This is a genomic window from Paenibacillus massiliensis subsp. panacisoli DSM 21345, assembly GCF_000426545.1.
Taxonomy (GTDB): Bacteria; Bacillota; Bacilli; order Paenibacillales; family Paenibacillaceae; genus Paenibacillus; species Paenibacillus panacisoli.
Window position 1 is genome coordinate 1 of the sequence record NZ_AUFO01000032.1, and the last position, 57,671, is coordinate 57,671.

The window sequence follows — 57,671 nt, forward strand, 5'->3', positions numbered from 1 at the left end:
TCGCCATCTTACTCAGGATGCGTTGATTCATTCGGATCAAGGATTTCACTATACGAACCCGAAGTTCCAAAAGCTTGTGAAGAAGATGGGGCTGGGTCAATCGATGTCACGTAGAGGAAACTGCTGGGATAACGCCCCACAAGAATCATTCTTTGGGCATTTTAAAGATGAAACGAACTTCAAAGAATGTATGACATTGGAAGAGGTTAAACAAGAAGTGAAAAGCTACATGATCTATTACAATCATTATCGAGGTCAATGGAACTTAAACAAGCTGCCGCCTGCACGATACAGACAGCAGCTTAAGGTCGCCTAACCTTTTTTAAGTTGTCCTTTACAAGGGGTACAGTTTACGCTTGTCTTCGACCTTTTTGGTATTGACTTAAATTAGACCAGTAGGTGCCCGAGCACGAGTCCACCATAGGCAAAAGCTGCTACAATGACTAGCGCCGGGTGAATTTTGCGTATATTCATCGCCCAGAAGGCAATAGCGGCAATACCAAGGGATTGCCATATCCCGATGGAGGCAAGCGACTCGCTCCCCATTTGCCAGGTCACGATCGCCATCATCACCGCAATGACAGGCTGTACGAGCAGAGTCATTCCTTTGACAACAGGGGACTGCCGATGCTTGGCCATTATACGTAGCAAGATGATAAGGGCTACACATGAGGGGATGATGGTCGCTGCATGTGCAATAATAAAGCCAATCCAGCCAGCTACATCGTACCCGACGAAGGCCGCGATCTTCGTAGCAATAGGACCCGGCAGGGCATTAGCCAATGCCAGCATATTGGAGAACTCTTTATCGTCCAGCCAGCCGTAGTGGGTGACGACCTCTTGATAGATCAGCGGTATGGATGCAGGTCCGCCCCCATAGCCCAATACATTTGAGATGAAAAATCCAAGTAATAATTGCAGCCATTCCATCATGAGGAGGAGTCTCCCTTCTGCTGACGGCGAGCTTTCAGTCTGGATACTAGCCGGAAATGCACGGCTCCGTAAGCAAGGAAGAGAATGATAACGATGCCTGGGTGAATATCGATCCATTGCAGCATGAGCAGTGACACAATAAAGAGTCCTACTCCCATATATTTGCCGAGGCCCTTAATGGCCTTCTCGCCAAATTCATAAGCCATCGTGCCGAGCATTACGGCAATAACAGGGGTGACAGCTCCGATCATGCCAGCCACGATTGGTGAGGTGCTAAGGACACGTACCATGGATAGCAGGGCAATCATAGCTATGCTGCTAGGTAGAATATGAGCGATGACGGCAATGATAGCTCCGAGCACCCCTCTTTGCTGATAACCCAGGTAGGCTGCCATTTTGGTTGCGATCGGTCCAGGCAGGGCATTGGCAATCGCCAGTGTCTCTCCGAATTCATCATCGTTCATCCATTGATAGCGTGTTACCGCCTCATAGCGAATTAACGGAATGACAGAGGGGCCGCCTCCATAGCCGAGAATCCCTGTCCGCAGCATGGCGGCAGAGAGGTCGATATATTTGTTTGTTGATGTTCCCATAGACGAAATATCCTCCTTGGTCCTTACAGTCGCATTCCCATGCGGCTCTTGTATCTATGAATAAGCACCTGGCAGTCCACGTCCGTGATGCCTGGTAGCGGGTATAGCTTATCTTTGAGGAAGCTTTCCATCTCCTGATGATTTCTGAACAGCCCGTGCATGTGCAGCTTACTCGGTCCTGTCATATGATAGAGGCTTGTGACAACGGATTCCTCTGCGAGTACCTCGGCTACCTGCTGCAAGAACTTGGGCTCTACCTCCACATTAAAGAAAGCCGATACATTAATGCCAATCTTCTCAGGATTAATAACGGCGGTGAAGCGCTCGATCACACCGTCATCCATCAAGGATTGTATTCTCGTCTGAACGGCTACCCGTGATAGTCCAACCTCCTTCGCCAGGTCTGTATAAGAAATTCGCGCGTGCTCATGGAGCACAGCAATAATGCGTTGATCGATCTCATCCAGGCTAGACCAGCTTCCAGAATCCATATTCGTCATCTCCCATACGTTACTCATTTGCAATGTGGAATAACTAAATGTAATTATAATAGATATATATCTTACCAACTGTAATAATATAAGCCTGATTATGTACATTAATCAATAGAAAATGGCTGTGAGAATTCTTTTTGTACGAAATAAAAATAAAAAAACAGATCTTGCCTAAGGCTGAGATCTGTTTTCTTGCTCATATTTTACTCACTCACTCACTCACTCACTCACTCACTCATTCACTTACTCATTCACTCACTCAAACAAACAATTACCCACTCACTTCTCACTCACTCAAACACTTAATCGCTCTATCATAGCTTTATTAGCCCGATAAGGATGCCCACCGTTCACAGTAGCGTTTTGCTAGATTCAATATAGGCTGCCCTGCAATAGTTCTTAGGACCTAAGTAACCTTGCCTTATTCAGTTAATCTGTTACGCAGCGGTAGCCAATCCAATACTCGCTGAATTTGCTGGTCCCAATAGCCCCAGTCATGCCCACTAGGACCTTCCTCATAGGTCAATGGAATATTAGTCCGTTGGCAGGCTTCTCTGAAGCTGATATTTTCACGGTATAAAAAGTCCTCTGTCCCACAGCATTGATAAAGCATTGGCCGTGGAGCGTTGGATTGCTGCAGTCGGCTCAGCAGTTCAAGCAAATCATTCTCCGAACCTTCCACCGGCTCAGGGCCGAAGATTCGGAGCCATTCCGACTCGGACATGACACGTAGTGCAGGGGCTCTTCTCGTCAGCCCAATATCGAGTGCCCCGGATAAGCTAGCAGCGGCCTTGAACTGCTCTGGCTTGCGTAGGGCCAACTTGAAGGCGCCATAACCACCCATAGACAGGCCGGCTACAAAGTTGTCCTCGCGGTCGGCAGATAGCGGGAAAAAGGAGCGTGCCAGCATAGGTAGCTCTTCGCTAATGAAGCTCCAGTAGGCTCCTCCCTCAGACATATCTGTGTAGAAGCTACGGTGCACCTGAGGCATGACTACGGCAAGTCCCAACGAAGCTACATATCGTTCAATGGAAGTACGACGGACCCAGATTGAATCATCGTCTGAGAGCCCGTGCAAGAGGTATAGGACGGGGTGGGGACCAAGCCCCTGTGCATTGTGCATCCCGATCTGTGATGTGGTCTGCTGTGGCAGGATGACACACATGGAAGTGCTCAGTCCCAGTGTCTCGGAATAAAACTGACATTGAATAAGCGCCATGTTCTTAACCGCCTTTTTGATGGTTTTTGTGTCCAATTTACTATAGCGCAATCCAGAAATTCTGTCGTGAGAACAATTGGTTATTTGGGATCATTTTCATGAATTTTGCTTCCCATTGTTTAATTTTCTGGTAAATTGTTTTAAGTAATTTACAGCGGCGGTTCATCCGGCGACATTGCCATCAGAGGCAAACCACTTCGTTTTTCAAGGACTTGTGAACATGATTGCATGTCACAGTCACATCTAAAAGGAGGCTGAAGCAATTATATGAGCAATAAACATAAGCAGGTTCGTAAAGTGTTGGCGGGTACATTGGGAGCAGGTCTATTATTCAGTGCATTTGGGAGCGCTTCTGCGGCAACCGAGAATCTGTCCAACCATTGGGCGGGAGATCAGTTGCAGCGCTGGGCAGCCACGGGCTACCTGAGCGGGTACGCTGACGGTACACTGAAGCCAGATTTGACAATTACCCGTGCAGAGTTCATTTCGCTGGTGAATCGTAATTTTGTGGTGACAGGTGCCGATGTGGCAGTCACAGACGATACTTACGGCTCCGGGTTCACAGACCTGCCTTCCAATCATTGGGCCTATGATGCAATGATGAAAGCAGTAAATGCTGGCTTCATCGGAGGCTATGCTGATCGTACAATCAAGCCGAATGCAGTGGTTACTCGTCAGGAAGCGGCAGCTATTCTGGCCAAGGCTACGGGTTGGGCGCCGGGCTCAGCTTCAAGTCTGACGAGATTCTCTGATTATGAAGATATCGCTTCCTGGAGTAGAGCAAGCGTAGCGGCTGCTATCAGCCAGGATGCCATGAGCGGATATCCGGATGGCACCTTCCAGCCAACCAAAGGCTTGACGCGTGCTGAGGCCATCGTTATTATTGATGCTGCATCCGGTTTCAATCTGGATGGTAGCACCACGGTAACCCCTGGTGGACCAAGTGCAGGCGTCATTGATGATACTTATGGTGAGGATAATACCGGTGCGGTAACACCTCCTGAAGAGGAAGAGACGCCAGCGACGGAGGTAGACTCCGAAGATACAACGTCCCCGGAGGATACAGTGGATGAGACAGAGACTACAGATGACGCGACAACTCCTGCTGATACAGAGGATAATGCGGATGATGAGGATACAGCTGATGAGTCCGCAGTAGCTGCACCTTCTGTTGACCCTGTTAAAGCCGGCGACAGCACCATTCAAGGTACGGCTGAAGCAGGTAGCATCATTCGTGTCTATTCCGGCAATACGCTGCTCTCTAGCATAACAGCCAGACCAGATGGAAGCTTCAGCGTGTTTGTGGGCACACAGCCTGAGGGCGTTGAATTGACCGTGTATGCGGAAGATGTGGACGGCAACGAAAGTGAGCATCTGACAATTACCGTGCTGGATGAGGATGGAAATGCTCCTGATGATACAGAGGCTGATGTTACTACAGACAGCTTTGAAGAGCAATAAGCTGTAAAAAAGGCAATCATTCCAGAGAAGCTATGAAGAATATCGTCCTGATTCATTCAGGACAGAATCTATATTGCTTCGTTCTGATACAACATAAGCCTCCCTAGCTACCTTTGAGTAGATAGGGAGGCTTTTAATTTAGGGCCATGTAATTTAGGGCCATGGGTACATTGGCAGCGCATGAACGACGGTCGACCAGGCTCGCTTTTGCAAGATACCAGCCTACCTGAGTAGCAATCTTTTATTGCTGGCTTCGTACGCCATCCTCTACCAAAGGAGCCTCTTCCGTTCGTGGCTCTTCCAAGCGAGGCGTCTCATTGGAGGTGTGACCGTTTCGGGCAATGACTCTTTTCTGGGCCCGATAGGTGTCACGGGAGATCGTCTCACGTTCAACCGTTTTGCCAGCAACAAGCTTGGTACGATAGGTCTCTACTACATAGCCTGGTTTGCCGGGGATTAACACCTGGGATTCTCCAGGCAGGAGAGAGCTATTTTGCACATAGCTGTCTGGAATGGAGATGGTGCTTACAGTCTTGGATTCGATCTGATAAGTTACTTCTTCTGGGAAGGTACCGAAAAATTTGACGACGAGCTGTCCAGCCTCTACATTCGCCCTCAGAAGCAGATGCTTGCCGGTGTTATTTTTGAAACGGAAATTAATGGAGCCTGTAGCAAAGGTCGCATCCTGTCCCTTGGGCAGGTAGCTGACCGGAAGCGAGTGATTGCGGCGTTCGACAATGCTTAGCCCTGTCTGCAGAGCCGCATGATACAGCGTGCTGGATACCTGACAGATTCCGCCACCAATCCCCGGCTCCAGCCGACCATTTACAATGACAGGAGCTTCGCGGAAGCCATATTTGCTCTCGGCATCAGCAATAACTTTGGCATAATCAAATACCTCATCTGGTCGAAGTATCATGCCATCGACTATCTTGGCTGCCGCCTGCACATTATGGACCCGACCCGTGGAGCTGCTGCCCAGTGAAGTGGAGAATCGCACAATTCTTCGCTCTATGCCCTCCTGCTTCAAGCTCTCAACAGTACGCTTTGGCTCCAAACGGCTCAGTGGCAGCTTCAGCGATAACTCCTTCATATCATCATGATCGAGTGTCTTGAAATCCCTGGGCAGCTGCTGCGCGAGCTCCTGAATAAGACGGGTACGATCTAGCCGATAGACCGATTTTTCAGGGATATAACGGACCTCATCATTACTGGTGATTTGCCGTACAGCATCGACTGGATGACCATAGCGACGCTCCTCCCAGTCCTGGTCCAGCAGTGTGTTCAATGTCCCTGGCTCCATATGCACGTCAATATCCCAGGATGCACCGAAGGATCGTCGTGCTTGCACCCTTTCCCATAGATGCCCTTGGCCCAGCTTCTCGACCGCGGTGAAAAAAGCATCGGCATGATAGGATACACCTGCTGTACCCAGCGTCAGCTTCATGTCAACAGCTTGCTCATCATCCTCCAGATGAAGGGGAAGCTGCTCCAATTCCTTCAATTTTGCCTGAACGAGCTGTACTGCCTGTTGTCGGTCCATCCCTCCAAGCTGTAGCCCTCCTATTCTCGTATCTTGCGGCAAGGCCGAGCGATCTGCATACAGATGCAGTCCCCCATACGTCATGCAGCCAGCCAATAATGCAGTCAACAATACAATCAGCGTGATGTGGGTTTTTTTCATAGCCAAGCTCTCTCCTAGTCAGGGATCTATTCGGGCAAATTGCGCATTCCATCCATGTATATGCGTGCTTTTATTTGTTATCCCATACGATGCTTGTATGAAATTGAGGATTACAGGTACTCAAGAGGTAACGAATTTGTTACAATAATGAATAACGTGGTGAAATTTGGGCCATTGCAAAGGAATTGGCATGAATATGTCGAAATAATATTAGTTGAGTATGAAATACAAGCATCGGGAAGTGATAGAGTGATAGAAATGCAGGACGTGTGGAAGACCTACCAGAATGGAACCCACGCACTCAAGGGCGTCTCTGTGAAAATTGACCGCAATGAATTTGTATACCTGGTTGGCCCATCCGGTGCCGGGAAGTCAACATTCATGAAGCTGATTTATAGAGAAGAAGCACCTACCAAAGGCCAAATATCCGTAAATGGTTTTAATATCGGTAAGCTCAAGCAACGTAAGATTCCTTATGTTCGCCGCAATATCGGAGTCATCTTTCAGGATTTCAGATTGCTACCTTCACTGACAGCCTATGAAAATGTAGCCTTTGCCATGGAAGTTATCGAAGCACCCAACCGTCTCATTCGCAAGCGTGTTCCTGAGGTGCTGGAACTGGTAGGGTTGAAGAGCAAGGCAGATCGTGAGCCTTCCCAGCTATCTGGTGGGGAACAGCAGCGGATTGCGATTGCCCGTGCCATTGTGAATAATCCATCTGTGATTATCGCGGATGAGCCGACAGGCAACCTTGATCCCGAGACCTCATGGGGAATTATGCAGTTGCTGGACGAGATTAATTTCCGGGGTACCACCATTATTATGGCTACCCACAATAAGGATATTGTGAATTCCATGCGTAAGCGTGTCATTGCCATTGAGGATGGCAACATTGTGCGAGATCAGGTGAGAGGAGAATACGGATATGACTTTTAACACCTTCTTGCGACATATGCGGGAAGGGTTCAAGAACATATTCCGCAATGGATGGATGTCAGTGGCGTCCGTTACCTCGATCGTTGTTTCCCTGTTTATTTTGGGAGTCTTTATTATGCTGGTGCTTAACGTGAACTCGCTGGTGGATGAAGCCGACAGTCAGGTACGCATCAATGTATTTTTGGAATTGAACGTAGAACAGCCGATGAAGGATCAACTGATGACGGAAATCGGCAAAATGCCAGAAGTAAGCAAGACTACGTATGTTCCCAAGGAGCAAGGCTTGGAGGAGCTTCGTACAGACATGGGCGAGAGCGGCCAGGAATTGCTAGAGGGTTTCGATAAAGATAACAACCCACTCCCTGATAAAATCATCGTAGAGGTTGTAGAGCCAACTACGGTTCCATTCGTATCAGAGAAAATCCAGGCACTGAACGATCAATATGCGGAGAAACCGATCCTGAAAGTAAAGTACGGTGAGGGAACAGTAGAGACCCTGTTCAAGATTACTCGACTGATCCGTAATGTTGGCTTCATCTTCGTAGCCGGACTTGGGCTCATGTCCATGTTCCTGATCTCTAACACGATTCGAGTTACCATTTTGGCACGTCGCCGTGAGATCAGCATTATGAAGCTGGTGGGAGCCACGAATTTCTTCATACGCTGGCCCTTCTTTATCGAAGGGGCGTTAATTGGACTGATTGGCTCACTGGTGACGATTGCAGCGCTGTTCGTTGGCTATAATCGACTCGAAGCGGGCCTTGCGAATGACTTGTCACTCTCCATGATCAAGCTGCTGCCACTTGGAGATATCTGGATTCAGCTTGCAGGGCTGCTGACGATACTTGGAGTACTTGTAGGCATACTGGGCAGTACACTGTCCATCCGTAAATTTCTTAAGGTATAGCTACTGGAAAATAGGACGTCATGATTCAGATCGCCTGACTTGCTGGGTAACGATCAAGCGGGGAATCCCGGCTTCATATTGGAACAAAGGATGGGGAGTGCAAGTTGAAAAAAACAGTTACTGTATTGGCTGCCGCATTGCTGACTGCCGTGATCTTTCAGCCCGGACAGGGACAAGCCAAGAGTCTGTCGGAAGTCAACAGGGAAATTAATAAGTTGGATAGTCAGTCCCAGTCATTCAAGAAGCAGCAACAGCAGGCAGAGGCTGACAAAGTAGAAGCTGAGCATTACAAGAACAAGACGATCAAGGCGCTTGAGATTGTCATGCAGCAGATTGAGGATGTCAGTAATCAGCTAGCCCGTGTAGCACTCGATATTGAGAACACGGAGGAAAGCTTGCGCCAGACGAAGAAGGAGCTTGAAGAGGCAACGAACCGGATTGGTGCTCGTGAGAAGACGCTGGAGACGCGTGTACGTCTGATGTATACCGACGGCACCGTGTCCTACCTGGATGTATTGCTATCATCAACGAATTTTAATGATTTCATAACACGTGTGGATTCGATCAAGACCATCGTGGACCAGGATCAGTTCTTGCTCGATGAGCACAAGAAGGACAAGGCTTTGGTAGTATCCAAGAAGCAACAGCTTGATTCAGAGTATGCCTATGCAAAGAGTCTGTATGAAATCAAGCAAAATGCACGGAAAGAGCTGGATGCAAAGGAGCAGGAGAAGCAACGGCTGATTGCTGGCTATGATGATCAAATCATCGCAGCAGGGGATATCTCGGATGAAGCGAATGAGATGCTCGTGCAGTTGGCTAGCAAGCGTTCCACGCTCATTCAGCAGCAGAACAAGCTGAAGGCTGAGCAGGCTGCGCGAGCAGCGGCAGCACGGAAGGCAGCAGCCAAGAGATCGGCCTCCACAGCTCCGGCCAGCTTCTCAGGTGGCAGCGGCATTATGGGTATGCCGATTGGTAGCTATCGTATGTCCTCCGGTTTCGGTCCGCGAACCCATCCGATTACGGGGGTAAGAGGGAAGATGCACACAGGAATTGATATGGCTGCACCTCAGGGCTCGCCAATCTATGCTGCTGAGGATGGTGTAGTCATTCTGGCCGAATGGTGGAGTGGATATGGTAATGCAGTCATCATTGATCATGGTGATGGATTATGGACTCTCTATGGGCATATTCGCAACGGAGGCATCAAGGTCAGCAACGGTCAGACCGTCAAGCGTGGTCAAAAAATTGCCGAGGTAGGCTCTACCGGGAATTCCACAGGCCCTCATCTTCACTTTGAAGTCCGTGAGAATAACGTTCCGGTGAATCCAAACAAATATCTGTAAGCCCATATGAACTATTATAAGCGCTAGTAGCAGCCCTATTCATGTCTGATCTGGATATGAATAGGGCTTCGTGTTTGATATCCTACGCTGAACAAGCGATAATATGAAAGTAACCATGTGGGTAGCTAGGTCCAGATGCATAGAGTCTTCAGAGTCCTATTCGGATGATGTGGATACATGAAGGTGGATAATGGCAAAATGAGTTGCCCATACTGGAGCTATGGTGAAAATATGCAAAGGCGGTGAGCAGGTAAATGATGAAGAAGGGCACGGCACTTATGCTAATGGTGATCGGACTTCTTGGTGGCAGTTTGCTGACGTTCGCATATACAGGCGCAGCTATTCCCAGCGCAGTAACAGGTGAGGGATTGCTGGCTAGCGTCACAGGCAGCGCCTCCTCCAAGAGCGATCTGAAGAAAATAGAAACCGCGCTAGACCTGATTCAGGGCCAATACTACCAGGATGTTGACCGTACGAAGCTGGTGGATGGAGCCATCAAAGGGATGATGGATGCGCTGGGAGATCCGTATTCTTCATATATGGGAAAAGAGACTGCTCAGCAATTCGAGGAATCCATTGAGGGTTCATTCTCAGGGATCGGGGCAGAGGTCTCGTCTGAGAACGGAAGTGTCGTCATTGTGTCCCCTATCAAAGGATCACCGGCAGAGAAAGCAGGACTGCGTGCCAAGGATGTGATCCTGTCTGTGAATGGTGAATCGCTGGAGGGACTGGACCTGAATGAGGCAGTATCCAAGATCCGGGGACCGAAGGGCAGCGAAGCTAAAATCCAGATCAAACGTGAGGGCACGGCAGAGCCTATGGAATATACAATCGTCCGTGACGATATTGATCTGGAGACCGTTTCTTCACATATGGAAAATGACGGTATAGGTGTCATTACGATTACCCAATTCTCGCTAAATACGGCTGATCGCTTCAAGGAAGAGCTTGCGAAGCTGGAAAAGCAGAATATTAACGGACTCGTTATTGATGTGCGTAACAATCCGGGTGGTGTCTTGTCTGTCGTCATTGATATTGCTCAGCAATTCGTTCCGAAGGGCAAAGTCATCGTTCAGGTGGAGGATAAGAACCAGAAGCGTGAGAAGGAGCTGTCCAAAGGCTCCAGCAAGCCATATCCAGTGACCGTCCTGATGAATAAAGGTAGTGCCAGCGCTTCCGAGATTCTGGCTGGTGCATTGCAGCAATCGGCAGGGGCTACCCTGATTGGAGAGCATTCCTTCGGGAAGGGGACCGTACAGACCAGCTACGATAAGCAAATGGGAGACGGAAGCCTGCTGAAGATTACCATTGCGAAATGGTTGACGCCAGATGGAAGCTGGATTCACCAGAAGGGTATTGAGCCAGATATTGCTGTAGCTCAGCCGGAGTACTTCTCGGTTGCTCCGATTAACAAGGAGAATACCCTGAAATACAATTCGAACAGCTCCGACGTCAAGAGTGCTCAGATTATGCTGGAAGGACTCGGCTATGACCCGGGTCGTGAGGACGGCTATTTTGACAAAGCGACGGAAGAGGCCGTGAGATCCTTCCAGAAGAAGGAGGGCATTGCGGTGAATGGAGTCGTTGATGCCAAGACAGCTGCGCAATTGGAAGCCAAATTGATTGAGAATATACGTGATCCGAAGAATGACACGCAGCTGCTGAAGGGAATCGAACAGATTCGGAAGGAGATCGCAAGCTCCGTGTCGAAATAAGAGAAGGGCTGAAGGAGGCTGGAGACAGCCTCCTTTTTCTAAGATTATGGAGAGTTGTGAGCGATCAGTGGCTCTGAACTTTTGTATGACGGCAAGAATAACCGCCGCTATGTGCGTTTTAGTTGTGGAGTGTCGATAAAATATGTTGTTCTTACATAACCCTGCATGGCGTTCTTGATCATGGGCGGGAAAGGAGTGAATGAATGTTGGAAGGGATTATACCATGGGGCTGGAGCTTGCTATACGGGGGCCTTCAACTGCTGGCGCAGCCGTTTTACTATATTGCGATTCTGCTTGTTGCGTTAGCCTATCGGCGCCAGATGCAGCTGGAGCGGAGGCTGCTTCATACCAGACTGCATAGTTGGGTGAGACAGACGTGGGAGACGGTCATTGCAGGATTGGGTGCAGGCCTACTTGTGAGCCTTCTCGGTATGTTCATTGGCATTCATTTAACAGGTGCTGGCATCGTATGTTTATGGGTAACCGTTGCGATTCTGATGCTATTCCGTATTCGATACCTGTGCTTCGCTTATGCCGTCGGGTTATTGGGTGTCGTCCAAGCCATATTGCTCTGGACCGGAGAATGGCGTGCGGATGGCTGGCTGGGACTCGTTATACAGACTGTCCGTGAGCTTGATATGGTGGCCCTGCTAATTATTGTAGCTCTGTTACATGGTGCTGAGGCGTTGCTGGTCGCTTGGCGGCGGGGGAGAGATGCAACACCTGTGTTTATGGAGGGAAAGCGTGGCAGATTGGTGGGTGGCTATCTTATGCAAAGCTACTGGCCGGTCCCACTACTGCTGCTGGTGCCAGTAACAGACGGTCTGTCCCTGCCTTGGCCTACCTTATTGGGAGGAGAGGGGCTGTACATGCTGGCTGCTCTTCCAGTAATGATGGGCTATAGTGGTATGACCACAGGCTTCTTACCCCGGCAAAAGACGGGAATGGCCTCCCGACGGCTGGTCCTGTACAGTGCGCTGCTGTTAGGTCTGAGCTTGATTGCTGCATGGTGGAGTCCATTCATGATCGTGGCGGCATTGTTCGCTTTCCTAGCCCATGAGGCTTTGTTCTGGTACGACAGCTACGAGGAGCGAAATGCCCCTCCCCTGTTCGTGCATCCCGAAGAAGGCTTGCGTGTACTGGCGGTGTTGCCAGGCAGCCCTGCTGAAAGTTTGGGCATACAGGCGGGAGAGTCGATCTATAAGGCCAATGGAATTTTGATTCACACGAAGGAGGAACTGCACCGGGCGCTTCGCTTGAATGCTGCGTTCTGCAAGCTGGAGATACGGAATCTTCAGGGAGAGAGCAAGTTCCTACAGCGTGCGCTGTATGAGGGAGATCATCATCAGCTCGGGTTGGTGCTGGCGCCCGATGAGGCAGCAGGCTGGGCTGTATCGGGGAGACAGATGTCCGTCCTTCAGCTGCTTGGCATGAAGAAGGGCGCTCGGCGCAAGACGAGGACCAGCACAGCTTCCTTGCCAGAGAGAAGCGAGCAGCGAGCGGCGAAACCCTAGAAGCATACAACAGTAGGGAAGACGACGAATGTTCCTGTTCAAAATAAATAAGCTGATCAGTCTAGGACATATTCCTACATTGATCAGCTATTTTTTTGCGAAAAATAGTCGTATAAGTGCTGTGAGCTGTAAAGCATGTAGCACTGGTCTTGTCATCGGGACTGTTGGCTCTTCCAATACATAATGGCAATCTGAGTACGGTCGCGCAGGTGCAGCTTGCCCAGAATATCCGTGACATAATTCTTAATGGTTCCTTCGCTTAGGTAGAGATGCTGCGCTATCTCCTTGTTGGTCATTCCCTCTGCAATCAAGGTAACCACCTGGTCCTCGGTTGGCGTCAGCCCATATTCGGACGACCATGCCATGCTTTGCTCATGGTGTGCCGGGGATGGTGTCCTGAGCAGCTCCGTAAGCTTGCGGGCAATGTCGGGGTGAATGAGCATATCTCCATCATGCACTGTCCGGATTCCCTGAATAATCCGTTCTGGTGAGATATTTTTGAGCAAATATCCGCAGGCACCGTTCCGTAGCGCTTCAATAATGAATTCATCATCGTCAAAGGTTGTCAGGATCAGCACTTTGCTGTCCGGGGAGGCCTCCTTCATGAGACGAGTCCCCTCAACACCGTCACAGCCTGGCATGCGGATGTCCATCAATACTACATCAGCTTGGACTCCGCTCTTGACCAAGCTTACGGCTTCGAGTCCATTGGCAGCTGTCCCTGTCACCTGAATATGCTCATTCAGCCCCAGAATCATCCTCATACTCTCGCAAATGAGAGGATCATCATCCACAATCATAACCTGAATCATCGCTTATCCTCCTTGCTGTGAAGTAGACTCATAGAAATCCTGATGCTCAGCGTAGCTTGCAGGCAAGCGGGTGATTACCGTATACGGGGTATCCGTATCATGAACGGTGACCTCACCTCCTAGGATCGAGGTCCGCTCCAGCATTCCCTTCATACCTAGCCCCATGGGGCGCTTGGCTTCCTTGGGAAGCGAGCCATTATTGCTGACCAGCATGGTAACTTCATGCCGGGTATAGTGTAGTCTGATTGTAATCTCGGTAGCTTCTCCGTGGCGCAACGCATTGGTAATCGCCTCACGCGCGTTCTGATATAGAACAATTCGCAGGCTCGGGTATAAGGGAGGAGCGTTCCCTTCTATGATGAGCTGTGTGAGGATTCCAGTGCCTCTTCCGGTCTCCTCCAGCAGGGAGTGCAGAGAATATGCATCTTCGAATCGAGGCTCTGGATGAATGCGTCTGACAATCTGCCGCATATTATCCATGCTGGAAGCAAGCTCATCCCGGATTTGTCTTAGCAACTCCAATCCTTTGTCGGCATCCTTTGGGGCTACTTGGAGGGCGGCCTCAGATAACAGCTTGGTTCGTATAAGCCGATGCCCGATATCATCATGTAGATGTCTGGAAATGCGTGTGCGCTCCTCCATCTGAGCAATGAATTCAACCTGACCTGCATATTGAAGTAGCTGGCTGCGGACATCATTCAGCTCGTAATTTTTTTTGCGTAGCTCATCGTATAGCTGGTCCGTAAGCCGTCGGTCCTCAGTTGTCCGGTACAGTCGGTGGAGCAAAAATGCTCCTGCGGCATAGAGGATCAACAGTAAGCCTTGATGAAGCACTGGTAAAGTCTGTGCGGACCAGAACAGGAACGCAAAATGCCCCAGCAACATGAAGTATCGTGATTTTGTACTCGGAAAGGCCATGTATCGTGTCATAGTCGATAATGCGGGAACAAACCATACACCACCATAATACCAACTTAGCCAAATAGCGCACACCAGCTCCAATCCGCAGCTAGCAATCAGGGTACGTCCGCGACGCAGGTTATCGCTGATGACGGCCAAGGCCAGAAAAGAGAAGAAATGAAGCGTATAGGTATCACTCAGTGCTACCTCTTGAGCATACATGCCAAGTAAGCCTGGTCCGATAATGAGACCATACCGCAAGGGCCACAGATCATGGCGTATGTATTTCATCCGGGTCTACTCCATTTCTCCTCCAAAGCCCTGCTTTGAGGAATATAGTGTCTGCCTGTTCGCTGGAATTCTTTACATGCTTGCTACATTATATCACAGGCCGTACGGACATCTGAGGTGACTTAAGTCATCCGAAGGTCGTGACCTCAGTGACCTTACGAGGTGGTCTCAGGTAGGTAAAATATGAAATAGAAGTGCTGGTGAGCGCAATCAGATCATCATGTGTAATGCCAGAAGTATTCTGACCAATAGAAATGCTCTAAATGGCAGGCGCACTCTGGAATGGATAACATGCTGCAAAAATGAATCACAAAAGAGGAGAGGGAGCCCATGGCTTATATAGAGCTTAAGGATGTCATTAAGCGTTACGGACCCAAGCTATCTGTCGATCACTTGAATCTGAGCATTGATAAAGGGGAGATTGTGGGCTTGCTAGGTCCTAATGGCGCTGGCAAAAGTACCACGATCAACATGATCCTGGGTCTGCTTCGTCTCGACGGAGGAGACATTCGGGTGGACGGACTCTCTGTCCTGTCACATGCACGGGAGATCAAACGCCATATTGGCCTTGTGCCACAGGATATTGCTGTCTATGAGCAAGTAAGTGCTGCGGATAATATTCGCTTTTTCGGACGGCTATATGGACTAAAGGGCCAGCTACTGAAAGACCGAGTACTTGAGGCGCTGGAGTTCGTTGGTCTGGAGAAGCATGCCCGCGAGCTGCCTTCAACCTTCTCGGGAGGTATGAAGCGTAGGTTGAATATCGCCTGTGCCATCATGCATCGTCCCCAGATCATTATCATGGATGAGCCAACCGTGGGCATTGATCCACAATCCCGTAATCATATTCTGGAGTCGGTACGCAGCTTGAACCGAATGGGCTCGACCATCATCTATACGAGCCATTACATGGAGGAGGTCGCAGCGATCAGTGACCGGGTAGCGATTATGGACAAAGGTCATATTATCGCATACGGCACGGAGCAAGAGCTGAAGGAGCGCGTATTCCGGGAAGAGAAGATCATCTTGGAGGTATCGGGCTGGAAGCAAGCAGCGTGGGAAGAGCTGCAGCAGCATCCGCGCATTACCCGTGTTGCCGAAGAGAACGGTCGTGTCGAGATTGCGCTACCCTCTGCTCAGGGCTGCCTGCAGGATGTGCTGTTTATTTGTGGGCGGCATGAGGTTGCTATTCTCTCCCTTGTCTGCGAGGAGCCCAATCTGGAGTCCCTGTTCCTGCAATTGACCGGACGATTGTTGCGGGATTAAGGAGGTAATGTGATGCTGACGATTGCTTGGTTTGAATTAAAGCGTATGCTACGGCAAAAAGTAGTGCTGTTGAATCAATTTCTGCTGCCTGTCCTACTGATTTTTATATTGGGAACAGCCCTGTCATCTGTTTTTGAGGGGAGACAGGAATTGAATTGGACACCTATGAAGGTGGCTATCGTGCAGCAGGGGAACGCCGATGAGCAACAGATCTGGAATAGCTTTATAAGTTGGCCATCCCTTGATGAGCTACTCCGTTCCTTTACGGCGGAGAGCCGTGAGGAAGCCCAGAAGATGCTTCGAGGTGGGGAGGCGGATTTTGCGGTCGTTGTCCCGGCTGACTTCGAGCAGCAGATTGTCACAGGAGGGCAGACCCGGCTGGAGCTCATCCGTGGTAGAGATGCTACAAGAAATATGGTAGCAGAATCGTTATTTAATAACTTCGTGAAGCAAGTCAACACAGGTCAGACGGTGACGATGATTATGAGGGAATCCCCTCCAAAAGTAGAGGCATGGGAGCAGTGGTATAATGCTGGAGCCAGTGAGAGCTTACTGAAGCCTGGTAAGCTTGGAGAGCATGGCAGCTATACGGCCTTTCAGTTCTATGCAGTCTCCATGCTCATCATGTTCATGTTGTACTGTGGAATGACGGTTAGCCATAGTTTGAACAATGAGAAGGGCTTAGGAACGTTAGCCCGAATGTATGCTGCTCCGATTCATGGCAACCATATTTTCTTTGGAAAAATCTTGGGGAATATGCTTGTCTCGATGGTACAGGTGCTGTTCATCATTATGGCGACCCACTGGATCTTTGGGGTGAACTGGGGAAGCCATCCGTGGATGCTGGCTATAATTAGTATATTGGTTATCTTTATCTCAATGTGTATGGCCGTGATTCTCACCTTCAGCATAACAGCACCTTCAGTAGCATCGACGGTCATTAGTATGATAATTGTTGTTATGACGTTTATCAGTGGCGGGATGACTCCTCAATTACCCGGTTGGTTGAACGTGATTGGTAAGGGGACTGTGAATTACTGGGGAATGGAAGGCATGCTGTTACTGATGCAAAATGGGGAGCCAGCTCAGATCTGGCCATCCATCGGCGCTTTATGTGCGATAGCACTTGGACTGCTACTGATCACTGGAATGATGTACAGGAAGGTGGGCTATCAATGAATATTCCGATTATAGCTGCAATAGCCTGGAATGTCATAAGGAGAACGATAGGTACACGTAATGGCATATTAGGTTTACTGCTGCTCCCTTCTGTCGTGGTATCGTTGACCTATGTGTTGTTGGGCGGGATACAGGAAGAGGAGCCGCGTGTTACATTCATGATTCAGGATCAAGGAGCAGAGGCGGCGGTGATTCGTGGTGAGCTGCAATCTATGGATGGAATAGAGATAATGGAGATGACTGAACTGGATGCAATGCGCAAGGTTGTGACGGATAAACGTGCGGTCATTGGCATTCGAGTTCCCGAATCCTTCTCGGCAGAGCTCAGATCAGGGGCAGCTCCCTCTGTTGAATTTTATGAGATTGCAGTTAGTGAAGCTGGCTATGCTGTGAAGGCTACGCTGGAGGGGGCCATCCAGCGCATGAGTCGTACTATGGTTATGCTGCAGTCTCTACCGACAGAGCGTCGTGAGCCTTCGATTCAGAGCTGGCTTGCAAAAGAGCTGACACCTGCGATCACGACGTCAACGATAGACGAGGATATGTATCCCAAGGCGGGTCTGCGCAACGGCACAGGCTTCATGCTGCTATTCCTGCTGGGACTAGTGACCAGTGCTGTGACGCTGATGACGAGAGACCGCAATTCACATATGCTAGCCAGGATGTACATGGCTCCAGTAAGCTCGGCAGAGATTACGTTGGGTTATTTTATGGGAAGCCTTGCGGTGGGCTGTTTTCAGATTGTGCTCATTTTGGGAGTAACGCGTGGTATATTCGGATTTGATTATGGTGTTCCTTTGTTGCCGCATTTTGTGATACTGATGTTCTTTACTATTGTAGCTTTGGGATTATCCAGCACGGTAGCAGGAATGATTCGTAATCAGACCAATGCAGGCATGCTGAATCCGCTTATCGTGTCGCCTACCTGCATGTTGGGAGGCTGCTTCTGGCCCATTTCCATCATGCCGGATTTCTTGCAAAAGCTAGCCAACTTTATGCCACAGAAATGGGCTATTCAGGCCATTGAGACGATGGCTGCAGGCGGAGAATGGGCGGATATTATGGTCCCGCTGGCCATTCTGGGTTGCATGGCCATCATTCTGATTATACTGGGCGCTACGATCCTGAGACCCCATGAGGCTGGCATCAAGGGCTGAGGGCAGTAATATACTGAATATCTAAAAAAATCCCCGATAAGCTCGTGATGCTTCACAGGACTTGTCGGGGATTTTCTATGAGTGGCTATTAGGAGTTATTATTGTTGCAGCTGACGAAGCACAGTGATCTCAACCCGTCGATTCTTCTGACGTCCGGCCTGCGTGGAATTATCACCAGCGGGACGTGTGTCTGCATAACCAGCATATTGGAAATACTTAGGGTCCAACTGCCTGCGTTCAATGAAGAAGCGTAGCACAGATAAGGCACGCGCACCCGACAAATCCCAGTTATCACGGTAGGCGGAGCCGGAGCCCACAGGAATGTTATCGGTGTGACCCTCAATGCTGATCGGCGTATTCAGATTACGAAATAGACTGGCGAGCTTATCCAGTATGGGGGCTGAGCCTGACTTGAGAGACGCTTGACCGATATCGAACAGGAATCGGTCACTAAGGGTGATAGATATACCGCGTGGCTCGTCGGCCACGAAGACCTGGTCGTCCAAATGGTTCTCTGTGATGTACTCCTGAATCATGCCCATGAGATCCATTAATTCCTGCTCCTGCTGCCGGAAAGCGAGTTCTCGTTCGGTCATCACTTCAGAGCCAGGCTCCTCGCCGCTTACGGCTTGGCCGTCATTGCCAGGTCCATTACCCTTGCCCTCCTGTGCTGCAGGAGGGTTCTTGCTGGTATTCACATCTGCAGTGCCAGTAATCCCTGAGCCTTGCTCCAGAATGGAGTCCGCAGAGCGAAATGTCCCCTGAATGGACTGTGAGACGACTTCATATTTGCTTGCATCCAGTCGACTCATGGCATACATAATGACAAAGAAAATCAGGAGTAAGGTAATAAGATCAGCATAAGTAATCAGCCAGCGGTCTCTGCTATCATTTGCAGGAGCAGCTTTTTTGTCTCTAATTCGCACTCTCATGGAAGCCCTCCTCGGCCTTGGCGATCGGACGATTGCGGCTGTCCGTACCGCTGGTGCGGTCAAACAGGCTTAGCTTTCGCTGAACGAGCTGAGGGTTCTCACCATTTTGTATAGCAATGATTCCGTGCATGAGCAGCTCCATGGTATGGACTTCCAGCTCACCCCGGGTTTTGATCTTCGAGGCGATAGGCAGAAAAATCAAGTTGGCGCTGGCTACCCCATACAATGTAGCGGTGAAGGCAAGAGCGATGGATGGCCCGAGAGATGTGGGCTCGGTAAGGCTGCTGAGTACGTGAATCAGGCCCATAACTGTACCGATAATCCCCATCGTAGGAGCGTAACCGCCGGCCGATTCGAACACTTTGGCATAGCCCTCATATTCCTGCTCTACTGCATCAAGCTCCAGGGACAGCATTTGCTTCAGCTGCTCCTGATCTGTGCCATCTACCACAAGCTGAATGCCCTCCCGCAAAAATGGACTCGGATGTTCCATTGAGTTCCGCTCCAGAGCTAGTACTCCTGAACGGCGGGCAATGGTCGCCATATTCACAATATCCTTAATATAGCGTCCGTTAGGTATATCTTCACGCCCGAAGGCTACTTTCAATGCTGCCGGGATCGTACGTAGCTTGGATTTGGGAAAACTGATAGTGACAGCAGCAGCGGTGCCACCGAATACGATTAGAGCAGCAGTGAACTGCAACAAGCCGCTAAATTCTCCCCCATCCATCAGAAAGCCGCCTACAATAGCTACGAGCCCTGCAATGATGCCAATCCAAATCGTGATGTCCAAAAGTTAATCACTCCCAATGAATACTTATCGTTTGCATCCGTAATATGAAAGAGGTATAATATGACGGGAACAAACATTCTTATAGCAAGTGTTCCGTGTCATTTCTCGGGAAATAACGACAGCACGAGACACACGGAATAAGTCAGCTGTGACCGTCTGAGGTGACAGCTAGAATAGTGGGTATAAGAGATAGAACGGTTTTATTACTGCATAACTTTAGATTGCGAGCCTCTTGCAGGTAAAATTACGCAAAAAGTCGTACAAACTAGCAGGTACAGGGTAACAGTCTTGTGCGCAAAGAAGCATAATGTCTCAAAGGCCATAAGGCTTGGATTCGGCTATCTTTGCTGCTCAATTGCAAGGTCTCATCTCTAGCACTTGGATGGACTTGAAATTGACTGTACGCTACAACATGAGCCTTGCCAAATGAACCACTACTAAACGCGGTCTGTCTCCCCTGGATGTACATTGATCGACGTTTTTCTTTCATAGATGTAGCAATAACTCGTTTTTTGTAAAAACAGGATGATTTTATTTTAGACGATAAGGGTGATGCAGGGCAATGAGTGATATTGTCATCAGCAACAAGACGTTTGAAGTTGAGTCCGAATTCTCGCCACAGGGTGACCAGCCCAAGGCCATCGTGGAGCTAGTGGAGGGTGTGCTGGCGGGAAAGAAACACCAGACACTGCTAGGTGCGACGGGAACAGGTAAGACCTTTACAATTGCTCAGACCATTGCGAAGCTTAACCGCCCCACCCTGGTAATCGCACATAATAAGACGCTGGCGGCACAGCTCGCAAGTGAGTTCAAGGAGTTTTTCCCGAACAACTCGGTTGATTATTTTGTCAGTTACTATGACTACTTTCAGCCAGAAGCCTACATTCCGTCTTCCGATACGTACATTGAGAAGGACTCCAGTATTAATGAAGAGATCGATAAGCTTCGCCACTCTGCGACCAGCTCTCTGTTCGAGCGGCGGGATGTCATTATTGTAGCGAGCGTATCCTGTATCTACGGTCTCGGTTCACCAAAGGAATATGGTAGCTTGTTACTATCCCTGCGAGTGGGAATGGAGAAGCCGCGTAATGAGATTCTATCGAGACTTGTTGACATCCAGTATCAGCGTAATGATATCAATTTCGTACGGGGGACCTTCCGGGTGCGTGGGGATGTGATTGAGATCTTCCCTGCCTCGCAGGGAGAGCATGCTGTACGTGTTGAGCTGTTCGGTGACGAAGTAGAACGAATTACGGAGATTGATGTGTTGACTGGAGAGCTGATCGGCGAACGAGATCACGTCGCTATCTTCCCGGCTTCTCACTTTGTTACCAAAGAAGAGACGATGAAGGTCGCGCTGGTTAACATTGAGCGTGAACTGGAGGAGCGCCTGACAGAGCTAAGAGCGAATGGCAAGCTCCTGGAGGCACAGCGACTAGAGCAACGTACACGCTATGATATTGAGATGATGAAGGAAGTCGGATTCTGCTCAGGGATTGAGAACTATTCGGGTCCTCTGACCTTCCGTGAGCGAGGAGCTACTCCGTATACGCTGCTGGATTATTTTCCGGATGATATGCTGGTGGTCATTGATGAGTCCCACGTGACATTGCCACAAATTCGCGCCATGTATAACGGGGACCAGGCACGCAAGAATGTATTGGTGGAGCACGGCTTCCGCCTGCCTTCTGCGCTGGACAACAGGCCGCTTCGCTTCGAGGAATTCGAGGATAAGGTGGATCAGATTATATACGTATCTGCCACGCCAGGTCCGTACGAGGCAGAGAAATGCGACACCATGGTAGAGCAGATCATCCGGCCAACGGGTCTGCTTGACCCAATCATCGAGGTGCGACCGACCAAAGGGCAGATTGATGATCTGATTGGTGAGATACGCGTTAGAGTGGATAAGGACGAACGTGTCCTGGTGACGACACTTACGAAGAAGATGGCCGAAGATTTGACAGATTATCTCAAAGAGGTTGGCATTAAGGTCCGATACATGCACTCCGAGATCAAGACATTGGAGCGGATGGCGATATTGCGGGATCTGCGTCTAGGTGTCTTTGATGTGCTGATTGGCATTAACCTGCTGCGGGAGGGACTGGATTTGCCAGAGGTATCTCTGGTGACCATTCTCGATGCAGACAAGGAAGGCTTTCTGCGTTCAGATCGTTCCCTCATTCAGACGATTGGCCGGGCTGCCCGCAACAGTGAGGGTCTCGTAATCATGTATGGTGATAAGGTAACGGACTCCATGGATCGTGCCATCAAGGAGACGGCAAGACGGCGTGAGCTACAAATCAAGTTCAACGAGGAGCATGGCATTACTCCACAGACGATTCGCAAGAAGGTTCGTGATGTCATAGAGGCAACCAAGGTTGCCGAGGCCAAGAATGAATATCTGCCAGGTGATACTGGGAAAATGTCCAAGAAGGATCGCCAGACACTTATCCAGCGCCTAGAGAAGGAAATGAAGGATGCTGCAAAAAATCTTCAGTTCGAGCGGGCCGCAGAGCTGCGTGACGCTTTGCTGGAATTAAAGGCTGATTAAGCAAGGGAGATGACGCAATTGGCAAGAGAAAGCATCATAATCAAAGGCGCACGAGCGCACAATTTGAAAAATATTGACGTGACCATTCCGCGTGATAAATTCGTGGTATTAACAGGTCTCAGTGGCTCAGGAAAATCCTCCCTCGCATTCGATACCATCTATGCGGAAGGACAGCGCCGTTATGTAGAATCCTTGTCAGCCTATGCCCGTCAATTTCTAGGTCAGATGGAGAAGCCTGATGTTGACTCGATTGACGGTCTGTCTCCAGCGATCTCCATTGACCAGAAGACTACCAGTCGCAACCCGCGTTCGACGGTAGGTACGGTAACCGAAATTTATGATTATCTGCGTCTGTTGTTCGCGAGAATTGGTCATCCCCACTGTCCCGAGCATGGCATCGAGATTACCTCACAGACCGTAGAGCAAATGGTCGACCGGATCATGCAGTACCCTGAGCGTACCCGTCTGCAAATTCTTGCTCCAGTTGTATCCGGACGAAAGGGAGAGCACAAGAATCTGTTCGCTGACATTGCGAAGCAGGGATTCGTACGTGTGCGGGTGAACGGAGAACTGCGGGATCTATCCGAGAGTATCGAGCTGGAGAAGAATAAGAAGCACTCCATTGAGGTCGTCGTTGACCGGATTGTGATTAAGCCTGATGTAGCCTCCAGACTCGCCGATTCTATTGAGACGGCTCTCAATCTGTCGGGAGGACAGCTGCTGGTAGATATTATAGATCAGGAAGAGCTACGTTTTAGCTCCAACTTTGCTTGTTCAGTCTGCGGCTTCAGCATGGAGGAATTGTCCCCGCGGATGTTCTCGTTCAACAACCCATTTGGAGCCTGCCCGGACTGTGACGGCCTGGGAAACAAGATGATCGTCGATCCGGATCTACTCACCCCAGACCCAACGAAGAGCATTGAGGATGGCGCGTTTCAGGCATGGGCTGGCGGAACATCCACGTATTATCCGCAGTTCCTGCAATCCGTGTGTGAGCATTACGGAATTCCGCAGAATGTGCCAGTTCAGGATTTGGGCGAAGAGCACATGAAGACCATCCTGTATGGGACAGGCAAGGACAAGATCCGCTTCCGCTATGAGAATGACTTCGGACAGCGTAAGGAAGCCTTGGTGACTTTTGAGGGAATTATTCCGAACCTGGAGCGTCGCTATAAAGAGACAGCCTCCGACGGCATTCGTGAATTCATCGAGGGCTTCATGGCGGCCAAGCCTTGTAATACGTGTAAGGGCCACCGTCTGAAGAAGGAAGTACTCGCCGTAACCATTCAAGATAAGAATATGGCCTATGTCACCAGCCTCTCCATCAGTGATGCTAGCCAGTTCTTTTCTACACTCCAATTGAGTGAGAAGGAACAGGCAATTGCTAACCTGATTCTGAAGGAAATTAATAGTCGTCTTGGCTTCCTCGTCAACGTCGGCTTGGATTATCTGACGATGAGTCGTGCTGCTGGAACTTTGTCTGGTGGCGAGGCGCAGCGTATCCGGCTGGCTACCCAGATCGGCTCAAGCCTGATGGGGGTCTTGTACATTCTTGATGAGCCTAGTATTGGCCTCCATCAGCGGGATAATGACCGTCTGATTCAGACATTGGAGCACATGCGTGATCTAGGTAATACCTTGATTGTTGTGGAGCACGATGAGGATACGATGATGGCTGCTGACTATATCATTGATGTGGGGCCAGGTGCCGGCATTCATGGGGGACAGATTATTGCTCAGGGCACACCGGCAGAGATCCAGGAGAATCCTGCTTCCTTGACGGGTCAGTACTTGAGTGGGCGTAAGTTCATTCCGGTGCCAGAGAAGCGCCGCGAGCCTTCGGATAAGCATCTGGAGATTCGAGGAGCCAAGGAGAATAATCTTAAGAATGTGAACGTCAAAATTCCACTCGGTCTATTCGCTGCAGTAACTGGGGTGTCTGGATCAGGTAAATCGACGCTTGTTAATGAAATTCTATATAAGACGCTGGCAAGGGACCTTAATCGTGCGCGAGTACGTCCAGGGCAGCACAAGGAAATTCGGGGTCTGGAGCATATCGACAAGGTCATTGAAATTGATCAGTCTCCGATCGGGCGGACACCTCGCTCCAATCCAGCGACCTATACAGGGGTATTTGATGATATCCGCGATCTGTTCTCCCAGACAAACGAAGCGAAGCTACGGGGCTACAAGAAGGGCCGCTTCAGCTTCAATATTAAAGGTGGCCGCTGTGAGGCCTGCCGTGGCGATGGTATTCTCAAGATTGAGATGCACTTCCTGCCTGATGTCTACGTCCCATGTGAGGTATGTAAGGGCAAAAGGTATAACCGTGAGACGCTGGAAGTAAAGTACAAAAACAAGAGTATTTCGGATGTGCTGGAGCTAACGGTTGAGGATGCGGTCAAATTTTTTGAGAACATCCCGAAAATCCATCGTAAGCTCCAGACCCTGCTTGATGTGGGACTGGGCTATGTGAATCTTGGACAGCCAGCAACAACACTGTCAGGTGGGGAAGCCCAGCGTGTGAAGCTTGCCTCTGAGCTGTATCGTCGTAGCACAGGCAAGACCATGTACATTCTGGATGAACCGACTACGGGACTACATGTTCATGATATTGATCGACTTCTGACCGTCCTGCATCGCTTGGTGGATTCTGGTGAGTCGGTGCTCGTCATTGAGCATAACCTGGATGTCATCAAGACAGCTGATTACCTGATCGACCTCGGCCCAGAGGGTGGCAGCGGCGGCGGTACAATTCTGGCTACAGGCACACCCGAAGAGCTGGTTCAGGTAGAGGGTTCCTATACAGGTAAATATCTGAAGCCTGTTCTAGAGCGGGATACCGCTCGCAGCAGAGCACTACAGACCGCAGAGCTGTAGGCTTAAGCCCTGATAAGGCAGCAATGCATTACTAAAGCTGCTAGGGGTAAACGTAGCACTGGCATATAGCCATAACGAGTAATGCACCTTGATTCCAGTAAAAGCTAACAGTGTTCATAGACCCTGAAGGAACTGATCCATGATGAACGGTCAGTCTCTTCAGGGCTTTTTTGTATGTAGTGGTCAAATTTCTTAAATTTTGTTTAATTCTCAGTATTCGTCATTTTAAGACATAGCCATGGGAGGTCATCCCCTGTACAATAGTGGCAGATCAATCATACGTGTTTTGGGAAATCTGGAATCGGTTATATAAGACACAGGCTTGAACTACAGAGATCCTGCCACGTAATCGCAGTATCAATGATGCCGTAGAGTAGTTGTTGGTCATGAATTCAGACAGCAGAGGCATATCCATGAATAACACCATGGGACAATGCATTGTAGATTACAGAGAGGGGATCTTCGCAGTGAAATGTAATTATTCAATGAGTATCCAGGGCAAATGGGTGCAGGTGGTATCGGGTATAGCTTTCACAGCTGTAATTATCGTCATGTTGCTGGGGGGACCTGCTTATGTACAAGCTTCTGAAGTTACCGAGCCATCACCAGAATCTACGCAGACGACCGAGCTAGAGAATTCAGCTGAAGTCGTGGCAGTGACAGAACGCGCTCGTGTTAACACTGAGCTGGAGAGTGGACCTTTCATGGGCGAAGTGAATGATCCGTCACATGCAAAAAACTATATTCAGCAGACGAGGCAGGGGGGATTTGCTGCGCTGAGTCTAAAAGAGGATCAAGCGGCCAATGTACTACAGGTTACCTATGGACAGTGGGATAGCTCGCTCCAGCAGCAGTGGCAGCAAGAGAGCACATTACCACTAGCGGCGGGTGCTACGCCCGCTAAGGGAGTACAGCGGGAGACCTACAGTGGTGGGCAGCTGTGGCTAATATCATATATGAAAGCGGAATCAGGAGCCGAATGGCTGGCAGTACATACAGCAGCTGATGGTCAGGTGCTGTGGTCCAGACCGCTTGAGACGGATGGAATGGCCACGGGACAGGAGAATGCCTCTCTTGGCCTTGAGCCTTTACCGCAGGGGGATTTTCTTGTATATACGATTGATCAGCATCGAACGTTAACGACTTATCACTATAATCGAGATGGTGAGCTAGACTCGACCCGAAGAACCGGGGGAGTAGAGACTGGCTGGCTAATTGCTGCGGATGATGGGTACTACAGTATATTAAATACTGATCAAGGTGTGAAATCCGTACTCTCCGATGTATATGGGCAGCCCAAGCGGAACCAGGTATGGAATGGCTGGGGCAAACGCAGGGTGCTGGATGTCCATGAATGGAAAGATGGCATCGCCGTTACGGTTACTGGCAAATCGCAAGCATCCGCCAAGAAACGCACACTCATTTTTGACCATCAGATGAAAGAGCGCAGCGACACCGGAGATTATGATGCTAACCTCTATTATATACCTGAGGATGGTGCATTCCTCTCCGTATCGGATCAATATGAAGCAATGGGCGGAAAAGGCAACATGTTCATGCATGGAATTACGATCACAAGTCTGAATCGCAAGGGGGAGGAGCTGTGGTCGACTAATACCGTGTATAAAGAGGACGATTATTTCCGAGTCACGCTAGATGGCTCGCTATTCTACAAAACTCCTGAAGGCTATGTGATCTTGAGTCGAACGGAGAGTAATGCTGCAACAGCTGTAATGCTGGATTTGATGAAAATTCTGGTTCATAAATAAATAAGTGCAGAGCAGCCAGTTGCGGTTTTTCCAGTGACTGGCTGTTAGCGTGGAAATAGCTTTCTTGAATAATGAGCTCTAGTATTGCGGTCGAAGCACATTATAGATTGTAAGCCTTAAAATGCCTGATAGGAAGCGAACGATGTAGGGGAGGAGATTCATTCCATATATTGATATATAGGCGAAAAAATGTTCTGTGGAATATTTAAATTCAATATCTTTTTTTTGGTAATGCCTGTTACAATAGAGTCAGAGATTCGTAGTATTTACATATGAGCATGGATGCCTGCTTTAGGTGGGGGGCTTCTATATTAGGAAGCTAAGAGATGATATGGGATTCGCTCTGAGCAGGAAATGTCCGCAGGTGTTCGGAAGTCTCCAGACTGACGGATTGACGTGAAATGCTGAACAGAGATGTATGTGCTCGTAAGACATCGCAGTAGGGGAAGAGGGGTACATAAATATATGAAAATTGTGAGCAACAAGTGGGCTGTTGCCTCTTTGGCAGTTGTACTAGGGGCAAGTCTTGGTGTACCTGCGAGCGTACAGGCCGCAGATGTATCACTGCAAGCGAAGAAGCTTGAAGGCGGTATCTACGTGAACGTGAACGAGCTGAACAAGGCACTGGGAACTACAGGCTCCTATAACAGCTCTAGTGGTACATATTCGTTATCCTCGGGATTAATTCCATCCGTCGTCAAGAAGGTATCTCCCTCAGTCGTCGGTATCATTGGACGCTCCAATACCAGCAGCTATGGGATGAGCGGGGATCGTTACAATCTGGCGCATGGCACCGGCGTTATCGTGAAATCCAACGGCTGGATTGTCACGAATGCACATGTGATTAGTGGGCTGGATGATGCAGTGGTCGTTACCTCGGATGGTAAAACCTACGGCATTACAGACAGCTATAGTGATCCGGTGAGTGACCTTGCCATTATCAAAATCAATGCTTCTTCACTCAAGCCAGCTACCTTTGCGGATTCGATTCAGAATCTGGCAGTCGGAGAGCAGGTCGTTGCAATTGGTACGCCAATCTCCTTCTCGCTCCGTAACTCTGCTACAGCAGGAGTAGTCAGTGGTTTGAACCGTGGGGTAAATGCATCCTATCGGCTCATCCAGAGTGATACCGCCATCAACCCTGGTAACAGTGGCGGGCCGCTGGTGAATATGAAGGGCGAGGTCGTAGGGATTAATACGATGAAATTCGCGGCTGTGGGCGTCGAGAATATGGGGTTTTCAATTCCGGCAGATACGGTCAAATATGTCATGAACCAATATTTCAAATATGGTGAGGTGCGAAGGGCAAGTCTCGGACTGAAGCTCGAAGAGAGCTGGTCTGCTATAGTTGGTCTTCCTACGGACGATCCGCTGACAGTAACTGAAGTGAGCTCGACCGAAGCACTTCAGGCCAAAATCCATGAAGGCGACGAGCTGTACAGCATTAATGGGCAGCGTGTCATGTCCATCATTGATATTAACGAGCTGTTGAAGGGCTATCAGCCAGGACAGACCGTGAATGTGCTAATGCAGTCAGATGGAGATATTGTCCAGCGGAAGCTCAAGCTTAGTCGTGATCAGGGTGGCATGCTGGAGGCAGCCGAGGCGGCGGCAGACAGCTTTGAAGCAGGCGAGGACTTTGAAGGTCTCGAGCCATAGTCTTCTGTTGTTGTCTGATTTCAGAGAAGAGAACTGTCTAGTCGATGATTGCAGTACTATCTATGTACTATATTAACAATTGGGAGAGCCGTATTGTCAGTGAACAGTACGAAAATCTCTTTACAGGATTCATGTAGAAATCATTTATTTTCATTGTATTGCTTCAATCATTGAACTATATATAGGATGTGGGAGATCAAAGATGAACAAAACCCATGCAAAAATAGCTCGCTTACTGTCCGTAGGTGTCCTCACAGGTTCATTAATCCTGTCGGCGCTTCCAGCGGCAGCAGATCAGGAGTTTACTGAGCTCTATATTCAGGGCGGAAGTGCCAAGGCTGCAGTGAATGGGCAGGCGATGACCATTGCTGTTCCATATAGCAAGAACGGAACGATGATGGTCCCAGTCGGTGTGTTCAAGAAGGCCTTCAACACGCAGGTTCGCCTGGAATCGGCCCGGAACGTGAAGCTGATTAGTGGCTCGCGTGTCGTGTCCATGACCATTGATAGCCGCACGGCTTATATTGGAGGCAGCAAGGTAACATTATCAGCTGCACCAGAGATGAAGAATGGTTATCTTATGGTACCACTGCGGCCCGTCGCAGAAGGGCTTGGAGGCAAGCTGACAGGCAATGCAGGTGGAGTCACCGTACGCATGGCAGCACAGGAAGATGAGACGGAGATCATATCTGACACGCCGCAGATCGATCAGGATCAGGGCAAGAGCAAGATTGGCAATAGCTACTATGGGTGGTCCATGAACTATCCGACGGGCCTTGTCATTGGCCAGACAGGCAGCGATGAGAGCACCTCCACTTTCATGGATGAGAACGGGGATTATTACATGGAAGTGCATGTTACGCCACAGCCGATTCCATTGGATGGTGATGATCTGCTACAGCAGCTGGTGCAGGAAGCCAAGGATACGGGAGAAATGATCCTGGATCGTAAGTCCTTTGGCGAGGGTGAGGTCCCTTATGCCCGCGTGATTACCAAAGGTACAGATGGCTCTATGTGGGAAAATCGGATGTACTACGCTCATGACAAGCTATATACCGTCTATCTGAGCGACTCTGCTGCGACGAACTATAAGGATCTGAACAAGCACTCAGCCTTGCTGGGTTCCTTCAAGACGTCCTTCAATACACAGGACAGAACGATTAAGGACTTGTCTACAGTAGAGGGCGGAATGAAAAGTGTATATAACAGCGATTATGGTATTTCACTCCAGGTCCCCGCTGGCTGGCTCATCGATAACAGTCAGTTGAACTTTGAAGGCAGCGATTCTTCTTATCTGAGCATTACGGTCAGCTCTGCCCCGGCAGAAGCCAAGGAAGAGGATTGGAACGCGCAGCTGCAGCAGTGGTTGCGGGATTCCTTTACCGCCTCTGCTTATCAGGCTGTAAAGACTTATCCATTGGAGGTAGCTGGCGAAGCCGCTATTGTGCATGAGTACCGCTATAATTTCGGGGATGGCTGGGTCAAGGAATACGATGTCATGCTGCAGGTGGCCGGCTATCGTTATTTTGTAGAATATTCAGTGCCTGATGATGAATCGAACAAGGGCAAGGATGAATTCCAGAAAATCATTTCCTCCTTGCAGATTGATTACTCCGTAGTAGCGGAGAATTTCGGGCAGCTGGACGATAATCAATATCTGATGGATAAGACAACAGCTGCGAAGAAGATCTCGAAGGCATACGAGTATAGCGTAGAAATACCACGCTACTGGACTGCGATCAGTGATCGTTTTGAATCTGGCTATGTGGAGTACCAGTTCGTAGGCGGAAGATTTGCTATTCGTATCAACTCAGATGATCCGTTCGACATGCAGGTATCCCGCCTGAAAGACTTCTATGCTGACGAGGCGAAGGGCTATTCGAATCTGAAAGTGGAGCAAGTGAAGGATATCCAATTTGCAGGTGTGCCTGCGGTATCCTTTACCTTCCATCGTACAGATAACGGTGTAGGCTACACGGGACGTCAAATCTTGCTTGAGCACAATGGCTCAACTTACACGATTAGCACCGTCCTGAATGACGCGAACAACACGGCTGCCCAAGCAGTAGCGCTGGATTCAGCCTTGAATTCTTTTACATTAGTAAAATAGGTGAGCTGACTGGCCCAATGATGGTGATGTAAGCATGACCAGTCATAATATTTAGTAACTTGACTAGAGCAAATGTGAGTATAGAGCCGCTGCAAGTGGGGAGCCCTGTCGACTGCTGTTAAGCTTGCTGTTCGTTGGATTAAAGAATCACAAGCAGATGAACAGCAAGCTTAAAGGCAGGCACTCCGTTTCTCTAGAGCTTCCCCACTTTCCGCTAACCATCACGCTCCTCATATCATTCAACATGAAATCAAATTTGGTCAAGGCACTAGCATCTTAATTGCTGCACAGTGCTTTTGTTTGGAGTAGGTAGAAATTGGCAGATCTCTTGATAGTCTCAGGAGGGCTGCTTTTCTATTTCATTGATAATTCTTTGAAAGGAATCTATGGAAACAGTAGAACGAGAGGCCACAGTCTGGTACACTGGATTAGTTAAAATATTGTTGAATGTTTGTTACGGAAACATACAGGCTTACAGGGCGCTGAGCAGGGCACGATGAGGCAGGGTGAGGATCGAGTATCCAGTATCCAGGCAGTCTCGCGGGATGTCGTAGAATCAGTCGCCCTCCTTGATGTGAGGCTGAAGAAGTGAGGGGGGCTTGGGAGGGATAACCTTCTCTGGTTCGCGTCATGTATCTAGCTGGTTATCGCTGACAAGAAGTCTGTGCAATAGATGATGTAGCTGGATTTGTAGTTGGATTATAGTTGTTGGCTATACTGCTGAGGTCTGATTCGTGGATATACTTTAAAATATAGCTATTAATCGTGATTAGGGCCAGTGGTAACGGATCGTATGAAATACGTATATAGAACAAGGCGGCTTACGAGTCGTTCAAGGAGGATATAATGGAAGTACAATCATTACGTAGAGAAGATGTGGAGCTGCTGGCTCCAGCCGGAGATTGGGACTGCATGCGAGCTGCGGTAGCCAACGGGGCGGATGCCATATTCTTTGGTGTTGAGAAATTCAATGCACGGGCACGTGCGAATAATTTCCGTATGGATGAGCTGCCGGAGATTATGGCGTTTCTGCACAGCTATGGGGTGAAGGGCTTTCTGACCTTTAACATCCTGGTCTTCGAGGATGAGCTGGCCGATGCCAAGCAACTGATCGATGCTTGCATTGATGCGGGTGTAGATGCCGTGATCGTTCAGGACCTGGGGCTGGTGAAGATGATTCGGGAGATATCCCCGGACTTTCCGATTCATGGCTCTACTCAGATGACCATTACCTCGCCGGAGGCGGTGGAGTTCACAAAGCCCTTCAATATGGAGCGCGTCGTACTCGGACGTGAAAATAATCTGAAGCAAATTCAGAAAATCGGGGAGCAAGCCAAGCTGCCTATGGAGGTTTTCGTGCATGGAGCGCTGTGTGTATCCTATTCTGGACAATGCCTCACCTCGGAGATGTGGGGCGGTCGTTCAGCGAATCGTGGGGAATGTGCACAGGCTTGTCGTCTGCCGTATGACTTAATGGTGGATGGGGAGCAGAAGCCGATGGGAGACGTCGCTTATCTGCTGTCACCGAAGGATCTGGCGGCGATTGATATTATGCCGGAGCTGATCGAAGCAGGGGTTACCTCCTTCAAGATCGAAGGTCGCCTGAAATCGCCTGAGTATGTGGCGAATGTCGTCAGCAAGTATCGCAAGGCGATTGACCTCTATTTCGACGGTAATACGTCAACGCCGAGCCGGGAGGAGATTCGTGAGCTGCAGCAGAGCTTCTCGCGCGGCTTCACACATGGCTTCCTGGAGGGAACGAACAACAAGAAGCTGGTGGATGGTACCTTCCCGAAAAGCCGAGGCGTCTATCTGGGACGAGTCGAGCAGATTTTGCGGGATGGCGTGGTCTGCCGCATCGAAGCACCACTGAAGCGTGGGGATGGAATCGTGTTCGATGCTGGGGACCCGACGAAAAAAGAAGAAGGCGGCAGAGTCTATGATCTGCGTCGTAAGGGCGTCAAGCTGGAGGGAGAAGCCGGTGAGGGCTGGATTATCGACATCGTTCCAGGACGAAATGATGTGGACCTACGCCGTCTGCACGTCGGTGACCGCATCTGGAAGACGAATGATCCAGCGCTGGATAAGCGGCTGCGCCAGACCTTCGAGACCGAGAAGCCTTACCGGGTATTCCCGGTTCATGTCAAAGCGGTCGGACATCCGGGCCAACCGCTTACAACATGGTGGACGGATGTGCAGAAGGGAACGACCATCCGTGTCGATTCAGAGCTGGAACTGGAGATTGCCCAGAAGCGTCCAATGACGCGTGAACTGCTCGAAGAGCAGTTCGGTCGTCTGGGCGGCACGGTGTTCCAGCTGGAAGAGCTGGACGTCCATCTTCATGGGGACGTCATCGTGCCCATGCGCGAGCTCAATCAGATCCGCCGGAAGGCGGTAGAATTGCTCGCGGGCGAACGCCCCAAGCCGCCCGTATACATCAAACGGGCGGTGGAGGTGTACGGCGATGTGGCTACGCCAGCATCGCCAGTGTCGCGCGGTGCCGCTGAGCTGACCGCGCTATGCCGCAGCCTCCCGCAGGTCGAGGCTGCACTTGCGGCCAGCGTCGGCTTCATTTACGCCGACTTCGAGTTCATCAAGCAGTTCCCGGCAGCCGTGGAGATGGTTCGCGCAGCGGGACGCAAGATTGCACTCGCGACGCCGCGTATCCATATGCCAGGAGAGAATGGATACCATAACAATATTCTGCGTCTGCAGCCCGATGCAGTGCTGGTGCGGAATACAGGTGCTTTGTACTTCTACTTGCGCCATCGTATGGAACACCCGAATGAATCGCATCCTGAGCTGATCGGCGATTTCTCGCTGAATATCGCGAATCATAAGGCAGTGGAGCTGTTCCTGGAGGCTGGCTGTGATCATGTGACGCCATCCTACGACTTGAACATTCAGCAGATGATTGATCTGCTCGGACGCTCCCGTACGGACAAGCTTGAGGTGGTCATTCATCAGCATCTACCGATGTTCCATACCGAGCATTGCGTATATTGCACCTTCCTGAGCGAAGGGACCGACTTTACCAACTGCGGTCGTCCTTGCGAGGATCATAATGTATCCTTACAGGATCGGATCGGTATGTCTCACCCTGTGCGTGTTGATGAAGGCTGTCGTAATACGGTGTACAACGCAATCGAGCAATCGGGCGCCGAATACCTGCCGAATTTCCAGGAGCTTGGTGTATCCCGTTATCGCGTAGAGTTCCTGGAGGAGACTCCTGAGCAGGTGCAAGAAGTGATTGAGCTGTACCAGCGTGCGCTTCGTGGCGAAATTAGCGGTACACAGGTATGGAAGACGCTAAAGGCAACGAATCAGCTTGGCGTTACCCGTGGGCAATTGGTGAAATAGATTAAAGGTGACCGTAGAATAGTTTGTATTCAAGGCACTTGCTTATGAGCATTACCATAGCAAGTGCCTTTTTATAGTGGAAGTAACTTACTTTCGTCTTTTAAAACTATTTTCGGCTTAAATTCGACTTTTCCTGATATAATGATACATGAAAGTTTGTACTTTTGATTTTTAAGAGCTGGATATTAGAAGGATTACTAAAGGAGATCAAGTATGAAAATTCGTAAAGCAATTATTCCAGCAGCTGGCCTGGGAACAAGATTTCTTCCTGCTACCAAAGCCATGCCGAAAGAGATGCTGCCTATCGTAGACAAACCAACGATTCAATATATTATTGAAGAAGCAGTAGCGTCAGGAATTGAAGATATCATTATCGTCACAGGTAAGGGGAAAAGAGCAATTGAAGATCATTTTGATTCGTCTTTTGAGCTTGAGCATAATCTAGCATCGAAAGAGAAGTGGAAGCTACTTGATGAGGTGCGAAGACCCTCTGAGATGGCTGACATTCATTACATACGCCAAAAGGAGCCAAAGGGGCTCGGTCATGCGATCTGGTGTGCGCGCAAATTTATAGGAGACGAGCCATTTGCGGTATTGCTGGGTGACGATATTGTGGAGGCGGATATTCCTTGTCTACAGCAAATGATTCATATTTTTGATCGTTATCACCAACCAGTAGTGGGAGTTAAGCAAGTGCCGTGGAATGAAGTTCACCGCTATGGTATTGTCGAAGGCAGAGCGATTGAGAATTCTCTTGTTCAGGCTACACGCCTTGTAGAGAAGCCAGCACGTGAAGATGCTAACTCCAACCTCGCAATTATGGGGCGCTATATTCTAACGCCGGAAATTTTTGATCTGCTCGGAGAGCAATCGGTAGGCGTAGGTGGAGAGATTCAATTGACCGATGCGTTGTTTCGTCTAGGGGAGGATAATCCTATTCTGGCATATGAGTTCGAAGGTGAGCGGCACGATGTCGGAGAGAAACTGGGATTCATCGAAACAACGATTCATTATGCGCTACAGCATGAAGAAATTAAGGATGAAGTGCTAGATTATATGAAGAAAATCATAAATAAAGAGTGAATTTAAACATTATATGTAGTCCGATACGTGGAGAGATCTTTATTGGACTCGCGAAATTTAGATTGCCCCAGAGGACATCTATAGGAATTTATTAACCCAGATCAAAAAAACTATCATTTGTATAGGATAGCTGGGCAATCTAATGGTTAGAAATGTTGGGCTTGATTTCACAAGATCAATAGCTATATTAATGGTTTTGATTTGTCATGGTTTATCATTCTTCTTTTTGGATTACAATGTTATTGGATATGTTTATGTATTTGGATATTGGGGTGTAGAGTTATTTTTTGTACTAAGCGGTTTTCTCATAGGCACTATTATGCTGAAAGATATATATCATGATGCAAAGTGGAAAAAACTTTATGAGTTTTGCGCAAAAAGATGGTTTAGAACGTTGCCCGCTTATTTTTTCATGGTCATTATTTTGTATATTGTACAAAAGGACAAATTTAATATAGAAACACTATTCTTTCTACAAAATTTCAGAGCAGAGCATCTTGATTTTTTTGCTGTATCATGGAGCCTTTCGATTGAAGAATGGTTCTATGTCCTGTTCGCTATCTTTTTCTTATTATTAGCCAAAATAAGCAATTCAAAAAAGAGCTCATTTATTATAGTTATTGTATCGCTATTAATCTTATTAAGTGCAACCAGAGTATACTATGTTATAAATTACTCACCCGTGTGGGATTTTGGTGTAAGAAAACAGATACCGTTAAGATTCGATAGTATGCTTGTTGGTGTGTTTTTAGCTTCGATTAGGCTATATTATAATAAAATTTATGAATATATAGCCCGAAATCGATTTTTACTTGTTAGTCAATTCGCTCGTTTTATTTTTCTTCGGCCTGCTTTATGTATACAATGGCATAGTTAATGAAACTATTAATTCTTAATTTTATGGTAGAACTTTCTTGTTTATCATTGTTTCTATTTCTTGTGCATTATTTATTGCGTATTTTGAGAGGGGCAAAATTAATAATTTGTCACAAGGAGCCATTAGGAAACTCATAACATTTTTGAGCAAGACAAGTTACTCTGTATATTTGGTTCATTTTCCGATCTTCATGTTTATAGCAGGAAAGTACCAAACTAATCCTTCTGTTCTATCTTCGATACTTTTAATGTTAATATCATTAGTTGTAACATATGCAATTGCCATTCTTATGTTCCGCTTTATAGAGACACCTTTTATGCAATTGCGCGATAAATTGTTCCCCATTCATGCTAAAGATGGAGTAGGAAGGTATTAAAATGAAAAAGAATATTGCCTATATAGACTCGCTAAAAGGAATAGGCGCCTTAATTATTGCTTTTTATCATATTATTGGACTTATTGGATTGCCAGATAGTCACACTAATCTATTTAATAAAATAATGTATACTGTATCTGTTATAGGCTATATTCCAGTAGAAATGTTCTTTTTCTTTTCAGGTTACTTAATGATATACAATTATTCCGATAAAATTAAAGATATTGAATTTTTAGATTATACGAGAAAAAGAGTAAGTATGGTATATCCCTTGCTATTTGTCAATCTAGCCTTATGTTCTTTATATGTTGTAATTGGCGGAGGGCAAATCAATATATACGACACTTTTTATAATTTGCTATTTCTTCAGAGTGGATATATTCCAGGTGGTGGTGATTATCGAATTGATATCGCTGGCGGAGGAACGTGGTTTTTAGCACCTTTATTTCTAGCATACAGTCTCTTTTTCTATATTTGTAAATATAAAAGTGAAGAAAGAGCTTTTGGAATATATGTAGTAATAGTTATTATTGGCTTAATAGCACTTAAAAATGAATGGAATTTCCCGATTTTAAATGGTTATATGCTGAGAGGGCTATTAGGCTTTTTTGTAGGATGCATCTTTAGTGTGATCGTAAAGAAATATGGGCTTAAAATTAATATATTTGGTATGTTGGCTGCAATAATAATTTTCATATCATATATCATTATTATCTATCGTGGTGAGTATGCGAACACAATAGATTTTATCATAATTACTGATTTGGTTATTTTGCCTTGTACTATAATATTAATCGAGAAAATATCTTGGGTTAGAAAATTTTTATCACTCGGAATATTACAGAGAATCGGGTCTTTATCAATGCAGTTATTCTTTTTGAATCTTCCAGTAGGCTATTTCTTTAAAATGTTGTTAGGCGATAGCGTTACAATCAGTAGATACTATCAATATGGACTTTACTTTATTGTTTTGATTTTAACTTCTTTACTATTTGATTATTCAATAAAAAGTTACAGGAAATATAGAAGCATTTAAATGAAATCAAAAGAACTAATCAAAGAAATTCTCAACTTCATTACCAAGCTCATGACAATGTAATTAAAGCGAAGAACGCTTCTCTTAAGATTTAAGAGAAGCGTTTTCCTGTTCCAGGTACATTATCGTCGTGTAAGTCACAGATTTCTTATAGTTCGGAATAGCGGTGGAATTAGAGCATTTTGTGGCGCTATTTACAAAATGTCATTTGAAGTTAGGATGATTCATTTTAGGGGGCAGGTATATATAAAAACTGGAGCGGCCTCAAAAGACCGCCCCAGTCAGTTCCAATGCTTCTAGCCTTGCTTAAAGTATTATTGCATATTATTTAGTTGCTCGAGTAATTGCTTCTCTTCCGGATCAGCTTGGATTAGACGATCCTGCCAGACTTGGTCAGCTTGGCCTAGCTTCTGCGTCGCAGCAACATAGTACCGTGCAATCTCTTTGTTGGTAGCGTTGCTAAGATCCTCATTCAAGAAGCCTTGGAGAAGAGTGGTAGCCTCGGTTGCTTGGCCAGAGATAAACTGGATTTTTCCGATATTTAGTGCTATGTCCGGTGTAACTCCGAACGCGCGACCGGAGAGTTGGCCCTCTGGAAGTGCTTCAATGTGTTTAACACCTTCCAGAATACGTTGGTAAGCATTAAGGCCAGCTGCAAAATATTTCTCTTCAGCAGCAGTATTCTGCTGCTCTTTCGCTTGATTTCCTAAATAATAGGCGTGAGCTATTAGATTGTTGTACCAATTTATATCCCAGTTGTAGTGTGGGATAGTATTCTCTAAGATCTCAAACACTTTGGCGTTATCGTTCTTCAACTGATAATGATTCATAAGATTCGTTACAAATGACTTGTTGTATGGCTCCTGCTTCAAGGCACGATCGAGCAGCTCTTGGTCCGCATTATAGAATTGGTCGTCCTGTGTCTGTTGATAAAAAGATTGGTACATGGAAGATAGCATGATGACCGATTCGGGATGAGTTGGTCGTATTGACAAAGCATCTTGTATCTCAGTCTGGATTTGTTCCGCTGATCCACCTACGTTGTACAGATTTCTGGCTTCATTAATCGCGCCGTTGGACTGCAGGTAGCGCAATCCTGTAAAGAGAACGATAACTGTCAGAATCCCCATAGTAATCGAATACACAGGCTTGAATGCTGAACCCATCGTCAGGCGCTTTAGCGGCTGACTGTCCATGGCTGCAGCCATTCCTCCAAGTCCCATGAACACTAGCATACCCATGAATACATAGCTTAGGTTAAAGTCCAGGAAGCTGTGCACCAGAATGGATAAAGTGATGATAACATACAGGAAATGCCCTTCACGCTCTTCGTTCGTTTGCTTCATATAACCACGAATATATTTGTAGAACACATACAGCACGAATCCCATAAAGATTACAAATCCTAAGATACCGACTTCTACCAGATATTGAATAAAGAAGTTATGAGCTTGACGGCTGACATATGGATAATCCTGATAAGTCTCGTACAAGGATGCCCAGGCACCGCCGCCGGCTCCAATTACCGGATAATCAGCAAGAAGCTTGGACGCATCGCTATAGAAGGTGAACCGCTCCAATACACTGTGCTGCTGAAAATTAATTCCCTCAATCCGAGTCTGAACGTTCTCTGGCAATATGTTACGAAGACTTGTCCCAATCAGTAGATAAGCAACTACAGCTACAACTACTACTGAGCCAAGGGGAAGCCACAGATTCGCAAATCTACGTGTGTTCCAGCCACTGTCCTCAGTAGTCAACTTTGGAGCCAACTTATGCTGGATGAACCATAGTACTGCTGCTGTGACAGCGGACGCTGCAATAAGGATCAACCAAGCCTTAGCAGCTAAGCCTCCACTATAGGTCTCATTTAACTGCAGTCCCATGTTCGTAATCGGGACTAGAACAATAACAGACGCGATCCCGGCAACCGCACAGTGGATGATCCATAAGAGCTGCTGCCCAGGCTTGAAGAATAATAAAAGGATAACAAAAACAACTGGTAACAACACTAATCCCCCACGAGACAACGTCAGGAACAGTGAAACAAGAATAGGTACTAGCATAAATGCGTGCGTCATCCGCCCATACCAAGTCTTGGATTTCATCAAGCAGAATACTGCAGCGAACAAGAATGCCATCAGGAAGGCGGCATATGTATTGGCATATTGGAACACTGATGTAAGACGAAGACCGTTCGAATCGGTCATAACAGCATTGATATAACGATCGTTATGCACCATGCTGGAGAACCAGCCAACGAGCTTGCCGGCGAACACCCACTGCCCGAACCAGTTGATGAAGCCAAAGCCCACAATGATGTAAGCCAGTGACATTATCATGGTGTGCATGATTTTATTTCCCAATCGGTCTTGCATTAGGTACAATGAAAGGATGAATATGGAAGCATAGACACATTGCGCGAGTACCATATTCATAGCCAAGTAGTGCGAGGCAGCTGTGATTAACGAAATAATATATGACAACGGCAACAGAAGTACTATAATCGCCAGCCAGTCTCTTTGCTCTTCCAGCTTGAATTTCTTATAATAGGTTACAATGCCTGGGATGAACAAAAGTGAGGAGATGACTACAGCCCAATATAGCGGTCTTTCGAAATTCAGCTGTTGTCCGTTGAACAGCGCGGCCTGAAATGGTGCCCAGGTCCATAAGAGTATAATGCCAACAATTAACACCCAAAACATAGACGACCTTTTCTCGTCATGGGTCGACGTTCGGGTCTGTTTCCCGTATACTGGATTCGACAAGGTTTACAATCTCCTTTTCTTGTAGATACGTCAATATTTTAGCACATATTTCACTAGTAAAACACTGATCTTTGATTTGATCTATTAGGTACATTATATAAATTTAGGAGGAACAACGAATGAAAGGAATTATACTTGCTGGGGGATCAGGAACAAGGTTGTATCCATTAACAAGGGCTGTATCTAAACAATTGCTCCCAATCTACGACAAACCAATGATTTATTATCCACTCTCTGTACTGATGTTAGCAGGCATTAAAGAGATATTAATAATTTCTACTCCCAGGGATCTCCCATTATTTCAGGAGCTATTAGGGAATGGTGCATCACTAGGCATCACTATTGAATACAGTGTGCAAGAACAACCGAATGGACTTGCAGAAGCATTTGTAATCGGTGAGGAGTTTATTAATGGAGATCCTGTGGCATTGGTTCTTGGAGATAATATATTTTATGGTTTGAATTTCAGCAAAACTCTTCAAAAAGCTGCTCAGCTCACAGAAGGCGCTGTTATTTTTGGATGCAATGTAAAAGATCCTAGAGCATATGGAGTAGTAGAGTTCGATGCAGCCGGTAATGTGCTTTCTATAGAGGAGAAGCCAGACAAGCCAAAGTCCAACTATGCAGTACCTGGCTTGTATTTTTTTGATAGTGAAGTAGTATCCATCGCCAAGCAAGTGTCTCCATCAGCACGTGGGGAGCTTGAAATCACTTCAGTCATTGATGAGTACCTCAAGAAGTCGAAGTTAAAAGTAGAACTTCTAGGGAGAGGAATGGCTTGGTTAGATACAGGCACTCACGAGTCTTTATTAGAGGCGTCTAATTTTGTGGAGGCTATTCAAAAGCGCCAAGGGCTATACATAGCTTGCATAGAAGAAATTGCTTATCGCATGGGGTATATTAATAGCTCTCAATTGTCTTCTTTGGCAGAGCCGCTTTTAAAGACCGAGTATGGTCGCTATCTATTGGATATCGTGGCTAATGGATAAATATATAGTTCAATTCTCATTAAAGGGGTAATTTTTTTGCATTTGCATAAGAAATTAAAGTGGCTTTTAGTATTTTTCTTAATAGTTACTGCATGTTCATTTTTATTGAATATAGTTGTACAAACTCCTAGTACGATGCATCTGAAGGCAAATATCACAAACGAATTCACGGATGATTTTCAACTTTACCTATTAGACTCAGCTGATGACGAACTCTCTGAAGAAAATTCTGTGAAAGCAAACTATGCTACACCTAATGTCACTCAAGAACTGAAATTTAAAATGGATACTAATGTATTTAAAGTTAGATTTGATTTAGGGGCGCAACCATCTAAGCCAACTTTGTCTGACATAAAACTGACTTCTATATATCAAGATTACGACTTGCCACTAAGTAATATAACTATGAAGAATAGTAACCAAGTCTCAGATATTAAATTTAACGAAACTAGTGTCTCGTTTCAAACAGATGGTACAGATCCGTATGTTTATGTCTCCATTCCTAATAGCATTAAGAATGATGTCCTTAGAGATAATGCATATATTAAATATTTTTTGGTAATTGGCATCTCTTTGATTGTGTCCATAGTTATGTGTTTATTATTGAAGATTAGGAAGGATATCATTCATCTAATAAGGGAAATGGTAGAACACCGTGAGCTCATTTATCGTTTATCGTTAAATGATTTTAAGACAAGATACGCTGGTTCTTATCTAGGTGTTGTTTGGGCGTTTGTTCAGCCTGTTATAACTGTCCTTATCTATTGGTTTGTATTTGAAGTAGGTTTTCGATCAGGACCAGTGCAAGAGGTTCCCTTTATACTCTGGTTGGTAGCCGGAATAGTACCGTGGTTCTTCTTTGCAGAATCTTTGGGAAATTCAACGAATTCACTTATAGAGTACAATTACTTGGTTAAAAAGGTTGTCTTCCAAATTCGTGTTCTTCCTTTTATGAAGATTATATCGAGTAGTTATGTTCATATTTTCTTTATTCTAATTACGTTACTTATTTATGGAGTATATGGTCTGTACCCTGATATTTACTATATTCAGCTGATTTATTATTCTATTGCTGCTTTTGTTATGGTGTATAGTATTTCATTAATTACGAGTTCATTGATTGTGTTCTTTAAAGATTTAGGTCAGATTGTTAGCTTGGTGCTACAGTTTGGAATGTGGCTTACACCTATCTTATGGAATTCAACCATGCTTCCTAGCCAGTTCAGATGGATACTGAAGATTAACCCAGCTTATTATGTCGTTGAGGGTTATAGAGACTCTTTGATTTATAAGGTATGGTTCTGGGAGAGATATAATCAATCTATCTATTTTTGGTTGCTGACTGCTGTATTCTTTGTTCTGGGTATAGTGATCATGAAAAAACTTAAACCTCACTTTGCTGATGTGTTGTAGGATGGTGTGAACATGGAGAGTTCAATTATTTCAATTCAGAGTATTTCAAAGATATATAAATTATATGATTCGCCTATCCATCGTTTGAAAGAATCTCTTAGTATCAAAAAAAGAAAATATCACAAAGAATTTTTTGCGCTAAATAATATATCCATGTCTGTAAGCAAAGGCGAGATAGTTGGCCTTATTGGGAAAAATGGAGCTGGGAAATCCACACTTCTTAAGATTATTACAGGTGTGGTGTCTCCTAGCTCAGGAGATGTAGTTGTTGAAGGTAAAATTTCTGCATTGCTAGAGTTGGGTGCAGGCTTCAATCCAGAGTATACGGGAATAGAAAATGTATTTCTCAACGGTATGATGATGGGTTTTTCGAGAGAAGAAATGGAAGCGAAGCTACCATCTATTTTAGACTTTGCTGATATAGGCGATTTTGTTCATCAACCTGTAAAATCATATTCAAGTGGGATGTTTGCAAGACTAGCATTCTCTGTTGCAATAAATGTCGATCCAGAGATTCTAATAGTAGATGAAGCTTTGGCTGTTGGTGATTTGAAATTCCAATTGAAGTGTATGGAGAAATTTAATGAGTTCAGAGATAATGGGAAGACTATTCTATTCGTCTCTCATGATATTAATAGTATAAAAAGATATTGTACAAGAGCAATATGGATTAACCAGGGCAAAATCGAGGCCCAAGGTGACACAGAGACTGTATGTGATCGTTATACTGACTTTCTAAAGTATGGTGAAGACAAAACGAAAAAACCGATTTTTGGTAAAGTGCCATCAGAGACAAGGGTATTGAACAAAGAAATTGTCGGTTTTGTTGAAGATGTATCTATTATTAATCAGACTAATGAACATGGTAATGAGATACAAAGTGGTGAGGATTTTAAGATTAAGATTGATTTTGTGATGAATCAAGAAGATATAGATATTGTAGTAGGAGTAGCTGTTCATACAATTGACAATATTTATGTATGTGGATTGAACACTCTATTAGATAAAGTGAAAATCGACTATAAGAAAGGTCAGAACACTATATATTTAAATTATTCTGATTTTAATCTTCTAGGTGGCAGCTACTATTTTGATGTTGCTTTGTTTGAAAAAAATGCTCATGTTCCCATTGATTATAAAGCACAAGTTTGTGACTTCTTTGTAAAAGCCCCATATGTTGCTGAAGGTCTTTGTGTCTTACCCCATTCTTGGAGTATGAAAGGATGAGCTTAAATGAAGTACGATTTCGAATTAGACTTGAACTCTAATAATTCTTTGGCGCTGATAGCTAAAGAAATTGAGGCTCATGCAACAGTGCTGGAATTTGGTCCAGCTGCAGGAAGATTAACTCGTTACATGAAAGAGAAATTACAGTGCGATGTTTATATCGTGGAAATAGATCAAGAGGCAGCCATTAAAGCTTTACAATATGCAAAAGAGGGAATAGTAGGAGATATTGAAAGTTTAGAGTGGCTGGAGAAATTTAGGGATATAAAGTTTGACTATATCATTTTTGCAGACGTATTAGAGCATCTGTATAACCCGCAACGTGTCCTGGAGTCTGCTGCTTCCTTATTAAAGGAAAATGGCTCGGTATGTATTTCTATTCCGAACATTGCACATAACAGTGTAATCATTGAAATGTTGCATAACAAATTTCAGTATAGACCAATAGGCATTTTGGATGATACACACATTCGATTTTTCACCTATCCTACGTTGATAAATATGATAGAATCCAGTGGATATGTCACAGTTAAGGAAAGTGCCGTAATAAAAAGGGTTGGTGAGACGGAGATCGGCAATTTTTTTGACGGACTCCCCAATTCTGTTTCAGCTTTTCTAAAGACACGTGACTTCGGAGATGTATACCAATATGTGCTGAAGATAAGAAAGAATGACCCGTTGTCTGAAGAGGGTGTACTTAGAAATATTCCTTTAACTAGCAATTACTATTTTTCGCAGTTGTATGTGGATACAGGACAGGGTTTTAGCGAAAGTCAAACGATTATTAATAACAAAACTTACTCTGGCCAGATCACTTTCGAGCTAGATAATTTTGAAGAAGTGAGCCGCCTTAGATTTGACCCATTGAATGTCAGTTGTTCTCTAAAAATTGAGAACATAGAGTTGATTGCGAAGGATGGAACAACTCATACACTTGATTCTTATGAGACGAATGCAGAATACGTACAAGATAATTTTTGTGTCTTTTTCAATTCTGATCCACAAATCCTAATGGATCTACATGGCTTTTTTGATTTGCAAAAAGTTGTAATTACGTTATCTATAATTGATCAAGAATTTGATAAATACAAGTTTATAGACGTTCTGGTAGAAAATATTGAGGAAACTAAGAGAGAACAATCTATACTTTTAGGGCAGTTAGATGAACGAAGTGATACCGTCCGTTTTTCTAACGAAAAATTAAATAAGTTGAAAGAAATATTAGACAATCTGTTGCAAGAAAAAGAGAGCCTGGAAAAAGAGAACGATGAATACGAATCAGATATATACGAAGTAAGGAAAGAGAAAGAAGAATTGACTGTATTAGTAGAAAAGTTAACACAAGATCTAGAAGCTAAAGTACATGAATTTACAAAAAGTATAAATGAACAAACGCAACAATTAGATGAACGTACTCAACAATTAGATGAACGTACTCAACAATTAGATGAACGTACGAGAAGCTTCTTAGAACAGGAAGAGAAAATGAAAGAAATGAGTGCGACCATTGGAAATCTAGAAGCAAAAGTCAGTGAACAATCAGATGAATTAAATAGAATTTATGCATCAAAAAGATGGAAATTAATATCTAAATTCAAGAAAATGGGTGTGGATTAATGTCAGTAGGTCATTTGTTGGATACAATTAATGCCGTATTAGATAGAAACACAAAAAAAAATAACATGCTTAGGACCTCTGACGTTTTCAAGACTAATAACGTTAGCAATTTAGGGACTAATGAAAATAACCAATTTTACGTGCTTGAATCGGATCAAGAGGCACAAATAACATTCTCAGTAAGCAGAGAAATTCAATTTGTGAAATTTATTTATTGCATCTTTAATTCTAACGACCAAGGTAAAGTAAGTCTTGTTTGTCACGGAGAACATGGGGAACTACAGAAATTTGATGTAGGGGATTTTAATGGCACAAGTATCCCTTTTTATTTTAAGACGCATTTCAATATATCGAGAATTGATGTCCATCTTAGTTCTTCTGAATCCTTTGAGATCAGCCAGCTTGAGCTAATAGGAATCTCCAAAAGTGAATATGTGTATAATAAACTCAAAATGTATGGGGTAAAACTTAATAAGACGATTAGGCTTCAGCCTCATTTGCGCAAGAGATTCTTTCAGGAGATTAAGGCATCAGGATTCAAATTAGCAATAGCTAAAGTTAAACAAAAGCTATACAGTACTGACCCTCAGACGAATATTATAGAGTTTCATAATCAGGTTACAATTGAAAGCAAGAGTGCTGTAAATAATGAGAAGGCAATTTTATTCATAGTGCATGATGCCCAAAATGCAGGAGCTTCGATCTTGTCATTAAATATGATTAAGATTCTTAAGAGTGTGTATGGTAAAAGGATTATTGCCATTCTACTTAAAGGAGGGCCCCTGGAAAAAGATTTCGCAGAAGTTGCTGAGGTAATCAGTCTACATCAACATTCATTATCTTTTCTTGAAAATGAAAAGGAAGTAAATGATATAGTTCGCTCTTTATCAATGAGTGGTGTAAAGTACTGCATAGCTAATTCAGTAGTTTCAAGTATTCTAGTTAAAACTCTTAAAAACAATGGCATTGAAACGATTTCCTTAATTCACGAATTACCCACTTCAATCCATACGTATAACTTTACAGAGGCCGCCAAGCTTGCAGCTCGCTATGCAACAAAAGTCGTTTTTCCTAACCAGTTTGTTAAGGATAACTTTGTCGAGTATTTCCCTCTTGATGAGGAACGATCTCTGATTATGCCTCAAGGTATATATAAAAAAAGATCAAAGAATTTAGATAAAGAGCTTGCGAAAGCTCAGTTGCATAAAAGGTTAGGGATACCCAATGATGCAACTGTTTTATTGGGTTGCGGATATGGTGACCTTAGAAAAGGTCTTGATTTATTTTTCAAACTAGCTCAGGAGTTGGTTCATAAGAAGCAGCTTCGTCATATGCATTTCGTGTGGATGGGTGAGACTGAAGGAATTCTTGAAAAATGGTTGATGCATGATGCGAATACTTTAGGACTCACCAATAATATTCATATGATTGGGTTCCAGTCTGACCCGCTACCTATTTTTGAAGGAGCCGATCTTTTTGTTTTAACTTCTCGAGAAGATCCTTTTCCCTCTATTGCACTAGAAGCCATTGATAATGGGACTCCGGTTGTTGCCTTTAAAGATGGTGGAGGAATGCCTGAGCTTGTAACTGAGCTTGGTATTAGCCCAATACCTTATCTGGATGTCAGTTCAATGGCTATGGAAGTAGAGAGAATTCTGGGGAATGAAGACATTTACAGTTCAATTGTTAATAGAGGACACAAAGCAATAGAGGAGAAGTTTAATTTTACGACATATGTTGGCGACATTTTGAAGAGTATTGAGCCGTCGACAACTGAAAAACTTGATTATAAGGTTTCAGTAATTATTCCAAATTATAACTACGAATCTTTTATTGAACAAAGACTTCTATCAATTATTAACCAAACTGTAACACCATATGAAATTATCTTCTTGGACGATGTGTCGAAGGACAATAGTGTTAATTTGGCAAGAAAAATTTTGAATGAGCACAATATTAAACACAAGGTTATTGTCAATCAACAGAATGTAGGTTGCTTTGGGCAATGGATTAACGGAATTAAAGAAGCTGAAGGAGATATTATCTGGATAGCTGAAGCCGATGATTTGTGTGAGTCCGTTATGCTTGAAAGATTGCTTCCAGCATTTAAAGATCAGGAAGTTAATCTTTCCTATGCACAGTCTCAAATCATCGATGAACATTCAAATAAAGTAGACTATCATTATACTCAATATACCGATGACTTATCTGTTGATAAGTGGTTACAATCGTATTGTATTAGTGGAAAAGATGAAGTTGTTCAAGGTTTAGGTATCAAAAACACTATTCCTAATGCTAGCGCAGTTCTTATGAGAGCATCTGCACTAGCAGGCATTGACAAAGAGTTGAAGAACTACAAGATCGGTGGGGATTGGTTCGGCTATTTGTTTGTTCTGAAGCAGGGTAAAATTTCATTTACACCTGAAATCTTAAATTACCACCGTAGACACTCTCAAAGCATCATTAGCAGAAATGAACAAAAGGTTGACCTTTATAGAGAACTGCTAGACATTAAGCAATATATTATTGACACTTATGAATTACCTGTGAGTATGCTGGACAGATTCCTGGAACAAGTTCCTAAAGATTATGAAAGGCTAGGATGTGCAGGTTATAGTAGTAGAAATATCTTTGATAACCCGGAATTAGCAGAGAAAATGAAACTGGTTAAAGAAAATGCAGTGCTAAAATTTTCCGGCACGAACTATTTAAGCGAAACGAAGAATTTACTTTTTGTTACGCCTGATTTTGAAGTTGGTGGGGGACAAATGCTGGTTATAAGACTTGCGAATTTCTTCTCAACTTTCCAAAATGTGTACATTTACAATGCTAGACCTTGGCTGGAGGAAGAATCTGTGCTTAAAATGATTTCTCCTTCTGTGAAGGTGTTGCCTAGCACGGGTAACCCAGAAGAATTAAAATCTTATATTGAAAATCTTAATATTGACACAATTAATTCTCATATTTGGTGGTCTGATAAGATCGTCTTTAATGCAATAAAAGAAAGCAAAGATATAAATTGGGTATTATCTATGCATGGATGTTATGAGGCTCTTCAACAAAATCCTGATTGGGACCATGATTTTTTGAATATAGTCCCGATGGTTTTAGAGAGAGCTAATCATATTATTCACGCAACAGATAAAAATCTGAAGATCTTTGAGCAGGTAAAAGTATCAGAGCCAAATAAAATAAAAAAGGTATACTATGGATATGACTTACAAAGCATTCCTGAAAAAGACAAGGCTATATTAGGTATTAAGCAGAATGATTTTGTATTTGGCTTAGTTTCTCGTGCCATTAAAGAAAAAGGCTGGGAAGAAAGTATACAGGCTATAATAAAATTAAATAAAGAAAGTAACTCGAATTCCCATCTCATCTTGGTTGGCGACAGTGAGTATTCTAAAGCTCTTAAAGAAAAATATAAGAATTATGATTATATCCATTTTATTATGGACTTGCGGGAACCTTCTGAATGGATTGGCTGGGTTAAGGTTTTTGATGTAGCGTTGTTACCAACTTATTTCATCTCGGAGAGCTTACCTAATTCAGTAATCGAGTATTTAGCTTACGATAAACCAGTAATCTCTACCAACATTGGGGAAATTCGTTACATGATTCAATCTCAAGAAGAGAATAAGTCAGCTGGAATTTTACTTGAGCTAAATCAAGGTATTGTTAATGTTGATGACATTGTTGATGCCATGAAGGTAATGACTAATGAACCGGAGAAGTTTTTGGAATATAAAGAGAATACCTCGGTATTGTTCAAACAATTTACTATGCATAATTTTGCAAGTAGATATTACGATTATTTTTGAATAGCTGTTAAAGTCACTGGTCTTAATGATCGGTGACTTTAACAATGTAGAAAGGAAAGACCCTATGAACACAATTGTTTTTGGAGGGGCAGGGTTTATTGGGGCCGAGCTAATTAAAAGGCTTTGTTCTAGAGGCACGAAGGTAACTCTTTATGACCGTAATATCAACAAAAAAAAGTTGCCAGAAGGAAAGTATAATGTAATTGAGGGCGATTTTTTTTCGGAAACTAATTTTAAGAGTTATCTAGAGGGAAAAGATACTATTATTCAGTTAATTAGTAGCGTTACACCCTCTAGTTCAATGGAAAATGTATTGGAGCCATATTCTAAAGATGTTATTAAAACATTAGAGTTAATAGAGGCTGCAAAAGAAGTGGGCATTAAAAAGATTATATTCTTGTCTTCAGGTGGAACTGTATATGGAGAAGTAAATGCTGATTTACTGAATGAGATGATGCCGTGTTCTCCATTAAATCATTATGGAAATATGAAGCTAACAATTGAAAAAATCTTACTCATGTACAACAAGCTATTTAATATGAACAACATTATACTTAGAGTTGCGAACCCTTATGGTGCTGGACAGTCACCTGATAAAAAAATTGGAGCAATCTCTATTTTTATGCATCGTATTCTAAATAATGAACCAATATCCATTTATGGTGAAGGACAAATTGTCAGAGATTACATTGAGATTTCAGATGTGTGCGAGGCAATTATTACATCTTTAAAATATGAGCCTCCGCGAAATGATTCAGATCCGATATTTAATGTAGGCACTGGAAGAGGGTTATCGTTACTTGAAATCATTCGCTTAATTGAAATGGTTACAGGTACTGATGCCATAGTTAAATTCTACAGTGAAAGAAGTTATGATGTTAAGAGAAATGTACTTGATCCCCGTAAAGCTCAGGAGAAGCTAGGTTTCTATTCTAAAGTAGCGGCAGAAAAAGGCATTGAATCCCTATATAGAAGTATTAGAGGAATTAATTAATGAAGGTATCGGTTGTCATTCCGAACTACAATGGTGACATATACTTACAGGATTGCCTTTGTTCTTTGAAAAATCAAACATTCACTGATTTTGAAGTGATCCTAGTGGACAATAATTCGACTGATAATAGTATTAATCTAGCTCAGTCTGTCCTTCCTAGTATTACCATAATAAAATTGGCTTCAAATTTGGGATTCAGTAAAGCCGTAAATACCGGGATTATGAGATCTCAAGGTGAGTTTGTTGTGCTTTTAAATAATGATACAATAGCTTATGCTGACTGGCTTTTTAATCTAGTTCATTGTATCGAGCAAGATACATCAATTTTTTCATGCTCTAGCAAAATGTTGATTTATCATGACCCTTGTTTGGTGGATGACGCTGGAGATACGTATACTATTTTTGGTAATGCTTATCAAGAGGGGCATGGACAACACAAGCATTTTTTTGACAAAGATCAGGATGTCTTTAGTGCTTGCGCGGGTGCTGCAATTTACAGACGGAGCCTCTTTGATAAAATAGGGTATTTTGACGAACGTTTTTTTGCATATCTGGAGGACGTTGATATTGGATATAGAGGAAGGTTATATGGGTTTCGAAATGTCCTCTGTTCTACTGCCGAGATACTCCATATAGGAAGTGCAACAACTGGTGGAGGGTTTTCTCCTCTAAAAGTAAAGCTGTCAGCAAGGAATAATATTTTTTTAATATACAAAAACATGCTTCTTGTTCAAATCTTGCTTAACTCCCCTTTTTTGCTTTTAGGATTATTCATGAAATATCGCTTCTTCAAAAAAAAAGGCTTATCTAAAGAATACATTGAGGGTCTACTAGAGGCGTTTCGTTATTTAAAAAATCAACGAATTGAAAAAAGTCAATATAAGATGAAATATGTCATTTCTGTACAACATTGGCTTGTAAAAAAAGGGGTTTATTCTTTCTGGATTAAAGTTCAAAAACTGCTTAAATAGGGCCACTAGTGTTAATCACCTTTTATATATGTACCCAATATAATAATTAAACTATAACTAGACACTCTAGGTAAATATCTGAGCTTAAGTGAAAGGAGCAAAAATGTGAAAGTAATCTCTTTGAAGCTAGACGGTGCAAAAATAATTGAGCCTGCAGTATACGGTGATCATAGAGGTTTTTTTACAGAAAGTTATAATGAAAAATTGTTCCATGATAATGACATCAAGTATAATTTTCTGCAAGATAATCACTCACTCTCAGCAGAGGCTGGAGTATTACGGGGGTTGCATTATCAAATTTCACCCAAAGCCCAAACTAAGTTAGTAAGGGTGATATCGGGAGCGATATATGATGTAATTGTGGACATTCGTAAAGACTCAGCTACTTTTGGTGAATGGGTAGGGGTAATAATAAGTGAGCACAACAAGCGACAACTTCTGGTTCCAAAAGGCTTCGCTCATGGTTTCTGTACACTCGTTCCTAATACTCAGGTTCTTTATAAAGTAGATGAGTACTATTCACCTGAGCATGATCGTGGGATACTGTGGAATGACCCTAACTTGAATATTGATTGGCCTACATCTAAAGTAATCTTGTCTGAAAAAGATACAAAACATCCGCTATTTGAAGAGATTGATTTTGAATTAGTTTGATGTTTTGGACACTAAAATACATTTGTAATCATGGAGGACTTTATGAAACTTCTCGTCACCGGCGGCGCCGGTTTTATCGGCAGTAACTTTGTCATGTATATGCTGCAGCAGCATCCAGATTATCAAATTATCAACATAGATGCGCTTACCTACGCGGGAAATCTGGAGAATTTGAAATCTATCGAGCAAAATCCCAACCATACCTTCGTAAAGGCTGATATCACAGACACTCAGGCGATCGATCAACTGATGCAGCAAGGGATTGATGTTGTTGTCAACTTTGCGGCTGAATCGCATGTGGACCGGAGTATTTTGGAGCCTGAAGTATTCGTGAAGACCAATGTGCTGGGAACCCAGGTGTTGCTGGATGCGGCCAAGAAGTATGGTGTAACCAAATTTGTACAGGTATCCACCGATGAAGTCTACGGTTCACTGGGTGAGACAGGTCTCTTCACTGAAGAGACACCTCTACAGCCTAATAGCCCTTACTCTGCTTCCAAGGCCGGTGGGGACTTGCTCGTGCGTGCTTATCATGAGACCTTCGGCTTACCTGTGAACATCACACGTTGCTCCAACAACTATGGACCTTATCAGTTCCCGGAGAAGCTGATTCCGCTTATGATCTCTCGTGCGTTAAATGATCAGCAGTTGCCTGTATACGGAGATGGCTTGAACATCCGTGATTGGTTGTATGTAGAGGACCATTGCAGTGCCATTGATCTGGTCATTCATAACGGTAAGCTTGGTGAGGTCTACAATATTGGTGGCAACAATGAGCGTACCAATGTGCACATCGTCAAGACGATCCTGGCTGAGCTAGGTAAGCCAGAGTCGTTGATTTCCTATGTAGAGGACCGTCCTGGCCATGATCGCCGCTACGGCATTGACCCGACCAAGACGATGAATGAACTGGGCTGGAAGCCGAAGCATAATTTTGAGACGGGAATCAAAGAAACGATCCAATGGTATCTGGCCAATAAAGAATGGTGGACGCGCATTCAGTCTGGAGACTATCAAGCATACTACCAGCAGCAATATGCTTCCCGCTTGGGGGATCAATAGATGAAAGTCATGGTGACGGGAGCGGCTGGGCAACTGGGGACAGATGCCGTACGCATTTTCACGGAACAAGGCCACGAAGTACTTGCTAGTGATCGTGCGCAGCTCGATATTACAGACCAGCAGCAGACGTTAGATGCCGTTACAGCCTTTAAGCCAGACGCTATTGTCCATTGTGCAGCGTATACGGCTGTAGATGCTGCTGAGACAGACGTGGACGGTGCTTATCGTGTCAATGCAGTAGGTACACGTAATCTGGCCGTCGCTGCTGAACGGGTAGGAGCAAAGCTCATTTACATTAGTACGGATTATGTCTTCGATGGCCAATCGGAGCAAGCCTATCATGAATATGACAATACGAACCCCCAGTCCATCTATGGTAAATCCAAGCGAGCTGGTGAGGTTCATACTCAGACGTTATCCTCACGTTATTTCATTGTGCGTACTTCTTGGGTGTACGGCTTACACGGCAATAATTTTGTGAAGACCATGCTGAAGCTTGGACAGGAAAAGCCAAGTCTTCAGGTCGTACACGATCAGAAGGGTTCACCCACGTATACCGTGGATCTGGTGCATTTTTTGGCTGAGCTGATGCTTACTGATAAATATGGAATATACCATGCCTCAGGCAGTGGTGCCTGCACCTGGTATGAGTTCACGCAAGCCATTTTTGAGGAAGCTCGGGACATTATGGGGCTTACTATTCAAGCGGAGCTGCACCCTTGCACTACAGACCAGTTCCCACGCCCAGCTCATCGTCCAGCTAATTCGGTGATGGAGCATCTGTCGATTCGTACGAATGGCTTCAGTGACTTGCGGCCTTGGCGTGAAGCACTGAAGGATTTTCTCAAGGAGCTTTCAGCTTAGCCTATACCGAATCATACACTCTTTATGAAAGCAACCTCTCCCTCCAGCGTTAACTGGAGTGGTGAGGTTATTTGTTTTAAGGAGCTGTAGATTGCATGCCGCTTGAGACACGTAATATACTTTGAAGGGTGAGGTTGAGTGTTTTTTTAATTTGTGTTTTAGAAGAGGAGGACAGCCGTTGTATACAGTTCTTGTCCTAATGTCCACCTACAATGGTGAGAAGTACATAGATGAGCAAATGCAGAGTTTGCTGGCTCAAGAAGAAGTAAATCTTCATATACTCGTCAGGGATGATGGCTCGAAAGACAATACACTAGAGAGGCTGAGTCATTGGGAAAGCCAATACCCGAATCATATTACGACTATGCTAGCATCCAATATAGGAGTGGTGAGGAGCTTTTTTGAGCTAATAGAGCAATGCCCAGACCAGTACGATTACTATGCGTTCTGTGATCAGGATGATGTGTGGTTGTCTACTAAGCTAATCAGTGCGATTCACAAGCTGAATGCTCACTCCAAGTTATCTACTGAGTTGTCCAATGAACAGGCTGACACACGTCCTCTAATGTATTGCTCTACGACGCAGATGACTGATGAGGCTTTGAATCCTACGAAGCTATGGCCACCTATGCCAGAGAAGAGGCTCAGCCCCTATAACGCGCTGATTGAAAATGTATGTGTAGGTTGTACAATGCTGATGAATCGTGAAGCGATGCTGCTGATCAAGCAACAGATGCCTAAGCAAGTGGATAAGGTCATCATGCATGATTGGTGGGTCTATTTGTCTGTATCTTGTTTTGGTGAGGTGGTGTTCGATGAGAAGTCTTACATCCTGTATCGGCAGCATCAGCATAATGCGCTGGGGGGAGCTACAGACCGGTTATTTAGCAAATGGGTAAAACGGATTAAAAGGTTCATAAAGGGGAAAAACCGATATATTCTCAGCATACAGGCCGATGAATTTATGGCTACCTTTGGAGAGCGTGTCAAGCCTACATATCAGCAGGACATCAACAACTTCCTGAGGGCTTACCGCAAAGGCCCTGTTCGACGACTCCAATATATTCTTCAGACCCCTTTTTATAGACAGTCTGCTTCAGATCATTTTATTTTTAAGCTGGTCTACATAATGGGCAAGCTGTAGTCTGCATTTTTCTCCAGATGCTGGAACTTTTCTCGCAAAGAAACGTCTACATAGATGTAAGACGTCTCTTTGCTGTGTCGAAAATCCCTCAGTGAAGCATCTCTACCGTCACAGCGCAGCACAATATGCTATAATCATTGATAGATTACGATGAAGTCAGGAGATTAGCTTTCATGGATGTAAGCATATTGATCGTCAATTACAACACGCAGCGCCTAACCTTGGACTGTCTTGCATCGGTATACGCGTCACAGACCCGGTTCAGCTATGAGGTCATTGTGATTGACAATCATTCCAGTGACGGTTCCGTGGAGGCGATACGCGCACAATTTCCAGCAGCTACTCTGATTGCGAATGAGGAGAACACCGGATTTGCCAAAGCCAATAATCAAGGCATGGATGTAGCCTCCGGGCGATACATACTGCTGTTGAACTCAGATACGCTGATGCAGTTGGACACACTGGAGACTATGGTTGAGTTGATGGATAGCCGTCCGGATCTCGGGGCAGCAGGCTGTAAAGTAATCTTACCCGACGGTTCACTGGATAAAGCATGCAAGCGAGGCTTTCCTACCCCATCTGCGTCATTTTATTATGCGTTCGGCTTTTCCAAGCGCTATCCCGATAATCCCAAGTATAATCAGTATCAGCTAGGGCATTTGGACCCGGATGAAGAATATCCTGTAGATGTGCTTGTTGGGGCATTTATGCTGGTGCGTCGAGAGACCATTGACCAGATCGGAGGGCTGGACGAGACCTTCTTCATGTATGGTGAGGATATTGACTGGTGCTACCGAATCAAACAGGCTGGATGGGGTATTTACTACTATCCACGCACATATATTGTTCATATCAAGGGAGGCAGCGCCAGACGTCGTCCGCCAAAGATCATCTATGAGTTTCATAGAGCGATGTGGGTGTTTCATCGCAAGCATTATTACAGCAAGTATAATCTATTTACGAATATAGCCGTCTGGTCAGGTATTGCGTTGAAATATACAATGGCCATGGCGATGAATCGTTTCAGGGCACCTGCACCGCCCAGACCGTCGAATACGCATGAAGAATCACGTACCGAGGTGAAAGCATGATTCGCAGAAATCAGCGTTTCCTAACACAACTGTATATTTTGGCAGATTTCGCAGTCATTCAGTTCTCCTTCCTGATTGCCTGGTTCATTAAGTTCGAGAGTGGGCTCATCCCATATGAGCAGCCGCTTCCTATTGAGGTGTACGGTGGATGGAGTCTGATCTACGGGACCATTGCGGTGTCTATCGGGATTATGATCGGGCTCTATACGACCACTCGTAAGAAACGATATGCCGATGATCTGATGAAGATCCTGCAGACCCATGTTGTGGGCTTGTTCGTTCTCTTGAGTGTCATGTTCTTTGTGAAAGAGATCAACATCTCACGGGGATATCTGGCTATCTATATGGTGGCTAACGTACTGCTGATACTGTGTTACCGTTACTACGTGAAGAAGGTATTAAAGGCTGTTCGTCAGAAGGGCTATAATAAACAGTTCGTATTAATTCTTGGTGCGGGCACACTCGGCAAGACATTCTATGCCAATCTCCAGCAGTATCCGGATCTGGGTTATGAGGTAATCGGATTTCTCGATGACAAGCGTACATGGTCTGAGGAGGAGGAAGGTCTGTATCAGCCGATTCTTGGTACGCTCGGTGACCTTGAGGCTACCTTAAAGCGACTGATGATTGATGAAGTCATTCTGGCCCTTCCGCTGGATGCTCACCACAAGTATCCAAGAATCATTAATCAGTGTGAAAAAGCTGGTGTTCGCACGCTGATCATTCCAGACTTTTTTGATTACTTGCCGGCACGCCCCTACTTCGATAATTTTGCAGGTATGCCGATGATCAACGTCAGAGATATTCCACTGGATATCGCGGCTAATCGACTGTTCAAACGAACCTTCGACATCGTGTTCTCGCTGTTTGCGATTATACTTACGTCACCAGTCATGCTGGCTGTGGCGATCGGAGTGAAGCTGACCTCACGCGGACCTATTATTTTCAAGCAGGAGCGAGTAGGGCTTAACCGTCGCACATTCTATATGTATAAATTCCGTTCTATGCGATTACTCCCACCAGGTGCAGCAGATACAGGCTGGACGATTGAGAATGATCCAAGACGGACAAAGTTCGGTTCCTTTATTCGCAAGACGAGCCTTGATGAGCTTCCACAGTTCTTTAATGTGCTCTTGGGACATATGAGCGTCGTCGGGCCACGACCGGAAAGACCGTTCTTCGTAGATCAGTTTCGTGAGGAAATCCCGAAATACATGGTC

Annotated in this window: 43 protein-coding genes (1 of these 43 running past the window's edge); 33 read left to right on the forward strand and 10 right to left on the reverse strand. The window is 45.3% G+C overall.

Annotated elements, in window-relative coordinates; translation table 11 throughout:
- A partial coding sequence (locus tag K331_RS0120200) for an IS3 family transposase (RefSeq protein WP_028589681.1) occupies positions 1-316 on the forward strand: 316 nt, incomplete at its 5' end.
- A 71-nt stretch (positions 317-387) separates the two neighbouring features.
- On the opposite strand, the gene K331_RS0120205 is transcribed toward K331_RS0120200, so the two are convergent.
- From K331_RS0120205 to K331_RS0120220, 4 genes are all read right to left on the reverse strand, one after another.
- Entirely contained in the window at positions 388-933 is a 546-nt protein-coding gene (locus K331_RS0120205; RefSeq protein ID WP_028591697.1) for a chromate transporter, read from the reverse strand.
- On the reverse strand, positions 930-1,526 hold the full coding sequence (locus K331_RS0120210) for a chromate transporter (RefSeq protein WP_028591698.1): 597 nt from the start codon (positions 1,524-1,526) through the stop codon (positions 930-932). The genes K331_RS0120205 and K331_RS0120210 overlap by 4 nt, the downstream gene beginning before the upstream one ends.
- A gap of 23 nt (positions 1,527-1,549) precedes the next feature.
- Positions 1,550-2,017, reverse strand: coding sequence for an Lrp/AsnC family transcriptional regulator (locus K331_RS0120215; RefSeq protein ID WP_318842593.1), 468 nt, complete (start codon positions 2,015-2,017; stop codon positions 1,550-1,552).
- A 424-nt stretch (positions 2,018-2,441) separates the two neighbouring features.
- Positions 2,442-3,239 carry an alpha/beta hydrolase gene (locus K331_RS0120220; RefSeq protein WP_028591700.1) on the reverse strand — a complete coding sequence of 266 codons (798 nt, stop codon included), beginning with the start codon at positions 3,237-3,239 and terminating at the stop codon, positions 2,442-2,444.
- Positions 3,240-3,506: 267 nt separating this feature from the next.
- Between K331_RS0120220 and K331_RS31095 the strand changes: the two genes are divergently transcribed.
- Entirely contained in the window at positions 3,507-4,700 is a 1,194-nt protein-coding gene (locus K331_RS31095) for an S-layer homology domain-containing protein (RefSeq protein ID WP_051289937.1), read from the forward strand.
- A 241-nt stretch (positions 4,701-4,941) separates the two neighbouring features.
- Here the strand turns inward: K331_RS31095 and K331_RS0120230 are convergent, their stop codons facing one another.
- Complete coding sequence (locus K331_RS0120230) at positions 4,942-6,384, reverse strand: VanW family protein (protein WP_028591701.1); 1,443 nt, start codon at positions 6,382-6,384, stop codon at positions 4,942-4,944.
- Positions 6,385-6,633: 249 nt separating this feature from the next.
- On the opposite strand from K331_RS0120230, the gene ftsE reads away from it, so the two are divergent.
- From ftsE to K331_RS0120255, 5 genes are all read left to right on the forward strand, one after another.
- Complete coding sequence (ftsE, locus tag K331_RS0120235) at positions 6,634-7,320, forward strand: cell division ATP-binding protein FtsE (protein ID WP_025678663.1); 687 nt, start codon at positions 6,634-6,636, stop codon at positions 7,318-7,320.
- Positions 7,310-8,227: a permease-like cell division protein FtsX gene (ftsX, locus tag K331_RS0120240; protein WP_028591702.1), complete on the forward strand. Its 918-nt coding sequence runs from the start codon at positions 7,310-7,312 to the stop codon at positions 8,225-8,227. Before ftsE ends, ftsX begins: the two co-directional genes overlap by 11 nt.
- 104 nt (positions 8,228-8,331) lie before the next feature.
- Positions 8,332-9,573 (forward strand): murein hydrolase activator EnvC family protein, encoded by a 1,242-nt coding sequence (locus K331_RS0120245; RefSeq protein ID WP_028591703.1) that lies wholly within the window; start codon positions 8,332-8,334, stop codon positions 9,571-9,573.
- A gap of 254 nt (positions 9,574-9,827) precedes the next feature.
- Complete coding sequence (locus tag K331_RS0120250; RefSeq protein ID WP_028591704.1) at positions 9,828-11,288, forward strand: S41 family peptidase; 1,461 nt, start codon at positions 9,828-9,830, stop codon at positions 11,286-11,288.
- A 203-nt stretch (positions 11,289-11,491) separates the two neighbouring features.
- A complete protein-coding gene (locus K331_RS0120255; protein ID WP_028591705.1) occupies positions 11,492-12,802 on the forward strand; it encodes a PDZ domain-containing protein in 1,311 nt (436 codons plus the stop codon).
- Positions 12,803-12,954: 152 nt separating this feature from the next.
- Here the strand turns inward: K331_RS0120255 and K331_RS0120260 are convergent, their stop codons facing one another.
- Both K331_RS0120260 and K331_RS30000 read right to left on the reverse strand, forming a co-directional pair.
- Complete coding sequence (locus tag K331_RS0120260; protein WP_028591706.1) at positions 12,955-13,614, reverse strand: response regulator transcription factor; 660 nt, start codon at positions 13,612-13,614, stop codon at positions 12,955-12,957.
- A gap of 3 nt (positions 13,615-13,617) precedes the next feature.
- Complete coding sequence (locus tag K331_RS30000; protein ID WP_051289938.1) at positions 13,618-14,805, reverse strand: sensor histidine kinase; 1,188 nt, start codon at positions 14,803-14,805, stop codon at positions 13,618-13,620.
- Positions 14,806-15,135: 330 nt separating this feature from the next.
- On the opposite strand from K331_RS30000, the gene K331_RS0120270 reads away from it, so the two are divergent.
- The 3 genes from K331_RS0120270 to K331_RS0120280 are packed head-to-tail and all read left to right on the forward strand — an operon-like array spanning position 15,136 to position 18,407.
- On the forward strand, positions 15,136-16,071 hold the full coding sequence (locus K331_RS0120270) for an ABC transporter ATP-binding protein (RefSeq protein ID WP_028591707.1): 936 nt from the start codon (positions 15,136-15,138) through the stop codon (positions 16,069-16,071).
- A 12-nt stretch (positions 16,072-16,083) separates the two neighbouring features.
- Positions 16,084-17,250: an ABC transporter permease gene (locus tag K331_RS0120275; RefSeq protein WP_028591708.1), complete on the forward strand. Its 1,167-nt coding sequence runs from the start codon at positions 16,084-16,086 to the stop codon at positions 17,248-17,250.
- Positions 17,247-18,407, forward strand: a complete 1,161-nt coding sequence (locus tag K331_RS0120280) for an ABC transporter permease (protein WP_028591709.1) — start codon at positions 17,247-17,249, stop codon at positions 18,405-18,407. The genes K331_RS0120275 and K331_RS0120280 overlap by 4 nt, the downstream gene beginning before the upstream one ends.
- 98 nt (positions 18,408-18,505) lie before the next feature.
- On the opposite strand, the gene K331_RS0120285 is transcribed toward K331_RS0120280, so the two are convergent.
- Together K331_RS0120285 and K331_RS0120290 are read right to left on the reverse strand one after the other, a co-directional pair.
- Entirely contained in the window at positions 18,506-19,339 is an 834-nt protein-coding gene (locus tag K331_RS0120285; RefSeq protein ID WP_028591710.1) for an OmpA/MotB family protein, read from the reverse strand.
- On the reverse strand, positions 19,323-20,132 hold the full coding sequence (locus tag K331_RS0120290; protein WP_028591711.1) for a flagellar motor protein: 810 nt from the start codon (positions 20,130-20,132) through the stop codon (positions 19,323-19,325). Before K331_RS0120290 ends, K331_RS0120285 begins: the two co-directional genes overlap by 17 nt.
- Positions 20,133-20,694: 562 nt before the next feature.
- On the opposite strand from K331_RS0120290, the gene uvrB reads away from it, so the two are divergent.
- From uvrB to K331_RS0120335, 10 genes are all read left to right on the forward strand, one after another.
- Complete coding sequence (gene uvrB / locus K331_RS0120295; RefSeq protein WP_018887649.1) at positions 20,695-22,686, forward strand: excinuclease ABC subunit UvrB; 1,992 nt, start codon at positions 20,695-20,697, stop codon at positions 22,684-22,686.
- A gap of 18 nt (positions 22,687-22,704) precedes the next feature.
- A complete protein-coding gene (gene uvrA, locus K331_RS0120300) occupies positions 22,705-25,566 on the forward strand; it encodes an excinuclease ABC subunit UvrA (protein WP_028591712.1) in 2,862 nt (953 codons plus the stop codon).
- Positions 25,567-25,979: 413 nt separating this feature from the next.
- Complete coding sequence (locus tag K331_RS0120305) at positions 25,980-27,335, forward strand: hypothetical protein (protein ID WP_028591713.1); 1,356 nt, start codon at positions 25,980-25,982, stop codon at positions 27,333-27,335.
- A 465-nt stretch (positions 27,336-27,800) separates the two neighbouring features.
- Positions 27,801-28,994: a S1C family serine protease gene (locus K331_RS0120310; protein ID WP_028591714.1), complete on the forward strand. Its 1,194-nt coding sequence runs from the start codon at positions 27,801-27,803 to the stop codon at positions 28,992-28,994.
- A 202-nt stretch (positions 28,995-29,196) separates the two neighbouring features.
- Positions 29,197-31,104 carry a stalk domain-containing protein gene (locus tag K331_RS0120315; protein ID WP_028591715.1) on the forward strand — a complete coding sequence of 636 codons (1,908 nt, stop codon included), beginning with the start codon at positions 29,197-29,199 and terminating at the stop codon, positions 31,102-31,104.
- A gap of 846 nt (positions 31,105-31,950) precedes the next feature.
- Complete coding sequence (locus tag K331_RS0120320) at positions 31,951-34,464, forward strand: U32 family peptidase (RefSeq protein WP_028591716.1); 2,514 nt, start codon at positions 31,951-31,953, stop codon at positions 34,462-34,464.
- Between the two features lie 213 nt (positions 34,465-34,677).
- Positions 34,678-35,547 (forward strand): UTP--glucose-1-phosphate uridylyltransferase GalU, encoded by an 870-nt coding sequence (gene galU, locus K331_RS0120325; RefSeq protein WP_028591717.1) that lies wholly within the window; start codon positions 34,678-34,680, stop codon positions 35,545-35,547.
- A gap of 142 nt (positions 35,548-35,689) precedes the next feature.
- On the forward strand, positions 35,690-36,424 hold the full coding sequence (locus K331_RS31100; RefSeq protein ID WP_028591718.1) for an acyltransferase family protein: 735 nt from the start codon (positions 35,690-35,692) through the stop codon (positions 36,422-36,424).
- 37 nt (positions 36,425-36,461) lie between these two features.
- Positions 36,462-36,800, forward strand: coding sequence for an acyltransferase family protein (locus K331_RS33145; protein WP_036635415.1), 339 nt, complete (start codon positions 36,462-36,464; stop codon positions 36,798-36,800).
- Between the two features lies 1 nt (position 36,801).
- Complete coding sequence (locus tag K331_RS0120335; RefSeq protein ID WP_028591719.1) at positions 36,802-37,836, forward strand: acyltransferase family protein; 1,035 nt, start codon at positions 36,802-36,804, stop codon at positions 37,834-37,836.
- 314 nt (positions 37,837-38,150) lie between these two features.
- On the opposite strand, the gene K331_RS0120340 is transcribed toward K331_RS0120335, so the two are convergent.
- Complete coding sequence (locus tag K331_RS0120340) at positions 38,151-40,604, reverse strand: O-antigen ligase family protein (RefSeq protein WP_028591720.1); 2,454 nt, start codon at positions 40,602-40,604, stop codon at positions 38,151-38,153.
- Between the two features lie 119 nt (positions 40,605-40,723).
- Here K331_RS0120340 and rfbA point away from each other — a divergent pair, with 119 nt between their 5' ends.
- The 13 genes from rfbA to K331_RS0120405 form a co-directional block, all read left to right on the forward strand.
- On the forward strand, positions 40,724-41,593 hold the full coding sequence (gene rfbA, locus K331_RS0120345; protein ID WP_028591721.1) for a glucose-1-phosphate thymidylyltransferase RfbA: 870 nt from the start codon (positions 40,724-40,726) through the stop codon (positions 41,591-41,593).
- A 36-nt stretch (positions 41,594-41,629) separates the two neighbouring features.
- The gene (locus K331_RS32785; protein ID WP_226383650.1) at positions 41,630-43,006 is read left to right on the forward strand and encodes an ABC transporter permease; all 1,377 of its coding nucleotides are present in this window, start codon (positions 41,630-41,632) and stop codon (positions 43,004-43,006) included.
- 12 nt (positions 43,007-43,018) lie between these two features.
- Positions 43,019-44,233, forward strand: coding sequence for an ABC transporter ATP-binding protein (locus K331_RS0120355; RefSeq protein ID WP_028591723.1), 1,215 nt, complete (start codon positions 43,019-43,021; stop codon positions 44,231-44,233).
- A 6-nt stretch (positions 44,234-44,239) separates the two neighbouring features.
- Positions 44,240-45,850: a class I SAM-dependent methyltransferase gene (locus K331_RS30020; RefSeq protein ID WP_036635416.1), complete on the forward strand. Its 1,611-nt coding sequence runs from the start codon at positions 44,240-44,242 to the stop codon at positions 45,848-45,850.
- Positions 45,850-49,671 carry a glycosyltransferase gene (locus K331_RS0120365; RefSeq protein ID WP_028591724.1) on the forward strand — a complete coding sequence of 1,274 codons (3,822 nt, stop codon included), beginning with the start codon at positions 45,850-45,852 and terminating at the stop codon, positions 49,669-49,671. The genes K331_RS30020 and K331_RS0120365 overlap by 1 nt, the downstream gene beginning before the upstream one ends.
- Positions 49,672-49,735: 64 nt before the next feature.
- Complete coding sequence (locus K331_RS0120370) at positions 49,736-50,665, forward strand: NAD-dependent epimerase/dehydratase family protein (protein WP_028591725.1); 930 nt, start codon at positions 49,736-49,738, stop codon at positions 50,663-50,665.
- Positions 50,665-51,636, forward strand: a complete 972-nt coding sequence (locus K331_RS0120375; protein WP_028591726.1) for a glycosyltransferase family 2 protein — start codon at positions 50,665-50,667, stop codon at positions 51,634-51,636. The genes K331_RS0120370 and K331_RS0120375 overlap by 1 nt, the downstream gene beginning before the upstream one ends.
- Before the next feature lie 105 nt (positions 51,637-51,741).
- Positions 51,742-52,290 carry a dTDP-4-dehydrorhamnose 3,5-epimerase gene (gene rfbC, locus K331_RS0120380; protein WP_028591727.1) on the forward strand — a complete coding sequence of 183 codons (549 nt, stop codon included), beginning with the start codon at positions 51,742-51,744 and terminating at the stop codon, positions 52,288-52,290.
- A 42-nt stretch (positions 52,291-52,332) separates the two neighbouring features.
- The gene (gene rfbB, locus K331_RS0120385; RefSeq protein ID WP_028591728.1) at positions 52,333-53,352 is read left to right on the forward strand and encodes a dTDP-glucose 4,6-dehydratase; all 1,020 of its coding nucleotides are present in this window, start codon (positions 52,333-52,335) and stop codon (positions 53,350-53,352) included.
- Complete coding sequence (rfbD, locus tag K331_RS0120390) at positions 53,353-54,216, forward strand: dTDP-4-dehydrorhamnose reductase (RefSeq protein WP_028591729.1); 864 nt, start codon at positions 53,353-53,355, stop codon at positions 54,214-54,216.
- Between the two features lie 178 nt (positions 54,217-54,394).
- Positions 54,395-55,360: a glycosyltransferase family 2 protein gene (locus K331_RS0120395; RefSeq protein WP_226383651.1), complete on the forward strand. Its 966-nt coding sequence runs from the start codon at positions 54,395-54,397 to the stop codon at positions 55,358-55,360.
- Positions 55,361-55,533: 173 nt separating this feature from the next.
- The gene (locus tag K331_RS0120400; protein ID WP_028591731.1) at positions 55,534-56,451 is read left to right on the forward strand and encodes a glycosyltransferase family 2 protein; all 918 of its coding nucleotides are present in this window, start codon (positions 55,534-55,536) and stop codon (positions 56,449-56,451) included.
- Positions 56,448-57,671: the 5' portion of an undecaprenyl-phosphate glucose phosphotransferase gene (locus K331_RS0120405; protein ID WP_018887676.1), read on the forward strand. It continues 177 nt past the right edge of the window; the window shows 1,224 of its 1,401 coding nt (coding positions 1-1,224); its start codon is at positions 56,448-56,450; its stop codon lies off the right edge, out of view. The genes K331_RS0120400 and K331_RS0120405 overlap by 4 nt, the downstream gene beginning before the upstream one ends.

Bases quoted from the DNA above. Each gene is read 5' to 3' on its own strand.
- uvrB (WP_018887649.1), top strand. From the start codon at position 20,695: ATGAGTGATATTGTCATCAGCAACAAGACGTTTGAAGTTGAGTCCGAA.
- K331_RS30020 (WP_036635416.1), top strand. From the start codon at position 44,240: ATGAAGTACGATTTCGAATTAGACTTGAACTCTAATAATTCTTTGGCG.
- K331_RS0120320 (WP_028591716.1), top strand. From the start codon at position 31,951: ATGGAAGTACAATCATTACGTAGAGAAGATGTGGAGCTGCTGGCTCCA.
- K331_RS0120305 (WP_028591713.1), top strand. From the start codon at position 25,980: ATGAATAACACCATGGGACAATGCATTGTAGATTACAGAGAGGGGATC.
- K331_RS30000 (WP_051289938.1), bottom strand. From the start codon at position 14,805: ATGAAATACATACGCCATGATCTGTGGCCCTTGCGGTATGGTCTCATT.
- K331_RS0120365 (WP_028591724.1), top strand. From the start codon at position 45,850: ATGTCAGTAGGTCATTTGTTGGATACAATTAATGCCGTATTAGATAGA.
- K331_RS0120270 (WP_028591707.1), top strand. From the start codon at position 15,136: ATGGCTTATATAGAGCTTAAGGATGTCATTAAGCGTTACGGACCCAAG.
- K331_RS31100 (WP_028591718.1), top strand. From the start codon at position 35,690: ATGGTTAGAAATGTTGGGCTTGATTTCACAAGATCAATAGCTATATTA.
- K331_RS0120375 (WP_028591726.1), top strand. From the start codon at position 50,665: ATGAAGGTATCGGTTGTCATTCCGAACTACAATGGTGACATATACTTA.
- K331_RS0120205 (WP_028591697.1), bottom strand. From the start codon at position 933: ATGATGGAATGGCTGCAATTATTACTTGGATTTTTCATCTCAAATGTA.
- rfbD (WP_028591729.1), top strand. From the start codon at position 53,353: ATGAAAGTCATGGTGACGGGAGCGGCTGGGCAACTGGGGACAGATGCC.
- K331_RS0120275 (WP_028591708.1), top strand. From the start codon at position 16,084: ATGCTGACGATTGCTTGGTTTGAATTAAAGCGTATGCTACGGCAAAAA.
- K331_RS0120400 (WP_028591731.1), top strand. From the start codon at position 55,534: ATGGATGTAAGCATATTGATCGTCAATTACAACACGCAGCGCCTAACC.
- K331_RS0120355 (WP_028591723.1), top strand. From the start codon at position 43,019: ATGGAGAGTTCAATTATTTCAATTCAGAGTATTTCAAAGATATATAAA.
- rfbB (WP_028591728.1), top strand. From the start codon at position 52,333: ATGAAACTTCTCGTCACCGGCGGCGCCGGTTTTATCGGCAGTAACTTT.
- K331_RS0120260 (WP_028591706.1), bottom strand. From the start codon at position 13,614: ATGATTCAGGTTATGATTGTGGATGATGATCCTCTCATTTGCGAGAGT.
- rfbA (WP_028591721.1), top strand. From the start codon at position 40,724: ATGAAAGGAATTATACTTGCTGGGGGATCAGGAACAAGGTTGTATCCA.
- K331_RS0120215 (WP_318842593.1), bottom strand. From the start codon at position 2,017: ATGGATTCTGGAAGCTGGTCTAGCCTGGATGAGATCGATCAACGCATT.
- K331_RS0120220 (WP_028591700.1), bottom strand. From the start codon at position 3,239: ATGGCGCTTATTCAATGTCAGTTTTATTCCGAGACACTGGGACTGAGC.
- K331_RS0120285 (WP_028591710.1), bottom strand. From the start codon at position 19,339: ATGAGAGTGCGAATTAGAGACAAAAAAGCTGCTCCTGCAAATGATAGC.
- K331_RS0120255 (WP_028591705.1), top strand. From the start codon at position 11,492: ATGTTGGAAGGGATTATACCATGGGGCTGGAGCTTGCTATACGGGGGC.
- K331_RS0120280 (WP_028591709.1), top strand. From the start codon at position 17,247: ATGAATATTCCGATTATAGCTGCAATAGCCTGGAATGTCATAAGGAGA.
- K331_RS0120250 (WP_028591704.1), top strand. From the start codon at position 9,828: ATGATGAAGAAGGGCACGGCACTTATGCTAATGGTGATCGGACTTCTT.
- ftsX (WP_028591702.1), top strand. From the start codon at position 7,310: ATGACTTTTAACACCTTCTTGCGACATATGCGGGAAGGGTTCAAGAAC.
- K331_RS0120315 (WP_028591715.1), top strand. From the start codon at position 29,197: ATGAACAAAACCCATGCAAAAATAGCTCGCTTACTGTCCGTAGGTGTC.
- K331_RS0120310 (WP_028591714.1), top strand. From the start codon at position 27,801: ATGAAAATTGTGAGCAACAAGTGGGCTGTTGCCTCTTTGGCAGTTGTA.
- galU (WP_028591717.1), top strand. From the start codon at position 34,678: ATGAAAATTCGTAAAGCAATTATTCCAGCAGCTGGCCTGGGAACAAGA.
- K331_RS0120230 (WP_028591701.1), bottom strand. From the start codon at position 6,384: ATGAAAAAAACCCACATCACGCTGATTGTATTGTTGACTGCATTATTG.
- K331_RS31095 (WP_051289937.1), top strand. From the start codon at position 3,507: ATGAGCAATAAACATAAGCAGGTTCGTAAAGTGTTGGCGGGTACATTG.
- K331_RS0120210 (WP_028591698.1), bottom strand. From the start codon at position 1,526: ATGGGAACATCAACAAACAAATATATCGACCTCTCTGCCGCCATGCTG.
- K331_RS0120335 (WP_028591719.1), top strand. From the start codon at position 36,802: ATGAAAAAGAATATTGCCTATATAGACTCGCTAAAAGGAATAGGCGCC.
- K331_RS0120370 (WP_028591725.1), top strand. From the start codon at position 49,736: ATGAACACAATTGTTTTTGGAGGGGCAGGGTTTATTGGGGCCGAGCTA.